The 57,671-nt window shown below is 49.2% G+C and carries 42 protein-coding genes and 1 riboswitch (1 of these 43 running past the window's edge); of the genes, 11 read left to right on the forward strand and 31 right to left on the reverse strand.

Annotation, left to right across the window (positions count from 1 at the left end; all coding sequences use genetic code 11):
• Positions 1-500: 500 nt before the first annotated feature.
• The 8 genes from PIL01S_RS26080 to PIL01S_RS26115 all read right to left on the reverse strand — a co-directional run bounded on the left by PIL01S_RS26080 (position 501) and on the right by PIL01S_RS26115 (position 12,516).
• The gene (locus PIL01S_RS26080) at positions 501-1,049 is read right to left on the reverse strand and encodes a GNAT family N-acetyltransferase (protein WP_127540467.1); all 549 of its coding nucleotides are present in this window, start codon (positions 1,047-1,049) and stop codon (positions 501-503) included.
• A 21-nt stretch (positions 1,050-1,070) separates the two neighbouring features.
• Positions 1,071-2,675: a response regulator gene (locus PIL01S_RS26085; RefSeq protein ID WP_127540469.1), complete on the reverse strand. Its 1,605-nt coding sequence runs from the start codon at positions 2,673-2,675 to the stop codon at positions 1,071-1,073.
• Positions 2,672-4,555, reverse strand: coding sequence for a cache domain-containing sensor histidine kinase (locus PIL01S_RS26090; RefSeq protein WP_127540472.1), 1,884 nt, complete (start codon positions 4,553-4,555; stop codon positions 2,672-2,674). The genes PIL01S_RS26085 and PIL01S_RS26090 overlap by 4 nt, the downstream gene beginning before the upstream one ends.
• Before the next feature lie 25 nt (positions 4,556-4,580).
• Complete coding sequence (locus tag PIL01S_RS26095) at positions 4,581-5,429, reverse strand: carbohydrate ABC transporter permease (RefSeq protein ID WP_127540474.1); 849 nt, start codon at positions 5,427-5,429, stop codon at positions 4,581-4,583.
• Complete coding sequence (locus PIL01S_RS26100) at positions 5,426-6,337, reverse strand: carbohydrate ABC transporter permease (RefSeq protein WP_164764357.1); 912 nt, start codon at positions 6,335-6,337, stop codon at positions 5,426-5,428. Before PIL01S_RS26100 ends, PIL01S_RS26095 begins: the two co-directional genes overlap by 4 nt.
• An 86-nt stretch (positions 6,338-6,423) precedes the next feature.
• Positions 6,424-7,758, reverse strand: a complete 1,335-nt coding sequence (locus PIL01S_RS26105) for an ABC transporter substrate-binding protein (protein WP_127540478.1) — start codon at positions 7,756-7,758, stop codon at positions 6,424-6,426.
• A 197-nt stretch (positions 7,759-7,955) separates the two neighbouring features.
• Positions 7,956-10,292: a glycoside hydrolase family 88/105 protein gene (locus tag PIL01S_RS26110; RefSeq protein ID WP_127540480.1), complete on the reverse strand. Its 2,337-nt coding sequence runs from the start codon at positions 10,290-10,292 to the stop codon at positions 7,956-7,958.
• A 301-nt stretch (positions 10,293-10,593) separates the two neighbouring features.
• Positions 10,594-12,516 carry an S-layer homology domain-containing protein gene (locus PIL01S_RS26115; protein ID WP_164764350.1) on the reverse strand — a complete coding sequence of 641 codons (1,923 nt, stop codon included), beginning with the start codon at positions 12,514-12,516 and terminating at the stop codon, positions 10,594-10,596.
• A gap of 249 nt (positions 12,517-12,765) precedes the next feature.
• Between PIL01S_RS26115 and PIL01S_RS26120 the strand changes: the two genes are divergently transcribed.
• A complete protein-coding gene (locus tag PIL01S_RS26120; protein WP_127540484.1) occupies positions 12,766-13,593 on the forward strand; it encodes a methyl-accepting chemotaxis protein in 828 nt (275 codons plus the stop codon).
• 146 nt (positions 13,594-13,739) lie between these two features.
• Here PIL01S_RS26120 and PIL01S_RS26125 read toward each other — a convergent pair whose 3' ends face one another.
• The gene (locus PIL01S_RS26125; protein WP_127540486.1) at positions 13,740-14,558 is read right to left on the reverse strand and encodes an endonuclease/exonuclease/phosphatase family protein; all 819 of its coding nucleotides are present in this window, start codon (positions 14,556-14,558) and stop codon (positions 13,740-13,742) included.
• A 278-nt stretch (positions 14,559-14,836) separates the two neighbouring features.
• On the opposite strand from PIL01S_RS26125, the gene PIL01S_RS26130 reads away from it, so the two are divergent.
• Together PIL01S_RS26130 and PIL01S_RS26135 are read left to right on the forward strand one after the other, a co-directional pair.
• A complete protein-coding gene (locus tag PIL01S_RS26130) occupies positions 14,837-16,600 on the forward strand; it encodes an SWIM zinc finger family protein (protein ID WP_164764351.1) in 1,764 nt (587 codons plus the stop codon).
• Complete coding sequence (locus PIL01S_RS26135; protein ID WP_371860008.1) at positions 16,597-19,623, forward strand: DEAD/DEAH box helicase; 3,027 nt, start codon at positions 16,597-16,599, stop codon at positions 19,621-19,623. Before PIL01S_RS26130 ends, PIL01S_RS26135 begins: the two co-directional genes overlap by 4 nt.
• A 138-nt stretch (positions 19,624-19,761) precedes the next feature.
• Here the strand turns inward: PIL01S_RS26135 and PIL01S_RS26140 are convergent, their stop codons facing one another.
• Complete coding sequence (locus PIL01S_RS26140; RefSeq protein ID WP_127540491.1) at positions 19,762-20,238, reverse strand: hypothetical protein; 477 nt, start codon at positions 20,236-20,238, stop codon at positions 19,762-19,764.
• A 353-nt stretch (positions 20,239-20,591) separates the two neighbouring features.
• On the opposite strand from PIL01S_RS26140, the gene PIL01S_RS26145 reads away from it, so the two are divergent.
• The 6 genes from PIL01S_RS26145 to PIL01S_RS26170 all read left to right on the forward strand — a co-directional run bounded on the left by PIL01S_RS26145 (position 20,592) and on the right by PIL01S_RS26170 (position 28,791).
• Positions 20,592-21,125 (forward strand): RNA polymerase sigma factor, encoded by a 534-nt coding sequence (locus PIL01S_RS26145; protein WP_095293130.1) that lies wholly within the window; start codon positions 20,592-20,594, stop codon positions 21,123-21,125.
• Positions 21,109-22,230, forward strand: a complete 1,122-nt coding sequence (locus tag PIL01S_RS26150) for a DUF4179 domain-containing protein (RefSeq protein WP_127540493.1) — start codon at positions 21,109-21,111, stop codon at positions 22,228-22,230. The genes PIL01S_RS26145 and PIL01S_RS26150 overlap by 17 nt, the downstream gene beginning before the upstream one ends.
• A gap of 33 nt (positions 22,231-22,263) precedes the next feature.
• Positions 22,264-22,839: a VanZ family protein gene (locus tag PIL01S_RS26155; RefSeq protein WP_127540495.1), complete on the forward strand. Its 576-nt coding sequence runs from the start codon at positions 22,264-22,266 to the stop codon at positions 22,837-22,839.
• Positions 22,840-23,031: 192 nt separating this feature from the next.
• Entirely contained in the window at positions 23,032-23,664 is a 633-nt protein-coding gene (udk, locus tag PIL01S_RS26160) for a uridine kinase (protein ID WP_095293127.1), read from the forward strand.
• A gap of 452 nt (positions 23,665-24,116) precedes the next feature.
• Positions 24,117-25,391 carry an S-layer homology domain-containing protein gene (locus PIL01S_RS26165; RefSeq protein ID WP_127540497.1) on the forward strand — a complete coding sequence of 425 codons (1,275 nt, stop codon included), beginning with the start codon at positions 24,117-24,119 and terminating at the stop codon, positions 25,389-25,391.
• A gap of 541 nt (positions 25,392-25,932) precedes the next feature.
• A complete protein-coding gene (locus tag PIL01S_RS26170; RefSeq protein ID WP_127540499.1) occupies positions 25,933-28,791 on the forward strand; it encodes a DUF5704 domain-containing protein in 2,859 nt (952 codons plus the stop codon).
• A gap of 238 nt (positions 28,792-29,029) precedes the next feature.
• Here PIL01S_RS26170 and PIL01S_RS26175 read toward each other — a convergent pair whose 3' ends face one another.
• From PIL01S_RS26175 to PIL01S_RS26200, 6 genes are all read right to left on the reverse strand, one after another.
• Entirely contained in the window at positions 29,030-29,776 is a 747-nt protein-coding gene (locus tag PIL01S_RS26175) for an ATP-binding cassette domain-containing protein (RefSeq protein ID WP_164764352.1), read from the reverse strand.
• Between the two features lie 73 nt (positions 29,777-29,849).
• Positions 29,850-30,647, reverse strand: coding sequence for an ABC transporter ATP-binding protein (locus tag PIL01S_RS26180; protein WP_127540503.1), 798 nt, complete (start codon positions 30,645-30,647; stop codon positions 29,850-29,852).
• Complete coding sequence (locus PIL01S_RS26185; RefSeq protein WP_127540505.1) at positions 30,647-32,239, reverse strand: ABC transporter substrate-binding protein; 1,593 nt, start codon at positions 32,237-32,239, stop codon at positions 30,647-30,649. Before PIL01S_RS26185 ends, PIL01S_RS26180 begins: the two co-directional genes overlap by 1 nt.
• 14 nt (positions 32,240-32,253) lie before the next feature.
• Positions 32,254-33,087 carry a nickel transporter permease gene (nikC, locus tag PIL01S_RS26190; protein WP_127540507.1) on the reverse strand — a complete coding sequence of 278 codons (834 nt, stop codon included), beginning with the start codon at positions 33,085-33,087 and terminating at the stop codon, positions 32,254-32,256.
• Position 33,088: 1 nt separating this feature from the next.
• Positions 33,089-34,027, reverse strand: coding sequence for a nickel ABC transporter permease (gene nikB, locus PIL01S_RS26195; protein ID WP_127540509.1), 939 nt, complete (start codon positions 34,025-34,027; stop codon positions 33,089-33,091).
• 162 nt (positions 34,028-34,189) lie between these two features.
• Positions 34,190-34,379, reverse strand: a riboswitch (cobalamin riboswitch).
• 80 nt (positions 34,380-34,459) lie between these two features.
• Positions 34,460-35,287 carry an AraC family transcriptional regulator gene (locus tag PIL01S_RS26200; RefSeq protein WP_127540511.1) on the reverse strand — a complete coding sequence of 276 codons (828 nt, stop codon included), beginning with the start codon at positions 35,285-35,287 and terminating at the stop codon, positions 34,460-34,462.
• Between the two features lie 192 nt (positions 35,288-35,479).
• On the opposite strand from PIL01S_RS26200, the gene melA reads away from it, so the two are divergent.
• On the forward strand, positions 35,480-36,781 hold the full coding sequence (melA, locus tag PIL01S_RS26205) for an alpha-glucosidase/alpha-galactosidase (protein WP_127540513.1): 1,302 nt from the start codon (positions 35,480-35,482) through the stop codon (positions 36,779-36,781).
• 107 nt (positions 36,782-36,888) lie between these two features.
• Here melA and PIL01S_RS26210 read toward each other — a convergent pair whose 3' ends face one another.
• The 8 genes from PIL01S_RS26210 to ytxJ all read right to left on the reverse strand — a co-directional run bounded on the left by PIL01S_RS26210 (position 36,889) and on the right by ytxJ (position 47,333).
• On the reverse strand, positions 36,889-37,587 hold the full coding sequence (locus PIL01S_RS26210; protein ID WP_127540515.1) for a response regulator: 699 nt from the start codon (positions 37,585-37,587) through the stop codon (positions 36,889-36,891).
• Position 37,588: 1 nt separating this feature from the next.
• A complete protein-coding gene (locus tag PIL01S_RS26215; protein ID WP_246058569.1) occupies positions 37,589-39,169 on the reverse strand; it encodes an ATP-binding protein in 1,581 nt (526 codons plus the stop codon).
• Between the two features lie 8 nt (positions 39,170-39,177).
• Positions 39,178-41,517: a histidine kinase gene (locus PIL01S_RS26220; RefSeq protein WP_127540517.1), complete on the reverse strand. Its 2,340-nt coding sequence runs from the start codon at positions 41,515-41,517 to the stop codon at positions 39,178-39,180.
• Between the two features lie 132 nt (positions 41,518-41,649).
• The gene (gene kdpC / locus PIL01S_RS26225; protein ID WP_127540519.1) at positions 41,650-42,210 is read right to left on the reverse strand and encodes a potassium-transporting ATPase subunit KdpC; all 561 of its coding nucleotides are present in this window, start codon (positions 42,208-42,210) and stop codon (positions 41,650-41,652) included.
• Between the two features lie 258 nt (positions 42,211-42,468).
• Positions 42,469-44,637: a potassium-transporting ATPase subunit KdpB gene (kdpB, locus tag PIL01S_RS26230; protein ID WP_246058570.1), complete on the reverse strand. Its 2,169-nt coding sequence runs from the start codon at positions 44,635-44,637 to the stop codon at positions 42,469-42,471.
• Positions 44,638-44,709: 72 nt separating this feature from the next.
• Positions 44,710-46,389, reverse strand: coding sequence for a potassium-transporting ATPase subunit KdpA (gene kdpA / locus PIL01S_RS26235; protein WP_127540521.1), 1,680 nt, complete (start codon positions 46,387-46,389; stop codon positions 44,710-44,712).
• 36 nt (positions 46,390-46,425) lie between these two features.
• Positions 46,426-46,503 carry a potassium-transporting ATPase subunit F gene (locus PIL01S_RS30195; RefSeq protein ID WP_127540645.1) on the reverse strand — a complete coding sequence of 26 codons (78 nt, stop codon included), beginning with the start codon at positions 46,501-46,503 and terminating at the stop codon, positions 46,426-46,428.
• Positions 46,504-46,793: 290 nt separating this feature from the next.
• The gene (gene ytxJ, locus PIL01S_RS26245; protein ID WP_246058571.1) at positions 46,794-47,333 is read right to left on the reverse strand and encodes a bacillithiol system redox-active protein YtxJ; all 540 of its coding nucleotides are present in this window, start codon (positions 47,331-47,333) and stop codon (positions 46,794-46,796) included.
• Between the two features lie 195 nt (positions 47,334-47,528).
• On the opposite strand from ytxJ, the gene PIL01S_RS26250 reads away from it, so the two are divergent.
• On the forward strand, positions 47,529-48,386 hold the full coding sequence (locus PIL01S_RS26250) for a hypothetical protein (RefSeq protein WP_127540523.1): 858 nt from the start codon (positions 47,529-47,531) through the stop codon (positions 48,384-48,386).
• Between the two features lie 82 nt (positions 48,387-48,468).
• On the opposite strand, the gene PIL01S_RS26255 is transcribed toward PIL01S_RS26250, so the two are convergent.
• The 7 genes from PIL01S_RS26255 to PIL01S_RS26285 form a co-directional block, all read right to left on the reverse strand.
• On the reverse strand, positions 48,469-48,897 hold the full coding sequence (locus PIL01S_RS26255) for a VOC family protein (protein WP_127540525.1): 429 nt from the start codon (positions 48,895-48,897) through the stop codon (positions 48,469-48,471).
• Between the two features lie 392 nt (positions 48,898-49,289).
• Positions 49,290-49,526, reverse strand: a complete 237-nt coding sequence (locus PIL01S_RS26260) for a MerR family transcriptional regulator (protein WP_127540527.1) — start codon at positions 49,524-49,526, stop codon at positions 49,290-49,292.
• A 223-nt stretch (positions 49,527-49,749) separates the two neighbouring features.
• Positions 49,750-50,622, reverse strand: a complete 873-nt coding sequence (locus tag PIL01S_RS26265) for a sugar phosphate isomerase/epimerase family protein (protein ID WP_127540529.1) — start codon at positions 50,620-50,622, stop codon at positions 49,750-49,752.
• Between the two features lie 12 nt (positions 50,623-50,634).
• Complete coding sequence (locus PIL01S_RS26270) at positions 50,635-51,510, reverse strand: sugar phosphate isomerase/epimerase family protein (protein WP_127540531.1); 876 nt, start codon at positions 51,508-51,510, stop codon at positions 50,635-50,637.
• Between the two features lie 228 nt (positions 51,511-51,738).
• Positions 51,739-54,837 carry an alpha-mannosidase gene (locus PIL01S_RS26275; protein WP_127540533.1) on the reverse strand — a complete coding sequence of 1,033 codons (3,099 nt, stop codon included), beginning with the start codon at positions 54,835-54,837 and terminating at the stop codon, positions 51,739-51,741.
• A complete protein-coding gene (locus tag PIL01S_RS26280; protein WP_127540535.1) occupies positions 54,834-57,146 on the reverse strand; it encodes a glycoside hydrolase family 3 N-terminal domain-containing protein in 2,313 nt (770 codons plus the stop codon). Before PIL01S_RS26280 ends, PIL01S_RS26275 begins: the two co-directional genes overlap by 4 nt.
• A gap of 55 nt (positions 57,147-57,201) precedes the next feature.
• Positions 57,202-57,671, reverse strand: the 3' portion of a protein-coding gene (locus PIL01S_RS26285; RefSeq protein WP_127540537.1) for a helix-turn-helix domain-containing protein. 1,744 nt of this gene lie beyond the right edge of the window; the window shows 470 of its 2,214 coding nt (coding positions 1,745-2,214); its start codon lies beyond the right edge, outside the window; it ends in the stop codon at positions 57,202-57,204.

Consider the following 57,671-nt stretch of genomic DNA (forward strand, 5'->3'; position numbering starts at 1 on the left):
CAACTTTTATATCTTATCATGTCCGAACCAATTTGGCAAGCACTTTTTTTGAAGCTTCTTTCGAAGCTTGTTAAGCTAGCTTACCGCACCGTGTTTCTCGTGTTTTCTTGGCCGGAATTAGAATATACCATGCCGAAAGAGTAATTACTACATGTAAAATATCCCAAATACTAATATCGAAGAAAGAATAGATTTATACAGATACTTTGACCATATTCCTGCAGTCATCAGTGTACATACTATATCTATACTTATCAGACAGAAGTCAACATCTATCCTAATCTATTCATTAGGTAGACATGTATTGTTACAGTAGAGGTAAGACTCATTAGTTTCTTTTCCGGAAGCATTTCTGGATTCGCTGTTGAAAGCATTCTGAATCCTTTGATACAACTTATATGATCTACTACAAATCACCTACTACGTTATATATCTTCTATTAATAGTAGAAGCCGATGGTTAGATATCTGATTAGGTGGCCCAACCACTGCCGATCCTCCCTACTTGTTTCCGAATCTACCCATCACAATCGTATCGTAGTACTCCCCGTTCGCATGTCTGCGGTCCTTTTTCAACACACCTTCAATTTCAAAACCCATTCTATGATATAGCTCTATTGCTTTACCATTGGTTTCTAATACAGTCAGCGTCACTTTCTCAACACCGCTCCTGTCAGCCCAATCGAGTGACGATTCCAGCAGTTTATTCCCGATGCCATAGCCCCAGTAATTTCGAGCAACACACACACCAAACTCAACTCTATGGGAAAACCGCTTCAGGTCAGACCCCTCACATCTGGCGTACCCAACAATCTCATCCTGCACAGTAGCCACAAGAAACAAGTTTCGATCTTTCTCTGTGTCCAAACGGATAATATTCCTGAACCCCGCTGCATCGATATAAGCTTCGCCCTGCTCCCGGTCCATGTTCTCCGTTTCTCCATCGATCTGTACACGAAGCGAAGATAACGACTCTGCATCCCTCTCTTCTGCCGATCTAATCGAGAAAGCCATTCCTTTTATGATAAACTCCTGTGTATGAATCTTCATATCTACCCTTCCCTCTATCTCCTATCCGAATTCGGATGGACTTTTGCCCGTAAGCATTTTGAATACCTGACTAAAATACGTCGCGTTTCGGAATCCCGTCATCTCACTAACCTCGTAGACCATGTATTGACCAGATTGCAGCAGCTCTATCGCCTTTTGAATTCGATATCCGTTTAGATAACCCACGAAATTTTCCCCGGTTACCCTCTTGAATAGCTGGCTCAGATATTTGGGATGTACAAAAAGCCCCTTCGCTATAGCCTCAAAACTGATTTCTTCAGCATAATGCTGCTCCACATACTGTTTCACTTGATCGACAAGTTTATTGCTCTTTTTCTCTGTCATCTCTTTCCGTGTCTGTTCGATCCATTCTCCAATAAATGCATCCATCCAGCATAGCAGATCCTGCAATGAATATTTGGTTTGAATATCCCTGAGAAACTCGCTCATGGCCATTGGCGGGCGTAACAGGGGATATTGTCTATTCCAACTGTGAATTAAGGTATTAAAAAGACTTACGGCTACCACCTGTACATCCTGAAGGCCAGTACACTTGCCAACCTTAAACAGCTGGCGGATTAAAAGCCATGCCTCTTCTGCCAAATCAATCTTCATGTCTGCCCATGACTCGTTCCATTGCTGTAGCAGCATAGAATAATCATGTACACTCGTTTCTACTCTTTGGATAGAGTTATATAAATAGATTCGGCTTCCTCCCTGAAATTCCGCCATCTCAAGTGCTTCTCTGCTCTCCAAATAAGAGTCCATTACCCCGCACAGATGATTTTTGGATGTTCCAATCCCAACGCTCATCTCCATTTTGAGATACGTAAATACTTGGTCAATCATCCTTTCCACAAGGGAGTACATCTCATGAAGCAGCTCTTCTCCGCCAAAAAGAAGCAGCACAAAAACCTGATCTGAATAATCCAGGATCTCTACCTGACTGTTCGGCAAGCGCACCGATTGTTCCTTGATCGTTTCCTGAATAATATCAGCCGCCCCGTAGCGGAGTAGCTGCCAGTCACGCTCTTTCATCTTTGTCAGAAATCCGGGGCGATTCAGCTGCAGACTTATTGCGCTTACCTGCGCAGACAAGGGAATGCCCACGTAATTCATACGTTCGCTAGGCAGCTCATTGGCCTGATAACGTGTGGTCAGGAGTTCGTGCAAAAACTGTTTGCGCAAGTAGGGAACTACCTTCCCGATCTCCTGCTTGTATGTCCGCTCCAGCCGCTCATGCCGCTCTCGCACCTCCTGTTCCAACAGAACTTCACGCAGCACAGATTCAATCTCTTCCACCTCTGCCGGTTTCAGCAGAAAATGATTCACTCCCCACCGCATGGCGGCCCGAGCATTCTCGAATTCGTCGTATCCACTTAAAATAATAATCGGCAGATGAGGATAATTGCGGCGAAGTGCCTGTGTTACCTCCAACCCTGTCATCCCTGGCATGTAAACATCGGTCATGACCAGATCAGGGCGCAGCCGCTCGAATTGTTCAAGCGCATCTACACCGTTGGAAGCTGTGCCTGCAATTCTTAGACCCAGAGAAGGCCACTCAATATGTTCGGTTAAAGCCTTAATCATATGTGGATCGTCATCTACAAGCATGATGGTTTTCATATGTTTTCACCGTCCAGCCAGAGATTTAACTGCTCTTTTGTCTCAATACGCGGTAGTGAGATCGTTACTTGCACACCACCCGAGCTACCTGTACGTAAATGAACGCCATATCCCTTGCCACAATATAACTGAATGCGCTGATGTACATTTCTTACACCGATACCTGATGAACTTTCCAGTCCCCACTCTTCTGGTAAACCTTGACCATTATCTATAATCTTAATAACGACCCTGGATGGGTCCTTAGTCTCTTCCCCTATTTCCACACGGATTTGAAGTGTCTTATCTTTGGGATTTGCATGTATGACGGCATTTTCAATAAAAGGCTGCAAAATAATTTTGGGGATGTAACAGCTCCGGACACGCGGATCGATCTGTTCTGCATATTGAATGGAGAAAGGCAATCTTTCGGCCTGGATGCTGACATAACAACGGGCATGCTCCAGCTCATCACGAATTTTAATGAACATTTTGCCTCCACTAAGGCCAATGCGTAAAAGTTTGCTGAGCTGAACAATCATGCGGCTAATGTCTTTGGCTTCATAATCAAGCGCACGCCAGTGGATCATATCCAGTGTATTGTAGAGAAAGTGAGGTTTGATCTGTGCCTCCAGCAGACTTGTCTGGGCCTCTCGCTTGGCGCGGCTCTCCTCCTTCACCTGGTTCATCAATTCCGTCAGTCTGGAAGCCATATGATTGAAGCCATAAGCCAGATGAGCATACTCCTGGGTAAACGAGAGCTGTACCCTGGTTTCAAAGTCACCCTTCTCAAGCTGTCTCATTCGCTTAATCAGCTGACGAAGGGGCCGGATAATGCGCCGGACAAACAAATACGCGAATACGGCTGAACATACCAGTCCGACCAAAGCAATACCGAGCACCTGCCATCCGGCATACCTGACGGGAGATAGTAGTGTATGTACAGGAATCGTCTGTACCAAACGCCACTGAAGTGTCGCGGGCTTGGAATACAGCACGAGCTGCGCACCGCCACCATCGCCAGATACTACCTCGAATCCATCTTCATTCTGCCGGGCATGCTCTTGAATCCATTCACTGTCCACGACCGGTAGCGTTCCCCGAGCGGCTGTATCCACTGGCAGGAGCGAATTAGCGACAACTGCATCTTCATGACCACTGGAACGTTGGTCGTAAGCCCTTACCGGATCGGCATCACCCATCTGCATAATGACGTTCCCCGCCGTGTCCACGAGCAGCACCTGTCCATCCAATACCATGGGCATGTCCGCAAATCGGCGTACAATATCGGCACGACTCAAACGGATGAGGACATAGGCCGCCGTACTGCCACGACTGTCGAAGATCCGCTGGGCATAACCAACCAGGGAATGTCCTGATTCATTTTCCCGCAGAGGTACCCAGGCTGCATCTGCATGTTCCAGAGCTGCGAACCATGCGTCACCTGCAATCGTATCTACTGGAAAGATCCGGTCAGCCATCGTGACGTTAACCCCATTGAACGCATCCGTATACAACTCCACGGAAGTGATGCCTTCACTGACAACAAGCGTATGGTCCAGTATTTTGGCTAACTCCCGTCTTTGGTGAATCTGTGTAAGCCTCCCTGTTCCTGCTGTCTCCAGCAAACCTGAGAGCTCTCTGTTGCTCGCCAGCGAATAGGCGGTTCCTGTCACTCCAGTAATGAAATCAAAGCCGCGCCGGGTGCTCTCGTTAAGGAGTGCCAGCCGTGCTTTGCTAATCTCGGTAAAGGTTACGGTAGAGAATGACTGATATGCCAGCCAGACGATGCCCGATACAAGCAGCAGGTTAAACGCAATAAAGCAAGTCACCATCAGCGTGGTGAGCTTGCTTTGCTGCAGTTTGTGATTGATAAACAGGGATAATCTTCGTTTCCCCATGAAACCAACTCATTTCGTTTGAAAATTACCCTTTGAGCCCGGAGGTCGCGATCCCTTCCACGAAGTACTTTTGGCAGACCATAAATACGATGAAACAAGGCACGAGCGATAACACCGACATGGCAAACATCGGACCCCAATCCGATTGGGAGCTGGAATCAAGGAATAAGCGCAGCCCTAGCGGCACCGTGTATTTGCTGACATCACTCAGATAGATCAGTTGACTGAAAAAATCATCCCACGTCCACAAAAAGGTAAAGATCATCGTGGTCACCAGCGCCGGAAAGGCCAGCGGGATAATGACCTTCGTGTAAATGCGTACGGGTCCACAGCCATCAATGGTTGCCGCCTCATCCAGCTCTTTGGGAAGACCGCGGAAGAATTGAACCATCAAGAAAATAAAGAAGGCATCCGTGGCGAGCCATTTGGGCACCACCAGAGGCAGGTACGTATTCACCCATTCCAAATGGTTGAACAGGATATACTGCGGAATCAGCGTCACATGATGCGGCAGCATGATCGTCATTAACATCAGGCCGAAGCAGATTGCCTTGAAACGAAAATCGAGTCTGGCAAAGGCGTACGCCGCCATTGAGCAAGAGACCACATTGCCCAGCACCGCACCCAGTGACAGGACAATGGAGTTGGTCAGGAAACGGGAGAACGGGTTACCCTGGATTCCGGTCCAGCCGTTCATGTAATTTTGAAAGTTCCATTCCTGCGGCCAGAACCACGTCTCCGTGAAGATCATATGTCCCGGCTTGAACGAACTGCCAAGCATCCAGAGCACTGGATACAGCATGACGAGGGCAATTCCTGAAATCAAAATATGTTTCGCCATGACCCAAACAGCAGAATTCCGTTGTCCAATCATGATTTCCCACCATCCTCATAATGGACCCACAGCTTGCTGCTGCGGAATACCAGCAATGTAAACACGCCGATCAGGATTACCAGCACCCAGGCCATCGCCGATGCATAACCCATCTGAAAGAAGGAGAATCCCTTCTTATAGAGATATAGGGAATACATCAATGTTGAATTTACAGGACCCCCGCTGCCATTGCTGATGACGAAGGCTTGCGTGAACGATTGAAAGGAGGTGATCAGCTGCATGACCAGATTGAAAAAGATAACCGGCGATAATATCGGCAGCGTTATATTGAAGAAACGCCGGAGCGGACCAGCACCGTCTACCGCAGAAGCTTCGTCATATTCAGGTGGAATTTGCTTCAGGCCTGCCAGGAAAATAATCATGGATGATCCGAACTGCCATACGGATAACAGCACGATGGAATACAGCGCATATTTCGGATTAGCCACCCAATCCGGTGCCTTGATACCCACCATGGCAAGCACGCCATTGAGCAGGCCGTCGCCACCCAGCATTTTGCGCCATAACATGGCGATGGCCACACTGCCTCCAAGCAAGGTGGGGATGTAATATACGGTCCGGTAAATACCCAGCCCGCGAATTCCTTTGTTAAGCAGCATCGCGACAAGCAAGGCAAAGATCAATTTAATTGGAACGGACACAGCAACATACGTAAAGGTCACCTTCAGCGACTGGATAAACAGCTTATCCGATGTAAACATGGTCGTGTAGTTACCCAGACCGACCCAGGAAGGGGCGGCCAGGATACTGTAGTCTGTAAACGAAATGTATAATGAAACCAACATTGGGCCTAGGGTCAGAAACAATAACCCAACCAGCCATGGGGCCAGAAACAGAAGTGCTGCTCCACTATGGGCATACCTCCGTTTCACCCGCCGGGCTGCCATACGCTCGGTTCGGGCTTGACCGATCTGTGTTGTACTCATCTTCGCAACCTCCCCGCGGAATTTGAAGTCCGGATCTGTTCAAGGCTCTATTGACTCGATGCAAGTGTCGCCTTGGCGCCTTCAATGAATTGGGCAATCACATCCGATGTGCTGCCTTGACCAAAGGCGATCTGCTCACTTGCACTCTTGAAGCTGGTATCCACTTCGGAAAATCCCTGCGGGTAAGGCGGATCAATTTCACTGGAGTTTTTTGATACGACGTCGATAAACTTGAAGATAGCTTGCTCCGCTTCAGGCAGCGTAGGTTGCATTTTCTCACGAATGCTGGAGTTGACGGGTACTCCCCGCTCGGAGCCGAGAATGGCGGTTGCCTCCGGATCGTTCACCATGAAGTCAATGAACATGGCCACTTCCTTCGGATGTTTGGTTTTGGCGTAACCCGACAGGAACTGGCCTGCTTTCAGATATTCACCGATTTGTTTTTCGTTCTCGCCATGTGGGAGCACTTGTATGCCAAGCTTGTGATCCTGGTTTTTGTTCACCTGCTGGAACGTTAATAATTGGTTGGACCACGCAAAATCCATCGCGGCCGTACCCAGCGAGATCGGACGTGTCTCCAATGCGTTGGTTGTGGACGCCGTCACTTCGGCAGGGGTAACGCCCCCATTCTCGCGAAGGGCTCCCCACATGTCAAACCACTGCTGAAGCTCCTCATGGGTTGCCGCCATCGTCCCACCTTCGAATAGTCCCTTGCCTGTTTGACGAATAAACACCTCAAACATGTTGGTCGTTCCCGATACATCCGCTGATCCGTAGAAACCTTCACCCTTTTCTGCAGCAATCTTGGCTGCAATATCGCTAAAGTCCTTCCATGTCCAGCTCTCCTGAGGCTCTTCGATTCCAAGTTCCTTAAACAGAGTCGCGTCGTAAATGACTCCGGGTGCATTTACGCCTAACGTAATTGCGTATAATTTATCATCAATCGATCCGGCTTTGAGCATGCTCGCGTCATGGTCATCTGTACGGAGCTCTTTACTCTCGCTGTATGGGGTCAGGTCGAGAAGTGCACCACGCCGGGCAAAGTCGGTAAGAAAAGCGTAATCCATCTGTACAATATCCGGTGCATTCGAACCGGCTACCTGCGTGGTCAGCTTATCAAAATATCCGTCCCATCCGGAGTATTCCGGTTTGATCGTAATACCGGGGTGTTTCTCTTCAAACAATTTGATCACTTTGGTCGTCAGATCATGGCGAGTCTGTGATCCCCACCAGGTCATGCGCAGCTGAATGCTGCCCGAGGCAGCTTCCTCACTTTCCTCACCAGATGAAGCAGTAGACCCGGAAGATGCTCCGGAACAGGCTGTAGCCAATAACAACAGGGACATGCAGAACAGGGTTACCCATTTTTTAGTGATCAACATGAATGAATTTTCTCCCCTTTTATTATGGAATCGCTTACAAAACTATTGTAACGGCGTATTACCGCTCATGACATAAACAAAAGTAAGCTTTCCTGTCAAAAAAGTAAGGGGTTAGGGAGTAAAAACCACCGGAGTAAATCCTCCGGCGGTTTGTCATGTCACGAATGCATCATCTCCATGGGAGACCTCATTTTCTCTCACATTGAGGGTTGCGTCACTGTTGCAGGTGTTGTGGTCTGCCTAGCCAAGTGCTCTTTCATTTTCGCCACTTCGGTACCTGCCAGCATCATAATGCCAATACCATGGTTATCATTCGTTACAGTCAGCAGGTCCTTATCGTAATATTCCGCCGTGAAAGCATACCTGGATCCACTGCATACCCCGTGTACATTGCCTTGGCGGTCGATAGCTGTCCGGGTCAATCCGCTCCAGGCCCGCTCTGAAGCTTCAATATAACGCTCCGGCTGCTCCAACCAACCGAATCGAACACCCCGTGCAAACCCATATGCGAACATGGCCGTACAGGAAGCTTCCTGGTACGTGTTTGCATCATTCAGCACCTGATGCCATAACCCTCCCTCTCCCTGCAAAGCTGCATAACCATCACACAATTCATTAAAGAACTGGATTAATGCCGGGCGATCAGGGTGCTCTACAGGCAAAGCCTCCAATACTTCGGTCAGGGAAAACAGTGTCCATCCGTTCCCACGCCCCCACGGAATATGAGTTGCTTGTTCATATTTGAAATCATATACATGAGACATCATTTTGAACTCAGGCATAAACAGATATTTGCGATAAAGTATAAATTGTCTGGCTGCCTCGTCCAGCGCTGATTGCTCCCCTGTCAGGCGAGCATACCGAACCAGAAACGGGGTACTCATGTAGAGATCATCTGCCCACATGGTATTCTCAGCAAATTCCCCAATGCACTCGCGGTAAAACGCACCGTCTTCCTGCCGCTCCAACCGGAAAAGCATGAAATCAGCAATACGCTCGGCAATCGGTAGAAACGTCGGTTCATTACATTCCGAGTACGCCTCAAGCATGGCTGAACCAAAAGAGCCGCAGTTATCCAGCATTTTCATCATGACCAGCTGCTGGTTAACCGCCGGGAAGCCGTACTGTTCCCGATCCCATAGCGAGTAATCATACATTCGGGTGCATGCCTGCACATGCTCTGTTGCATAACGAATGATATCGGGTCGATCCAGATAACGCCCCGTTTGCAGTAGTCCATAAACAGTTACACCCAGCGGATAATCCCAGCGGCCGTAATTGGTCACACTGCCAACCGTCCACTTATTGCTAAGCATTGCATTTTCATAATACGGGCGAATCCATGCATCTGGCTGATCCAGCTGCCAATACGTATGCTCCCCATGCTTGTTTTGGTTATCGTCTTCATTGCTGCCCGGTGAAGCATTGATCCTGTACACACGGTCTGTCCGCAATAAATCTTGCACTTCCGGCTCCATTCCAGCTTGGAAAGGACCAACATACATCCACTTCTCCCCTGAAGCTCCATGCACATGTTTGGGCAGTTCCAATTCAAGCTGCTTCCCGTTCACGACTGCGTTCAAAGTGAAACTCCATGGCCCGGTAATCGCGCTGCATTCGCTGCATACTAATAGATCGTTCTGACCATAAGATGCCTGTATTTCAGACTCGAATGATCCTGCTTCCTGTAACTGTACAGCTGGCTTGCCATTTGCCCATATCGTTAGCGGTCCGGAAGAATGGCCGGATAAACTTATAAGGCTTCCCACCGAGTCCCTATTGTTTATTCGTGTCCAAGCGTAGGCCCGCTGTCCGGGAACATGTCCATATAATCGCTCCAATGTCGGTCTGGCCTGCTGTTCAATGGACCACTCCCTATTCGGAAACCACTCGAATATATCATCCTGTTCCCGTCCAAACAGGTTCCAATTAGGTTCAATACTTCCGGATGGGGATGAAATACTGAATGCGCGGGCAGCTTCTTCCTGATCAATAGGCTTCGTGTAGATCCATCCAGCTTGTCCCTGACGTTCCTGAAAAGGCGCAAGCACATTCAAAATGCGCACTTTCCCTTCATCCGAACCAAACTGGCATCCAAAACCGGCAGGGGTATATTTCATTTCAAGCAATAACGTATTCCAGCCGGGCTTGATGTCGATCCCCAATTTTACCGTGGCGTCCGGATTAATCTCGTCCATTACCGTTGAGCGATACACTAGCTGATCATTAAAATAGAAACGAACAGGTCCGTAGCAGCGAATGAGCACATCCAGGTTTCGAGTCTCATCTCCCCATACCAGGGCTGCGGCATAGGCTACTTGTCCTTTGTGGGTATCCGTGAATCGTTCACTCAGATTGAAATCATATAACCCCTTCTCATTCTGCAGAATACCCGACTTCTGGAACACCCGATATACAAAGTCAGCTTGCGCATTGGCACCGATATACCTCTCAGCCAGCACCTTCAATATCTGATCCTGATCCTCTCCAAAACGGTAATACATACTCTGCGGTTTATCAAAATACGTTGTCATGGATTGCCACAGTCCTCTCCAGATGGAATGAACACACTCTCTTCAAACGTAATTGTCCAAGCGTACAATTCAAGTATAGCGCTTAACCTTCGTGAGAAAATCTCTTGTACCACAGCAATTGAATCGTTAGCTTACGACTCATGCTTATTGCAAAACAGCCGAATAATATCCCCAGTATAACTGACAGGTTTGTTGGTTGGCTACAGAAATTTGATTGCGCTTTCATATTATAGAAATGAGTCCCCTACTTTTCCCCAAACAAAAAAACCGGACCACAAGGTTGTGGCCGGTCAAATGCATATTATCCGAAAATGGTAAAGTTAATGATTAGTCTATCTTCTGCATATTCAGATTTGGCCAGTCCGTTCCCATCCGCATCCACACGAATAAACATATCATACTGTTTTCTTACGTCATTCATTTTGTTTCCCAATTTCAAAGTGACAATGGTGCCTGTTCCTGAATTTAATTTGTCGAGTTTAAGCGTATGGCCATCATTACTGATCTGGCTGTCATCGATGCTGTAAGGAACGCCATTTATAACATAGGAATCATCCACACTAAACTTAAATGCATCGGTTGAATATTCAATCGTACCATCTACAAACTCTTCCCCAAGACTATAATCCAAGGTAAAAGGAAGATTCTGATATTCTGTTTGGAGATATTTCGTTTTATCTTCTTTCCCATCAAACCCAAAATGGCTTGATGCAGCAGTAGGAATATCTACTGGAGCCTCGCCTTTGACAAGCGTAAATGTAAACACATGTGCAGTATCTCTAGGTGACTCGTTACCAGCTTGATCCTTGGCAGTAATCACAAATCTATAATCTCCTGGAGGAAGGTTAAGCAAAATGGTCGGGGGCAGTGAACCGTCAGCCTGGCTAGGGCCAAGCAGAAGAGGACTAGCAAGCTCTTCCTCGTCCACGATATTGTTACCATTCAAATCAGTCCATTTGTAGAAAGCCACAATGGCATTCTCTTCTCCGACGGCACCTGGATCACCCTCAATTTGGTCAAACGTATCATTGTAGTTATCAATAACTTTAAATTTGCTAACGTCCACCATGGGAGCCTCAACGTCCAGTACCGGCTGCTCATTATGGACCAGCTTGATCTTTAACAAACTCGCCACGTCCCGGGCAGTTTCGTTGCCTGCCTTATCCGTAGCAGTCATAATAAACCGATATTTTCCCGCTGGATAATCCCCAATATCTCCCGCTGCGAATGATCCATCACTCAAGCTCTCGCCAAGCACAATGGCTGAGTTCAGCTCGTTACTGTCCACTTTTCCATCCTCGTTGAGATCTTTCCAAGGATATGCCTTAATGATGGCTCCCGCTTCGCTTACTGCTCCTGCCTCTCCCCAAAGCTGATCTTGTGTTCCGCTGTAGTTATCGTTAAAGAAAATCTGGTTCACATTCACTGATGGTGCCGTTATGTCAGAAGGTACCGAGGGGATGGTGCCTCCGCCGCTACTGCCACCTGACGATGAACCCCCACTGTTCGTGGTTGTCGATGGAGTTGGAGAAGGTGCTGGTTCTGATTCCGGCTCAGTTTCCGGTACTGGCGTTGGTTCAGGTTGGGTAGTTAGCTTTTCCTCTATTGCCTGCAGAAAACGGGAAGCGGTCAGCGCTACCGCCTGACGATCTGCCTGTAGCACTGGATTGAATTTGTTATTTCTGTCGCCCACAATGAAGCCGGCTTCCTGGGCAGCGCCGACTGCATCCTTGGCGTAATCCGATATGCTGCTGCTATCCTTGAACGTTAATGAAGCGGCTTTGCCCGTTACGTCCGTCCCCATCGCTCTCATCAGGGTAACCACCATATCCTGTCTCGATAACGTCTGACCACTGCCGAATTTCCCGTTACCCAAGCCGTTCAATAATCCTGCTTGATACACAGCTTCAATTGAAGCGTAAGCATAGCTATTGGCAGGCACATCCGAAAAAGTCGGACTGGAAGGTACATTAGATATATCCAGTTTCAATGCTTTGGCCAAGATCATGGCAAAATCCTGTCTTTTGATTTGACCGGCCGGATTGAAGCGACCATCGCTGATTCCGGTAATGATCCCTTCATTTTGCAGCCTTACAATCGCGTCCTTGGCGTATGATCCTTCAATATCCGTAAATACAGCTGCCCCATTGGCCTGTGTGTTCCACAAAGGTGTTGTTAACAACGAAGCTGCAAGCAGCGAACAGATAAAATGATGTCTTTTCAAGAAAAGCTCCCCCAATCCAAAATATACAAGTGTCATCCAGGTGTGGATACTACAGATGGAATTCAACTTCAATCAATAAATATAGGCATAGCGCGTCCTGCACATTATATAAGGAAGCTCTGAACCAATTCTGAACAATTCGTCTTATATCGACAAAATCAGAGAATCGGTTTAAAAATGGGAATGGCCTGCCGATAAAGGTATTAGAATGGAAATTCCACTTTTTGTATGGGAAAGGAAAGATGAGCCTTGAGTATCCTTGAATCTTTGGTAAATGCTATGCCTTTTGTAAGACAGATGTTTCGTGACGATGTTTCCATATCCATTAATGATCATGAGAAAGTGCTATATTTTGCCGAGGCCAACGGGCTGGAGATTGGTGTCAAAGTAGGAGACGAGCTGCACGAAGACTATAAGGATTTCAAAATGCTGACGAACCGGGATTCCCGTACCGTGGCAAGAATGCCAGGCGATCTGCAAGGCAGACCTTTTGACGCCATACTCATTCCGATTAAAGAGAACGATCAGGTTGTTGGCATATTGGGCGTAAATTACGCGCTGGATAACCATATCACCCTTGAGAAGCTAATCAGTGAAAATGAAGCAACCATTAACGCCCTGCTTGGTGGCATTCAGCAGATTGCAGCCCATTCGGAGGAACTATCCGCGACCTCGGAAGAGATCTTGCGCAACTCCAAACAAGCTGCAGAGAATTCAGTCAGTGTGACTAAGGTAACCAATGTAATCCGCGAAGTTTCTGAACAAACCAATTTGCTTGGCCTGAACGCCATGATCGAAGCCGCTCGCGTCGGCGATCTGGGAAGTGGGTTCGGTGTTGTTGCCAGTGAAGTTCGCAAGCTATCGGATCACACCAAACAAGCAGCCTCAGATATCGAAACTTCACTAGGCAGCGTTCAAGATTCAATGAAGCATATGGAGCTGGAGATTGGGCAGATTACATCCGCAACCGTGGATCAGGCGCAGTTGGTCAGTGAATTTATGCAAAGTATCGAGCAGCTCAGCGAAACCAGTGCGAATCTGAAAAAATTCGTGACCGAGATGCTGGCCTTGGAGTAGAAATAGCAAGATAATAGAACGGACAAATAGACAAACGCAATAATATGTACATATGCATTCAATAAAAGAAGCCCCCGACTGATTTCCTTGTGCAGGAATCCAGCGGAGGCTTTTCATTTTTGCTACAGGATAACCAGAATCATTCGCTAAATTTCCACAGCCACCCCGTAGTGGTCAGATACAACCGGGCCGTTCTTGCCGTTAAGCACGACAGTAGATGACTTCGCCTGCACCGGATGTTTGGAGAAGATGTAATCAATCCGAAGATCGCGTTTGTTGTCAGCCCATCCGGCAATGGCTTTGACTACCGTTGCTCCATCATCTTTTTGTTCGGCAGTGGTGTAAAGGTCATTCCAGCCTTGGCTGATGATGTGATCGTAGCCTTCCCCGCGCACTTCCGCAACATTATTGAAATCTCCCATAATAAACAGCGGATGATTCAGATATGGAGCAAGTTTGCTCTCCGTTAATTCCCACTGTCCCTTGAATGGTTCCTGTTCATCATCCCACCAGTTATAGTGTCCGTTCACAAACCACGTGGTCTCACCTTCAACGGCTGTCTGTATACCCACAATTTTGCGTGTCCGGTAGTTGCTATAATCGCGCATGTGAGATACATATTCTTCAAAAGAAGCTGTAATCGGCGTACGGCTCAGGATCGCCAGACCCTCATCGTATTTGCTGAATCCGATATGCGTGGGAACCCATGTCCAGTAATAGGTATCGGTCAGTTGCGTCAGCAGGACATGAGCGTAATTGTCTTTTTTGATCACGGCATCCGGATCGGTTGAGATAAAATGCTGCAAGTGTTCTGCAGACAATGCCGACTCTTCTATGGATTGATTGACCTCCTGCATGGAGATTACATCAAACTGATGTGTATTAATAAAGTCAGCCAGCTGGCTGATCTTGTTCAACTGGTCTTCTTCCGCCCAGGCGTGTGTATTTAACGTAAGTATTTTCATATATGCTCTCTCCTGTTGATTAAAATTGACCACTTCAAGGCCTGTATCGTTCCTGAAAGGAATACATACGCTAAGCATACACAATATGGAGCAATAACGCATGCAGGTGTGTAAATCCACCCCTGCTGTTTCCATTTATAATGATCAAAAAGTCTACTACAAGTTCTCTCAATCCATGCACGTGGACACCCATAACTGATATGATGGATACAGAAAATCCACACCATACGTCAAGGCGTATGGATCGTTAAACCTATGATTGCCCAGGAGATGGAATGATGAACATACCGATTGACATGAATCTGGATGATGCACAGTGGCAGCAATTGATTCGAGAGGTTGCCGAGCACTTTAATAATCTGACGATTATGCGCGGATTCCAATATTATAAACAGAAACGCGTTGGATCATTAACCTTTACGGAACATCACGGAATGACAGCCGACGTGCAGGGCTCTGAAGAGTATAATGTCACCTTAAGCGTCCAGTCTCTGCCCACCAGCTACTGTACCTGCCCGGTGGGTTCGCGCTGTAAACATATCATTGCCGTTATGATGAGCTATGCCGAGCTGCTGGAAAGGCCCGTGCATGCCATCGTTAATGCTCATTCCAGCACTGCTTTGAAACAGGCACCGAAGCCCGCAGCTTCCAAGTCTGCATTTCACTCCGATGCAGTATCCGAGCAAGATACAGATATCCCTCATCAACAGTACAGTCAGATCAGGGAACGGGCACTAGAGCTTGCAGGCCTGGAAATCACGGAGTGGCATGAACTGTTTGAAAATAGCTTGGCCCGATTAGGTACAGGCACGCCAAGTACAGCATATGTGCAAGAAGCTGCCGATGAACTGTATGCGATTAAGCCCAAATTATCCGCCGGGATGGATCAGCTATTTGAATTCCATGTACATCTGTACCTGATGAGATACTGCATCCCTTCTCGCCATCCTATCAGCCATACACCTGTCTATCTAAGTTACCCGGCACAACTTGCTGTAGATGCACTACAGAAAGGCATGGATCAGGTACTAAGCCGCCCCCTTCAATTCGCCGAGCTTTCGGATAATAAGCTTAAGCAGCTGTGGAAGCGGCTTGAAGAAACCATATCGTACCTCCGCACACAAATGATGTCCGAGACGTCCACACTGATGCTGTTCACGCCGATCTATCGGCAGGTTTGGCTAAATTGGATCGTTCCTCACTTACAAAATAATCATTTGCTCGTATCGGAGCTGAACATTTTACAGGAAATCGAAGATCAGTTGAAAGAAGCTGCCGTGAACACACCAAGCAATAGCGGAGGTCGTGTGCTAGGTATAGCCAATCTGGTAGGCAGCAGCCAGTCCGGTAAGCCTGGAAAATCGGCGCCCTTGCCACTTGTACTCGCGCAAAGCTGGATATACTTCCACTTGCATCAGGACGAGCAAGCCTGGCAACGGTTGACGAGCGGGAGTACGGCGTACGGCATCCCGGCAGAACATCTGCTGCATTTCCTGCATGTGCTCGCGGATGAATCAGATTGGAAACGGCTCGGTGCATGGCTTGCACAGCTTGGACCACTGCTGGCCAATCGCCGGAACGAACCTCTGCAGGATTATATGCAGCTGTGGGACATGACGATCAAACATCTTCCCGAGATGGAAAATCAAATGTGGGATACCCTGGTCAGCATGCTCCCTCACTCCCGTCCGGCTTACGAAGAAGCCATGCATAGCCGCGGACAGTGGCGGCGCTGGATTGATTTTCAGTTGAGTACGGAGACAGAACCGCTTGAATTTCGCGTGGCGGTACTGCAGCCGATTGAAAAAGATGCACCGGAACTCCTGCTCCCGTTCTACCACCAGGCCGTGGAACGTTACATCGGTCACAAGAACAGAGACGGTTACAAGGCAGCAGTCAAGCTGTTGAAGCGGCTGTCCAAAATCTACAAAAAACTGAAGCAAGAGGAACGCTGGGAAGATTTCATCACCGCACTGGCTGTGCGGAATAGCAGACTGCGTGCGCTGCAGGAAGAACTTCGGAAAGGTAAGTTGATCTCATGAGCCTTATACATCCCTATACCGAAACGATTGAAGTCCACGTCGCATTAACCGGATACGGTGATGCCTTATTTTATGGAGCCCTTAATACTCATCATTTTGTATCGGGGCAGTCGCTTAAGCAGCGACTATTTGCCTGGCATGCTCCTTCCTTCTACGGAACCGAGCTGGAGACGAGACAGATTGAAGATATCGATCTGGTGGTACTGCCTGCGGAAGAGGTCATCCCGTTCTTCGCAGAGATGCACACGCTGCTGCACATTGAATGGAAATGGGACGAGCAGGCTGCTCATCTGATCAGGCTTGCTCCTACACTTGCTGCAACCATTGAAAACCGAAAATATGTCCCCAGCTTCGCTGCTTATCGTACAGGTCAGCTGCAATGGAGCTGGGATCCGGATAGCATGAAGCCACAGGATCGATCTGCGCTGAGCAAAGCACTTGACGAGACAGACGAGAGCTACGCCGAAGGACTTAACGCGGCCTATTCAGCTACTGTATTCCAGCGGTGGTATAACACCGAGGAAGCTGCAACTGATCTTCGGCGCGAGTTCCCTCAGCTATTCCCTCAAGGGGGAACACCACCAAGGACAGCAGGAATGGATGCCCAGGCCTGGCTTGTCTCCATTGGATGGAAAGCAGACGCTGCCCCGTTCCGCCCGCTTCTGCAATTACTGGAGCCGGATGACGATGAACCCGCATGGCGGCTGCGTGTAGTTTTGCAGGATAAGCTGGATGCTGCTTCATTAGTTCCCGTTCGGCTTGATTCCCGCGGAAGACTTGAAGGTGAATGGCCGGAGGTGTGGACAGCATTTATCCTTGACCGTTCTGCCGGGTGGCTGGAGCAGCTGCGTGCACATTTGCCACGAATCAGCCGTTCCATCAGTGGGAGCCGTGATGTGCTCAGCGATCCGCTCAGTGATCAGGAAGCATGGCAGTTCCTTACCATAGACAGCGGCAGACTGCTGGAATCAGGCTGGCAGGTACTGCTTCCGGGATGGTGGGAAGCAGCCCGCAAGAAGAAACCCAAACTTCGTGCCAAGGTGAAGCCAGAGGAAGGCAGTGAACGCGGACAGTCCTTCTTCGGACTGGACTCCATCATTCATTTTGACTGGCGCATTGCGATTGGAGATACCGATCTCAGTGAAGAGGAATTCGCCGACCTCGTTGCCCGCAACGAGCGGCTGGTACGATTCCGCGGAGAGTGGGTACCACTCGACCCTGCCCTACTGGAGCAGATTCGCCGTGCCATGGGCGGTGTCGACCGGGAACAGGGGCTGTCGTTTCAAGACATTCTGCACCTGCATCTGCTGCAAAATGAGCAGCGTGAATATCGTCATCAGAAATGGAAGGAAGGACAGCAAACCGAGGAGGAGCAGCAGCCTCAGGCTAATGAGAACATTCGTCTGGAGGTCGAGCTGAATGAACACCTGAACCGGATCATTGCACAGCTTGGCGGCGGACAAGGCGGGGCTCCCTCCCTTCCCGTTCCGACTGGACTGCATGCAGAACTTCGCTCCTATCAAAAAGAAGGATTTGCATGGCTTGGATTCTTGCGCAAATTCGGCCTTGGAGCATGCCTTGCGGACGATATGGGGCTTGGTAAGACCATTCAGTTTATTACGTATTTGCTGCATCTCAAAGAGAATCAGCAGCGGTTACCCGGGGATGCTCCCGCCCTTCTCGTCTGCCCCACTTCGGTACTGGGCAACTGGCAGAAGGAAATCAGCCGTTTTGCACCTTCGATTAACGTCAGTCTGCACTACGGTGCACGCAGGCTTAGCGGAGAAGCCTTCAGGGAACAGACCGAGCAAGTGGATATCATCATTACGTCGTATGCTACCGCTACCCTGGACCAAGAGATGTTACAGTCATACACCTGGGCTTCCATCTGTCTGGACGAGGCACAGAACATTAAAAATGCGCAAACCAAGCAGTCCTTGGCGGTACGCAGTTTCCCCGCTAAACACCGTATCGCATTGACAGGTACACCAATTGAAAACCGGCTGGCCGAGCTATGGTCCATCTACGACTTCATTAATCCGGGATACCTTGGCAGCGCACGCGCTTTCCAAACCCGGTTTATCACCGCGATTGAGAAAGACAAGGATGAGCAGCGCATGCTGGATCTGCAGCAGCTGGTCAAACCATTTATGCTTCGCCGCAAGAAAAAGGATCCGAATATCCAGCTCGACCTGCCGGACAAAAACGAGATGAAAACCTACATTCATCTTACCGGCGAGCAGAGTGCCTTATACGATCAATCCGTGCAGGCACTAATGGATAAAATGAAAGAGCTGGAAGGCATTAAGCGCAAAGGTGCGATTCTATCCGCGTTAACCCAGCTCAAGCAGCTGTGTGATCATCCGCTGCTCCTGACGAAGGAAGCTCTGCCGGAGACGTTGTCTTCGGACGGCTCCAATACGGAGTATGACCTGTATAGTCCACAGGACATGGCGATGCTGATCAGCCGCTCCGCGAAGCTGGAACGGCTGATGGAGCTTGTCCGTGAGCTGCGTGAAGAGGGCGAGCGATGCCTTATTTTCACCCAGTACATCGGTATGGGTCAGATGCTGCAGCAGGTTCTCCAGCAGGAACTGCAGGAGCCTGTATTATATCTGCATGGTGGCACATCCAAGACGGCACGGGACCGCATGATCGACCAGTTCCAGTCCCGTACACTGCCTGCGCATGAACAGCCATCCGTCTTCATCCTTTCCATCAAGGCAGGCGGCGTGGGTCTGAATCTGACCGCTGCGAATCATGTATTTCACTTTGACCGTTGGTGGAACCCCGCCGTGGAAAACCAGGCCACCGACCGGGCATACCGCATGGGACAGACAAAGGATGTCCAGGTGCACAAGTTTATTTCCCTCGGCACGCTGGAAGAGCGTATAGACGAGATGTTGGAGAGCAAGCAGCAGCTTAGCGACAATATCATCACCAGCTCCGAGAACTGGATTACCGAATTGTCAACAGACGAGCTGAAGGATCTCTTTACTCGCCGCCGCGACTGGTCTGGTTAAGGGCCGGAAGTTGCTATATAGGCTAATGGATAAGAAAGCAGAAAAAGCGAAGTTACCGACGCTGCGTCGAGAACTTCGCTTTTTTGTTATACCTCATGACCTTCCATTGACCACAATGGATCAGATAAAAAGTGTAGATTAACGCATGTTGCCGATGATCGATGATCTGGAATCCTGCATTTTTTTGATAAAGTTTGTCATCACGTCAAACGCCTCATTACGCTTGTTGGACAAGGATTGCAGACGCAGCATGTCCATCTGTTGGGAGCTGGAGAGAGCGTCAATTTGATTTTTGAGAGACTGCGCCAGCTCGAAATCCCCACCTTCAATGGCTTGAGCAAGCTTCCCATTCAGTTCCGCAATCGCTGCATTACGACTCTGTACTGCTTCCAACTGGGCTTGCAGCTGTGACTCAATTAGCGCGGAACGCTGCTGCTGAACAGCCATAAGTGCGGATTCCAGGTCCATTCCCTGCAGATTAATAGATGAAATGCCTGATGGTGACGGGGTTATTGAAGACGCATATGTACTTTCTGTAAAAGCAAAAGAACCAACCGATACTGCTGTAATGGTTGCCATAACAACAGAAGAAATAAATCTACCTTTTCTTTTCAAAAGTATCACCTCCTTGGATTGTAATAATCCCGTTACAGTTACATAACGGACATTATTCGACATCATTATATCAAAGGACCTAGCTCCTTCAACCCAAACCAGAAATATTGAGACAAAATTGATACACCAGCTGAGTACTCATACGAACTTCGTACGAAAGGCCTCCTCTCCCCCGTCTACTGACTATCCCCAACCCATCTGAAGGGTATAGCGCGTTCCCAAGCGTCCATATTAAGCAAGCATTTTTCCTTTTTAAAAAAAATTGTGACCATATCAGCCCACCGAAAGTCTAATTCATGTAAAAACCAAGCGGGGAGCTGTTATCCCGTATCCCAAGAAAGGAGCTGTTATCCATGGACCCGACCGATCTCGTCAACCAAGCCATTCAGGGAGATCGTGACGCCTTTATCAGGCTCATCCGAGAAATTGAAAATTCCCTATACAATACAGCAAAATCCATGCTGCGAAAAGAGGAGGACGTAGCTGATGCCATTCAGGAGACGATCCTGAAAGCTTATAAATCCATGCATACGCTTCGTGAACCCCAGTATTTCAAGACCTGGATGTTCCGCATCCTCATTAACGAATGTAATACCATGCTCTCCCGTCGCTCCCTCTCCACATCATATGCAGAGGTGCCTGCCAAGCAGGAAGTATCCAGTCCCTACGACGAGGTGGATATGAGAGAAGCAGTTGATCGACTGGAAGAATCGAAACGAATTGTCATTGTGCTGCATTATTTTGAGGATCTAACCCTGCGTCAGGTAGCGGATACGCTGAATATATCCGAGAGCGCGGTAAAAATGAGACTTAGCCGGGCACGGCAGGAGCTATACCAAAAATTCAAAAACTTTCGGGAGGTAAAATTGCATGTCGAACCCATTTAATATCGATCAGGAGTTAAAAAAACAAGCAAAGGAGCGCCCTGTCATGTCTAATCTTGTACGCACTCGAATTGATGCCACACTGGAGTCTCTTCCCGAATCACCCAACCAGCTGAATAGTGAACAGGCTCAGCGTCCGCGCCGGGTTAACAAAGGAATGCGACGTACCGCAGCGGCTGCCGTTGCCGCAGGTGTATTAGGTGTTACCGTATTTGCATCCGGATTTGTGTCTCCAGCCATGGCTGATTCTTTGCGCAGCATTCCGCTCGTAGGCAGTCTCTTCAGCTCAATTGAAGCGGATATGGGTCTGAGAACGGCGGGTAACGAAGGTTTGACTAACCCAGTAAACAGTTCCTTTGCTTATCAGGATGTAAAATTCAAGGTGTTGGAAACAGTATACGATGGCACACGCGCAGCATTTCTGGTTCATGTCACGGCTCCCAACCTGAATCAGGGCATGTATGATAACGGCAAGGACATTGTGAAGCTGAGCAGCGGAGTCGACAACGTTTCCCTCGATGTCAATGGGTTTAGCCCAGATGGCGGTCTGTTCTATAGTTCAGCCGGGGCGAACGAGCCTGATACCCTGCTTTTTGAACAGGTCATTCCTACGGATCATAAAGGTGAATTCCCGGATCAGTTCGATGCCAAGGTTAAGTTGACACTACAAGGGCTGGATCATGAGTTTGAGTTAACCGTTCCATTTACCAAATCAACAACGGATACCTACAAGGTTCAGCCTGATACCATCATGGAGAATGACTTGTTTACCGCCACTGTTACGAAAGCCGAGGTTACCCCTATCACAACACGCTTAACTGCCGCCATCGGTTTGAATGGGAAAGAAACGTTGACTGCCAAAGAAAAAGAACAGCTGCAGGACATCAGGTTTGCCATCTATGATGATCAAGGTAGACAACTCACTGCACTCAGCGGCGAGGGTATATATGAAGATAACCAGTTGAAATGGGAAAGCATATATGCAACAACAGCGAAGGATGTAAAATACCTGGTAGTGAAACCTTTTGAGGTGAAAGATGACTTTACCGAAGAGGTCAAAGACAATCAATTTATTCAGGGAATGGAAATGAAAATTCAGCTCCAATAGCTCGAACTCATTTCCTTGCAAAGGGGTCATCGCATGTCCATTCAATTTACCATTTCATCTATAAGTGTCCTTGGTCCACTATTTATTCTGATTCTGCTCGCTCTGGTGATCCACGCCAGGGTGAGCAAAGTTAGATATACAAGCAAACAGTATATGCTGATGCTGACATTCGCTATATACATGCTGGGCGTGCTGCATTTTGTATTTTTCCCGATTGATGTGAATATCGGAATCTATGCCAACCAGACACCCTGGTACAAGAACCTTCAATGGGTTCCGCTGCTGACTGCGGATGCGCCAAGTTTCCTTCTGAACATTGTGCTGTTTATGCCGCTGGGGTTCCTGCTTCCTCTTTTGAAACCTTCAGTTAACTCGATTCGCAAAGCGGCATCGGCGGGCCTAATGTTAAGTTTCACTATTGAAATATTGCAGCTTGTAATTAGGATTACTCTGGGGAATGGCCGCTCGACCGATATCAATGATCTGATTGCAAATACGGCAGGAAGTGTGCTTGGTTTTGTTATTCTTGGTCTGCTCATTCGCCTGATTGGCCAGAATCTGATTCTTCCCTGGACCATGCGAGGGCACAAGCGCTCTACTATGCGTTAGAATCGTAAATCTGAAAATGAGTATGCCTCCCGAAAGGCAAAACATGGTCTGTTCCTCAAGATGAAAAAGTCAGCAAGCTGTGATACAATGAAGGAATTGTGTATTCGCAGACAGACATGCAGATAGAGCTCATTTTTGACGCTCTCCATCTACTGATCATGCTGCCAATCTAGGGAGGTTTATGGAACAACCATGCTCATTATTGGTATCGCCGGAGGGACCGGCTCCGGTAAAACGACGGTAGCTCGCTCCGTCATCGACCGTCTTGGATCAGGCAAAGTGACGTTTATATCCCAGGACAATTATTACAAAGATCAATCACAGCTCACTCCAGAGCAGCGTCGACTCACCAATTACGATCATCCGTTTGCATTCGACAATGATCTGTTGATTGAGCATCTTACCCTGCTGAAGCAAGGACAAACGGCATATGCTCCCGTATATGACTTCACCATAGATAACCGTGCTGCCAATGAGACGGTTGAACTCGCACCGAACCATATCGTTATTGTAGAAGGCCTTCATGTGCTCATCGACGAACATCTACGTGCCCTGCTGGACATCAAGGTATTCGTCGATACCGATTCCGACGTTCGTATTTTGCGGAGAGTGTTGCGGGATATGGAGGAACGTGGACGTACGATTCAATCCGTTTACAAACAATATCTCGAAACCGTCAAACCAATGCACGATGCCTTTATCGAGCCTTCCAAAAAGTACGCGGACATTATTATCCCCGAAGGTGGACATAACGAAGTTGGCATTCAGATGTTGTCGATTTTGACCGAGAAGTACCTGACCGGAGAGAAGTGGAACGGCGCATAGAAGATATCTAATGTAGAATTGTTAGCCGTCTGCCTCTCCTGGTTTGAGAGAAGTAGGCACGGATCGGCTACTACATTCAATGTAAATTTAACTGAAATCCAGGCTGCGTTGATGCAGTCTGGATTTTTGGTTTATTTTGTTTCTCTCTTTTCAAATGGGGGAAAATGGGTTATCCTTGAAATATATGAGCTTGGTAACTACATATTTAGACCTTCTACCTTAAAGCATAAGGCTATGAATCTACGGATTCGTGGCCTTTTTTTGTGTTTTGGGAGGTTGGATGGGTCTAGAGGAGGGGTTTTAAACCATAATTCGTAAGACTAATATTGAGAAATAATACCAAATACCCAGTTAGACATGGTAGAATATTGATGATTCTTACAAATTTAGTATCTAGCAGTATCCAGTACATAACCACTACCAGGATTTGAAATTAGAAAGGAGCAGTATTCATGAAGAAAATGATTCTCACCGGGGTTACGGCATTGGCTTTGCTTACAGGGGGCGTAATAGGTTCAGGAAGTATCGGGAGTTCAGCAGAAGCCGCTCAAGCTACGCTAAAATTCAAAGATGTCCCTTCGACACACTGGGCGGCTGCAGCGATCAACTCCGCAGTTGAACAGGGATTTTTCCAAGGGTATGCCGATGGAACATTCAAACCAAGCTCACCAGTGACCAAGGCCGAAATGGCTAGTATTCTCGGACGACTAACCGATCAGCCTAATGCAGCCATACAAGAAACCAATAACTTTACAGACGTGCCTGAATGGGCAAAAAGTGGCGTATCCGCTGCGATTGCCAAAGGATTCATCAGCCCTGCTAACTACAATGGAAAACTCGATGCCAAGGCATCTCTAACACGGGGTGAAATGGCGACCTGGCTGGCACAGGGGCTGACCGTGGTTGATTCGGATTACAAACAAGCTCTGTCTGATGTAAGCAATACTGTGATACCTGCGAAGGAGTACTTCACGGGCAAACTGGCAAGCAACCAAAAAAATGCTGTCGCTGTTGCTCTGGGTACAGGGTTGATGAGTGTTGCTAACGATAAAAATTTTGGAACAGATCGCACCACGACAAGGGCCGAAGTTGCTGTACTGATTGCTCGTTATACAAGTGTGACGAAAACGAAGCCTGCTGACTTTCAGGGTTTGAATGAGTTGCGTGCAGTTGGTTTGACTGGGACGAATTTGAGCATTATTGCACCTAAATATCAGATATATCCTGAAAGAAGAGTCCCCAAATCATATGATTATAATAAAGTTACAGATGACTTTTCAATGATTCGTAACGAAGAATTGGTCACAGTCACTAATTATGCTGATCTTAGATTAAAAAACTGGATTGTGGTCAACCCATATGTAAATGTTCATGAGAGAAGTATTTACTATCCTGTATTTGTTGATGAGAAAGATCGGCTTATAAGAGGAGCATATTACTCATTTGTTGAATTTGATATAAATATTAAGGACTCAATGAATCAATTACAAGGTGGCAGTTTGATTAACTCTGCAACTATTAATCCTCTTAGGTCCCCCAACAGTGAAGCAGTATCCGCTTATAATGTGCCTCGTATTAGTGAGTTAATCGGTGCAAGAGGTATATTTAATGTGAAAAATCCTGTTTATTGGGCAGAAGGTTTGTTGCATTTTGATAAAGAACTAGATCCAGACGTTCTTCTTGTACTAAAAAATGGAACTATTTATGGAGTAACAGCAAACCATTAACCACTTACTATCAAAATAAGGGTGATTAACCTTGGGTCTTACTAAAATATTAAAAAAGCCCCTTCTTTCAGTCCTCGCAATAAGTTTGATCTTAACTTCACCTCCAGCGATTTTCGCGGGAGGTGGCCCTGGAACCAAACCTATACTAGAGGCTGCAAGAATTGTACCTTCTACCCCCGCAAAATCTCAAAAGAAAATAATTCCGCTAGAAGGTAAGGGATTAACTAATATTGGAATATATATTTATCAATTAGATAATATGAAATGGAAAGTTGATGGAGAATGTAATGGTCAAGAGCTGTCTAACAACTCTTCTACAAACAAACCAAACTCTTCTACCGTATGCATAGATTTATCTTTAGAAGCTCCAAGTTACAGGCCTACAGTTTATTATGATATAAATGATGAACCAATCTCTAACGCAGAAATAGTTGAGAACTCCCTTGCACCAGAATATATGGATAACTCCAAGTATTACCAACCTGGGCTGCCTATTTTATTAGGCGTAGATTCTTTTAACAATAAAAGGGTTAAGTTTCAGATGCAAATAGGTGGAGCCATTGAGCCTACAGAATATAGACCTTATAATCCACCTAAATACTCTGCAGACTATTTATTTAATACCGACCTATACTGGTACGGCAAAGCCGAGATTACCAAAGAAATCAATCTCACCAATGGCGGTCAGCTCAGCATTAACCAATCCAAGCAATTAAATGCAACCGTAAAGACCAAAACCGGTGATGGAAGCTTTGGTGCTGAAACCAATGTAAATAGCGGTAATGGGCGCACGACCTGGACTTCCTCCAACCCTGGTGTTGCAACCGTTAGTAATTCAGGATTAGTTCAGGCCGTAAGCAGGGGGACTACGACCATCACCGTACTGTGGGAGAAAGACGACTTCCAATTAACGACAACCACAACGATTGGTGTAGATGAGGATCCCGGAAACGGGGATGGCGGAGGCAATGGGGGCGGAGGTGGTGTTGGATGTTCACCGACAATCGGGCCACCATCTACAGGGACGATTATGAGCAAGAGTGACCTTGATCCAAATGCTAACGGTGTAATAAAGTCAGATAACAGAGGGAATGAGACATTCAATGTACTGAGAGGAATCCCTACTTCTGAGTCACTGTATACCAATGCCTTTGCTGACAACTATCTCTTCAAGCAGGCCTGGGCGAAAATGTCGGGCAAAGTTACGTATGATTGCAGTGTTACGCTATCCTATGACAGAGAATGGACGGTTCCCGGACCACCGCTCTGTACCGAGGATGGCTGTACGGATGGACCACCTGTTCCAGCCAATGACACCGTAACCAAACCATACAATTTCCAGATTACACGGGACTACTCGTACTGGAAAATCAACAATCTTGAAGTGTACAAGATCGCAAACGCGACCATGCAGAATTATGCCCTGCCGGGTGAACTGGTCACCATGACTCCATCCGGATATACACCGCCAACTTTGGTATCCAAAAATGATGACAACGTGGAGAGCCACGTCAGACCAGGGCAAACAACGTCTATCTCCTATACCCCACCTAAATTAACAGGCGGGCTGAATGCACCTCCCGATGTGCCGGATGATACATCACGTTTGAAGGGCATGGCGGAGTCCAACACCCCTCAGGCAAAAGTGAATAATGACTCGGTCATATTTAACAATACCAAGATTATGGATGACACGGAGGCGACCAAGGACGGACCTACGCCATCCAATATTCCTAACCCTACAACGATTGGCCAGGATGTCCTGTATAAGCCAAATAACATGATTAGTAACACGCTGGTCAACAAAGAAAACACGCCAAGTTCCGGTACCATTTATTACGATCTGCTGCCCGGGAATGTAAACGGCGGCGCCAACAAAGATTTCCCAATTAACGGTATTAACACCGTTACCGTGCACACCCCTGTCGTAAACTACGCCCTGGTATCGGATGATCAGGCTCATAATCAGAAGACGGTTCCGGATCTAACCCGGTCAGCACTGATTCTGGAACGTCCATTTATTGTACGTATCCCAACGACTGGTCAGCATTTGGACGCAGCAAGTTACCCTGGCTATGGCAACCGGGACTATGCCAAATATTTTCGATTGAAACAGGTGAAATTCCCGTTCGATGTCTACAACGCGGACAGAAGCCAATTTATCCCGGCTAAAACCTGGGTGGATATCCCGGTAAACCAGCTGGACACCAGCTTTTACCTCCCGGTATGGGTAGACGAGGGCAACTATGAAATTGAATTCCGCAACATTGCGGAGAACGCACCCTCCAACTTCACCGAACAGCAGGATGCCAATACCAACCTGGCCCATCACGTAGCTGCCGATACGGTTCCAGTCGACGTCATCGGTAGGCTATACGATTTTCACGTCACCGACATCTCGGACTACAACTGGGAAAATGTTTTTCGCAAGCAGCCGGACAGCCCGGAGCCAACAGGAGTCAGCTATTGGACAGGCTTGAATCGTATAGATGGTGACCCTCGTGGCAACCTGGCACCTTTCGTACTGCCCATTCGTCCAGGCAGCCATCCCATACAGGGATTCAAAAATGTGGCTGTAAAAACCGGGTACCATATCAAGTTTGACCTCAAAACGAAAGGTAATATGTTTGGTCAGCAGGATGGGGTACGGATTACGCCAACTTTTCATTTCGTCAACGAGGATGGTACCTCCCGGCAGGAGGTAGATCTGTATTACCACAGAGGACAGGAAAGATTTATCCGTATCGGATCTGCACAGGATTTGGAGAAACGCTTTGTGGTTCTGAATGCCCGTTTGCGGAATGTTCCTGGTACGGAACTGGGCGATGCTGCCCGTTATCGATACACCTATGAACTGACCAAAGAGGAGCAGAGCCAAGGCACACTGGCAGAATACATGGTTCGTTTCGTCGATCAGATCTCGCACCAGAAAACGTGGGTGGGACGTTATGATTGGATGATCCTGCCCTCATCCATTCGCACATTGATCGGACCCAAAACGGACATCCCGCAAGGCGTTAACTTGGATCGGGCAAATGCAGCCATCCAGCACTGGTACGGAGAATACAGCCTGCCAGCCGATGTATATGCCGTGCCGAAAGGCACGGATATGGAGCCACTTGCGAGACAAAACCAGTTGGATGAAAAGTCCGCTGTGTTTCTGAGAAATGGGTATATCGTAGTCAACTTCAATATTGAAAGTCTACGAGATGGCGATACTGACGCGCCTCATCTCCAGTACATCTATGCACCTCTGATGAATCAGTGGCAGATGGAGGGTTTTCAGAACAATCCAGTCGATACTGAAGGCAATTCTTGGCCCATCCAAGACGGGGATGTTGTCTTCTACCATGCCAATCGGTCGAGCCGAAGCGACTTCCAATCCCAAGTGCCACATTAAAAAAAGATATCAGGCGATGCTTAATACTCGGCTGAGTCCCCCATGCTTACGTATATTGGTTTTAATAGATCGGTTTGCGTACATCGGTTTACTTACATTGTAGTACTTTTCAACAGCAGTTCATCATTTCATATAGTCCTTATACAGTAAAAGGATTACTCCGGCCGTCACCACCATGACCCGGAATAATCCTTTTTCTTCGCTTAATTATAAAAAAACCACAATACACCGTACCAACTCAACCGGTGATGCCTTGCAGGGCATACTCTCGCATCTTATCCTTGATCTCCCTCACCGACAACACCGAAGTCATCAGGTTTCGTGTATAAGGATGACTGGCTTTACGCGTTAGTTGTGCACTTTCTAACACCTCAACGACTTCACCCTTGTACATAACCGCAGTGCGATCGCTAACCTGCTGCACCACGGCCAGATCATGCGATATGAAGATATATGAGATCCCTGTCTCTTCACGCAATCGGACCAACAGATTCAACATTTGCTGCTGAATGGAAACATCGAGAGCCGAGGTAGCCTCATCAAAAATAATCACATCCGGCTGCACTCCGATCGCCCGGGCAATAACCACTCGCTGCTGCTCCCCACCACTGATTTCGTGTGGATACTTGTCAGCAATCGCAGCAGGCAATCCCACCAGCTCCAGCAAACGATGAATTTCCTTTTCGCCCTGCCTGCGTTTGATCAGTTTATAATTCAATAAAGGCTCAAGGATAAATGATCCCACCCTCATGCGGGGATTGAAAATCGCCGAAGGTTCCTGAAAAACCATCTGAATCTGCTTGCGCTGCAGCCGCAAAGCCTCTCCACTGATCAGAGTAATATCCTGCTTACGATAGATGATATGCCCGGAGGTTGCCTTTTCCAGATGGGTTACGCATTTGGCCAAGGTGCTCTTGCCACTTCCGCTCTCACCTACAATTCCCAGACATTCTCCCGGATAGAGCTTCAGGTTGATCGATTGCAATGCTGAATGGGCTCCCTGGCCCCTGGATTCGTAGGTTTTACTTAAATTCCTCATTTCCAGAACGGGTATCCTCTCATCTACCATCCGTATTCTCCTCCAGTTCAGGTACTGCAGCTAGCAATTCGCGAGTATAGGCGTGACGTGGACTTGTAATAATACTTGAAGTTTGTCCAAACTCAACCAGTGACCCGTTCTGCATCACACCGATGTAGTCTGCCATATGGGCTGCAACAGCAATATTGTGCGTCACAATGATCATCCCTGTTCCCTGACTTGCCCGAAGGTTCGTCAATCGTTTGATCACTTCAACCTGAGTGGTTACATCCAGCGCACTGGTCGGTTCATCGGCAAGCAGCAGCTCTGGCTCCATCGTTACCGCCATGGCAATTGCCGTTCGCTGCTTCATGCCTCCGCTAAGCTGGCCGGGATACATGCTCATCATCCGCTCGGGGTCATCCAGTCCCATCTGTGAGAGCATGTCCACCGCCATGGCATAGGCAGCTTTCTTCGATAGTTCAACGTGTGTACGGATCGCCTCGATGTACTGACTTCCTACTGTACGGATGGGATTCAGATAAGAACCGCTATCCTGAAAAACCATAGCCATCCGCTTGCCGCGTATGCTGCCCCATTCCTTCTGCGAAAGACTAAATATCGATTTCCCCTGAAATAAAATGTCTCCCCCGGCATACTGCCCGCCGTCTGGAAGCATGCCGAGCAAAGCTCGAAGCAACGTCGATTTACCACTTCCGCTCTCGCCCACGATTCCGATAATCTCCCCGGCATTCATTGCGAACGATACATTCTGCAGTGCAGGTGAACCGCTCTTATATGCTACAGAAAGCCGATCTACACCCAGCAAGTTGCTCATTATTGCCCAACCTGAATATTACGATCCAGGAGATAAAAGTCGATCGGATACATCGTCGCACCCTGAACGTTGCTCTTGCTTACAATGTTAATTGGAGTATAGGTAATAAACATGTATGCCGCATCATCCAGAATCATCTGCTGGGCTTCTGCAGCCAGTTCATATCTTTTCTCCACATCGAATTCGGAATGCAGCTGCTGAATCACCGCATCCAGCTTCGGATTGCTGTATCCACCGATGTTCCACTCCGCTCCCGTTTTGAAATAAAAGTCGAGAATATACTGGGGATCTCCGGTAATCCCTGTATTAATGCTGGTCAGCGCCAAATCGTAGTTCCCGCTTTTTTGGTGATCAGTCAGATCCTCGTAAGAGGTCATTTCCAGATTAACTCCAATTTCCTTGAGTTGGGACTGCATTGCAGCAGCCACAATGGAGTCCGATTCATAAGCCGAATTGAGAATCAATTGAAGCGTTAGCTTCTGTCCGTCTTTTTCCCGAATACCGTCCCCACCCGCATCCATGTAGCCAGCCTTATCCAACAGCTTCTTGGCTGTCTCCGGTTCATAGTCATACCCCTTGACCTGATCATAGCCAAAAGGCAGAGCCGAGGTAAACGGTCCTTTGGCCGCCTGACCGCCCACCAGTGTGTTTGCATACATCTCGCGGTCTATGCCGTACGAGATTGCCCGCCGTACGTCCGGCTCACTCAGCAGCGGATTCTGCGTATTAAACCATACAAACTGCGTACGCAGGCTCGGGATTTCATCAATCGTATATTGACTCTGATCCTGGAATAATGCCAGGTTGCTTCGTCCCACGTTGCTGGCTACATCAATCTCACCCGATTGCAGTGCAAGGGCACGCGTGCTGTCATCCTTGATATATTTGAATGTAATGGTATCCACATCGGCTGCCCCGTCCCAGTATCCGTCATACTTTTTCACCTGAATCTCCTGATCCGGGGTATAGCCTGTTACCATAAACGGCCCTGTAGCGATAGGCTCACTCTTGAATTTGGACGTATCCGCGCTCGTATCCACGATTACAAACAGGGGTTCAGCAATATTGCCAAGAAGGGATGCATAAGGCTCAGTTGTTTTAATGGTCAGATCCTGACCTTCGCCAGTCATGGAAGCTACCGGCAAGGTCGACTGTCCTCTCTCATTTAATTCGATGGAACGTTCAATGGACTTCTTCACCGCATCTGCCGTGACCTTATTACCGTTATGAAACGTTACACCTTCCCGGATATGAAAATGCCATGTCGTATCATCGATTCGATCCCAGCTATCCGCAATTTTCGGTACCAATTTCATATTTTCATCAAACTGAATCAGGGTCTCTCCTATTGCTGCCCGTGTAAGGGTCCAGCCGTTCCACTCCTCTGCCGGATCCAGATTACTTCCAAGCCAGAATAGCGCTACATTCAGATGAGTCGGTGTACCAGCACTGCCTTTGTCCGCCTCCACCTTTTCGCCAGATGATGATGAGGTGGAAGTATTTGTTGGGGTTTGGCCACATGCCGCGATAATACATAAAACCAATAATGACAGTACGGTAAGCGTTAGTGTTTTTCCATATCTCGAATTCATTCCCGTTCCTCCTGTTAAGCTGCCTTTTTCTTGGGATCCAGCACATCCCTCAGACTGTCGCCCAGCAAATTAAAAATGATCACCGTGCAAAAAATCGCAAGTCCCGGATAAATCAACAGCCACGGAGCTGTCTGCAAATATCGTCTGCCTTCATTCAGCATCGCCCCCCACTCCGGTTCAGGAGGCTGAGCACCCAGCCCCAAAAAGGACAGGCCTGAGATGGATAACATCATGCCTCCCACATCCATCATCGCCATAACGATGAGAGGAGACAGCATGTTGGGCAGGATGGTTCTGGTGATGATCTGAATCTTCCGTGCGCCGCTGAAGGCTGCCGCAGCGACATACTCCTTTTGCTGAAGCGAGATCACCAGACTTCTTGCCAGTCGTGCATACTTCGCCCACCAGACAACAGCCAGGGCAATTACCGTATTAAATAGACCTGGCCCCAGCATCCCCACTACTGCGATGGCGAAGATTAATCCTGGAAAGGCCATCAGCGTATCGGATAACCGCATCAGCACTGTATCCGTCAGACCACGGGCAAAACCTGCGATAACACCAATGGCTACACCAAGCACAAACACAATTCCGATCATCATAAATGTAAGCAGAAGCGAGGTCCTTGCCCCGTAAAGGATACGGGATAACACGCAGCGTCCAAGCTGATCGGTTCCAAGCGGATATTCCGAACTGGCTGGCTGCAGTACCTTGGCAAAATTCGTTGCCAGTGGATCATGCGGTGCGAGCAGCGGCGAAATCATGGCGAGAATGACCCAGAGGAGGGTCAGTGAACATAGAAACGTGAACCAGCGATGCTGTGTCAAAATAAGCTTAAATTCTCTCATTTTATACATCCACGTCCAGTCGAATCCGCGGGTCATGCAGATGTGTCCAGAGATCAACCATCAGATTCAGCAATACATAGATGGTTGCCATCCAGATGACGTAGCCCTGAATCAGGGGATAGTCCCTTGTAAAGATGGCATCCACCGCCATCTGCCCTACACCCGGCCATACGAACAAACTTTCCACAATGGCTGCCCCGCCGAGCAGGGCGCCTGTAGACATGCCCATGAGCGTAACGATGGGCAATAATATATTGGGTAAAATATGCTGCATCATGATGACTCTCCCCTTCACGCCTCTGGCTCTGGCCCCCGTTACATAGTTATGGGACATCTCTTCCAGAATCACCGTACGGATCTGCCTGATATATTGGGCGATCAGAGGTAACGCCAGTGTGCATGTGGGCAATATCAGGCTGTCCCAGCCCGAACTCCCCATAACGGGCAGCAGCTTGAGCTGTACGCCAAACACCAGCATGAGCAGCATCCCGAGCCAGAAGCTGGGCATGGACAGCCCTGCAAACGAAAACAGGCGAATGACGTAATCCAGCACTTTGTTTCTATACACTGCCGACAAAATACCCAGTGGAAACGCAATCAGAACGACCAGCAGCAGGGCACTTCCTGTTAGCCGAAGCGTAGCTGGAAGCCTGGACAGCAGAATGTCGAGCACAGGCCTGTCGTATTTATAGGACGTTCCGAAATCTCCGGTAAGCACCTGTCCCAGCCAGGTTCCGTAGCGTATCCAAAATGGCTGATCCAGTCCCAGCTGGACACGCACCTGCTGTACCAATTCGTCCGACGGTGTGACCCCTGTAGACATGAGCATAAGCCTTGCCGGGTCCCCCGGAGACAGATAGGTCAGCAGAAACGTCAGAAACGAAATGCCGAATAACACGGCTGCCAGCTGAATGAATCTTTTCACAATATATTTACTCACATGTCTGACATCCTCTCCCCAATCTCCAACCCCGCACGTGACTTGTCCATGCATATCAAAAAAGACGTCTCTCTCCGCTAGTACCGGATAAGGACGTCTTAAATAAACAGATTTTCAGAAAAATCATGCTCTCTAAACACCTTCCTATCTCCCGTAGGTACTACTGTGTTGTTAAACTAGGCAGGTCTCCTGGCTCCAGAATCCTCGTCATTGCAGCACCTTCCCGGTCTAAACCAGTGGCATAACGCTGCATGACTCCTCTGTTACAGTGGCGGGACCGCGCCGGCATCACACCGGTCTTCCCTATTAAGCTTCTACCCGAAGGTAAAGCACCCAGTTCCACATATTCAATTGAAATGCATTCTGTACCAGTATAGCTGGCTCACAGATAATGATCAAAGCATTTATTCAAATTTGAAACAGCTCATCAGCCTATTCCCGCTCTCTCGAACCTTTGGGGGAGACTCCTGTCACACGCTTGAACATCTTGGAAAATAACAACGGATCCGTATACCCCACGGAGTGGGCAACCTCGCTGACTGAAAGCGTCGAGCTCTGCAGCAGTTCTGCCGCACGATTCATCCGGTATTCAAGAAAGAATGCCTGAAGCGACTTCCCGTACTTCTCCTTAAAAAGACCGGACAGATACGTACGATCCAAGCGGACAGACTGCGCAATATCAAGGATGGACGTCTTCTGGCTGTACCTGTTCTCCATGAACTGGACGGCTTGTCTGATGTATTCATCCTTGGTTGAAAGGGGACGCCCCGTCTTCTCTTCTTCAGGTGAGGAGGATATCAGTTCGGCAATTAAACGGTATAACAAACTCTGGCTAAAAACATCTCCGCCATTGCGTGATGAGGCCTGAGTCATGTCTGCATACAAACCATCCATTACCTTCGGATCTCTGGCATCAAATACAGGATGTGCCGGACTCAGTTTTGCCCGCTGCATAAATGTCTTGGCATGGACGCCCTTAAACCCGAACCAAGAGTACGTCCATGGCTCCTTCGCATCGGCCTCATAATGGATAATGGTATCCGGGAGAATGACGAAGCCCTGACCCTGGGTCAGCCGGTATTCCTTATCCTCCATATGCACCGTTCCCCATCCCTCATGAATGTAATGAACCACATAGGAATCTCGCACCCCTGGACCCCAATAATGAGAAGGGTCGCAGGCTTGCCAGCCGAAAAACAACAGCACCAGCTCCATCTGTGTCCAGTCCATGGGCATCACATTAAACTCAATCGGTGTCATCCTCCCACTCCTTCCCTTCCTCCGCATCTATTTTTTCATTTTAAATTATAACAGGTGAACCTGGGAAATATCAGCTGAAAGCGGGACCAAAAATGGGATTATGCCATGTATGGGAGAGGTTGAACCATAGTTATATAAGCCGGATCGGCCTATAGTTGGGGTACACCATTATTCAGGGAGGCTGGACTTGAGATGAACAAAATTACGTTTCTCGGTGCAGGCAGCACCGTTTTTGTCAAAAATGTATTAGGTGACGTCATGATGACTGAAGCACTGCAAGATTTTGAATTGGCCTTGTTTGATATTGATGCCGAGCGGCTGAATGATTCGGAGCGACTGCTGACCAGTATGGGCCGTTCTCTTGGAAGCCGTTGTTCGGTAAAAAAATACACAGACCGCAAAGAAGCGCTGCGCGGTGCCAAATATGTTATTAACGCCATTCAAGTGGGCGGATATGATCCATGTACAATTACGGACTTCGAAATACCGAAGAAATATGGACTGCGTCAGACCATTGCTGACACCCTTGGCATTGGCGGTATCTTTCGTAATTTGCGTACCATTCCGGTCATGCTCGACTTTGCCCGGGACATGCAGGAAGTGTGTCCTGACGCCTGGTTCCTGAACTACACCAACCCGATGGCCGTACTGACCAATGTCATGAACGTGCATGGAGGGATCAAAACGGTAGGTCTGTGCCACAGCGTGCAGGTATGCGTGCCTCACTTGTTTGAAGCGCTGGGAATGGATCAGACAGGCGTAGTTGCAAAAGTGGCAGGAATCAACCATATGGCCTGGCTGCTGGAAGTAACGAGAGATGGCCAGGATCTGTATCCGGAGATTAAACGTCTGGCGAGGGAGAAACAGAAGGAGCAGCATCATGATATGGTGCGTTTCGAGCTGATGAATCGTTTTGGATATTACGTAACGGAGTCTTCCGAGCACAATGCTGAGTACCATCCATACTTTATCAAACGGAATTATCCGGAATTGATCGAACGCTTCAACATCCCGCTGGATGAGTATCCGCGCCGCTGCGTGAACCAGATTGAAGGTTGGAAGGAAATGCGCGAGAAGCTGTTTGCCAGTGAACATATTGAACATACCCGCAGCCGTGAATACGCTTCGCATATCATGGAAGCGATGGAAACGGACCGTCCATACAAAATCGGCGGTAATGTAATGAATACCGGTCTAATTACCAACCTTCCTCGTGAGGCCTGTGTCGAGGTGCCATGTCTGGTGGACGGATCCGGAATCAGCCCAACATACATTGGCGACCTGCCTCCGCAGCTGGCGGCACTGAACCGCACCAACATCAACACCCAGCTGCTGACGATTGAAGCGGCCATGACGGGCAAAAAGGAACATATCTATCATGCCGCCATGCTGGATCCGCACACTGCCGCCGAGCTGTCCATTGATGACATCGTTGCCATGTGCGATGAACTGATCGAGGCTCATGGGGATTGGCTGCCGAAGTATACATCCTAAAGCAAAAGATCATTTTTATTTCATTGATGATTAGAAAAGCGCCGAAGACCTCTGTAAATCCAGGAGGCTCCGGCGCTTTTTTATGGGATTCTTATTACATTTCCAAACTAATCCTGAAGCAAAAAGCGATAGCCAATTCCCGGCTCGGTCTGGATGAATCGCGGCTGCGTAGGGTCTTCCTTTAATTTTTTGCGCAGATGACCCACGTAGACCCTCAGATAATGACTATCAGATTCGTGATGATGCCCGCCCCATACCTGCTGCAGCAGCTGGCGCTGGGTAATGATCTTTCCGGCGTTGGAGGCCAGAACCTTGAGCATATCGTACTCTGTGGGTGTTAATTTGATCGGCAAACCGTCCAGCTCCACCTGCCTTTGTGCCAGATCTATAGTGAGTGATCCAAAACGCAGTACAGGTTCATCGGTTGTCTTCGCTACATGGCGAAGCGCAACCCGAATCCGGGCAACCAGTTCACCCATGCCAAACGGCTTCGTTACATAGTCATCGGCCCCACCGTCAAGCGCAGCAATCTTGTCTTCCTCGCGCTCCTTCGCCGTCAGTACAATAATGGGCACCTGGGACCATTCGCGAACGCGATGCAGCACGTCCATCCCGGACATCCCCGGCAGACCCAGATCGAGTATAATCAGATCTGGATGAACGATACTCGCCTGAATGACAGCCTCGTCGCCATCTGCACATTCATGAATTTCGAATTGATGGGCCTGCAGGGTCACCTTCAGCAGTTTGCGAATCTGTGGTTCATCATCTACAACCAATATGCGAGCCCCTTGCGATGCCGTCATGTTACTCAACCTCTCTTTGTCCTCTATAGGGAAATAATGCTTCCGGCACTTCCATGGGCAAACAGATGCTCATTCGTGTTCCGCCTCCCGGATTGGGATCTGCTTCAATCGTTCCTCCGTGAACTTCAACAATCCCTTTGCATATAGCCAGTCCCAGTCCTGTGCCCGTCACATGACGAGAGGATTCCGACCGGTAAAACTTTTCAAAAATCCGCTCCCTGTCAGCATCAGGAATACCTACACCATTGTCCGCTACCACAATGGTCAGCCTGGCGTTTCTCTCATCCCTCGTAACAGTGAGGACAATCTCGCTATAGTCAGGAGAATATTTAATGGCATTGCTAACCACATTGATCAGCACCTGTTCCAGCAGCACTTCATCTCCACATATAAATAACGGTTGATCCGGCAAATCCACACGAATGCTCCGATGCTTGCTGAATTCCCTTACTTGCGTTAACACCACGCTGATCATGTCCCCGACGTCACACCATTTCCTGCGCAGCTGCAGCATACCGCTCTCCAGCTTCACCATGCCCAGTAAATTGCTCACCAATCGGTTCATGCGCATGGCACCATCCCGAATATTGCCCGTCAGCTCCTTCCGGTCTTCCGGGGTAAATATGGCGTCATTCTCGATCAATCCTGTAGCGGATCCAATGATCGTCGTTAAGGGCGTCCGCAGTTCGTGGGACACAGAGTCCAGCAAAGCCGTGCGAATGCGCTCTGATTCGGCAGTCATCTGTGCCACCCTTGCTTCCTCTGCCAGTTTGACGCGAGCAATTGCACTGGCCGCCAGCCCTCCACAGGCCTCCAGCAATTGCAGCTGTTCCCGCTGCTCATGAATATCCCTGGCCTCCATACGGACGGCAAGCACGCCGTGTATCTGATCCTCCGTACGCAAGGGAACGTATAGACCCAAAGATTCCCGCAGGATGGTAGAACCTCTCCCCGCAGTTTCGCCATTCCTGTACACCCACTTGGCAATCGCGATCTCTGATTCCTCTCCGCCCCAGACTGCGGTTCCCAGGTCATCGGCAGATGCTGTTACTTTCAGCTCATCATGAGCATCAGGCAAATATACGGCAGCCTGGGTACCCAGTGTGTATGATACTTGCTTCGCAATATGATGGAGCAGTGTATCCAGATCCGTAACAGCCGTCATCTGGCGGCTGAGCGCATACAATGAATTGGTAGTGGCTTCACGCTGCCTAACCATCTCCAGCTGCTGACGTAAGCGACTGGAAAGGGTGGCTGTTAACACCGCTACGGCCAAATACACAATAAAGGAAAAAATATATCGCAGATCCGCAACGGTAAAACTGAGATTCGGAGGTACAAAAAAGAAGTCAAACATGATTACGCTAAGACTCGCTGCGTAGATTGCAGGGCCCAATCCCCAGTAAACGGCGCTCACCAAAATGGGAAACAGATAAATGAGTGAGACGTTAACCAGATCACTACTCATGCCGATGACATGAAGCAGTGGGGTTAACAAGGTAATGCCAATGGTTACCCATACATATTGGGAAACCCGGTGCAAAGGAGGATTCCCCTTCTCTTCTGTGTTTCGTTCAGGCACTGTACTGTTCACATCCCGCTTGGATCATAATCGTAATCTGCAACTATTAATACATCCATATGTCTGGACAGCCGTACCAGCCGATTGATCACCGATCCGGCACCACGATAGCCATTTAGCCACCAGAGCCTCTTCGCTTGACCAACCACCAGCTGCGTTGCTTTTTCCTCTGCTGCCTTGCTTGCCAAAATACTTGATACTTCCCTCAGTTTCTCACTGTGATGAATATGAAATTTCCCACCCAGCCTGATGGTTAGCTGTTCCAGGGCCTCCAGCTGATCCTTTACTTCGTCACTCATTGCCCTGCCTACATGTACATGATGTACATGCCATACGGCCTTCAACCGATAAGCCGTGCGAAAACCACGGCGAATTAACCGCTCCGCATGTTTGTCACTGCTTACACAGACAAAGACCGCTTCCTGTCTTCGCCAAGGGCCCCGAAGCGCACTTTTTTGCTCCTTCGCTTCCAGCCGTTCATCCACATCATCAGCCAGTTCACGCAGGGCAAGTTCCCGCAATGCAATCAGATTGCCAATGCGGAAGAAATTCGCTAGTGCCTGCTCCACCTTGGCTGCTGCATAGATTTTACCTTCCCGCATGCGCTGCCGCAAGGCCTGGGGTGCAACATCGATTAACTGCACTTCATCTGCCATTTGCAGAATCTGATCCGGTACCGTCTCCCGGACCCGAATTCCCGTTATGTGCTCTACGGCATCGTTCAGGCTTTCCAAATGCTGCACGTTAACAGTCGTGATTACCGAGATACCTGCATCCAGCAGATGGAGCACGTCTTCGTAACGTTTTTTCCTTACGCTTCCGGGCACATTGGTATGGGCCAGTTCATCCACCAACACTACTTCCGGGCAAAGGCGAAGAATAGCCTCTGTATCCATCTCCTCCAACGCTACTCCCTGATATGTCCGACGATCCCGTGGAATGACAAGCAGCTGTCCGATCTGTTCCATGGTCTCTTCCCGATTGTGCGTCTCTAGCAAGCCAATTCGAACATCAATGCCTTTACGGAGCAGATCGTTGCCTTCCCGCAGCATCATATAGGTTTTACCTACACCCGGGGCTGCACCGATGTATACTTTGAATTTGCCTCGCTGAATCTGGCCGATCTGTTTTTTCACTTCTTGATCGCTTAATCTGCGATAGGTTGTGCTACGGGTATCCGGCAATTTTGCGGGAAGTAATCGTTCCCCATCCAGCTCGGTTCGGTCTGCAAGCAGGAACAGATCTACCCCCTGCAGCTTGTGCAAGAGCGAGTTGATGACAGAACCTTGCCATAACTCCTGCCAGCGGGTATGACGTGAGTGACCCATCACAATTCGGGTAATCTGCTGCCTGGCAGCATAACGTGCCAAGGTGGATGGAATCCTGCGACGATGCGTCATGGGCAATTCCTCGAATGCTCCTCCGAATTTCTCCACCAGCTTGATCATGTTTCGGCGAAATACCGTGGCTTCCTTGGTTAATGCCTTCTTCATATCGCGGAACGTGACCACGCATAAATCACCATTCAGTCTCTTCGCAATCTGCTGCCCTCTCCGAATATAAATGGATCCATTCCAATGATATTGAGTCGACACCAGCACCCGTTCCATGATGCCTGTTGTCATGGTAATACCCATCTCTTCCCGGTGTTCCCGCAGGGATTCATTGACTCCTTCGGCAACGAGTTTCAGCGCCAGTTCCCGTAAAATGCCCAAATTGCCTTGTCGAAACAATGCCTCTCCCTCATACCCCTTCAAATGTCCTTCGGCAAGCCGGGTCAAAACCGTTTCCGGTGTCACATCGATCAGCTTCACTTCGTCAGCCAATTCAAGTGTCCCCGCAGGAACGGTATACTCTGCCGCAATACCTGTGAGTTTACGGGCCAGTTCGGTATACCCCTCCAGCTCGTAGACGTTCACCGTTGTGATCACACTGATGTTGTGTTTCAGTAAATACTGAATATCCTCCAGCCTCGTAGCATGCAGAGCTCCCTCGCGGTTTCTATGCGCCAGTCCGTCAACGAGCACCACTTCCGGATTGCGCTCCAGCAGAGCTTCAATATTGAGATCCTTCATCTCCATGCCATCTCTCTGACGGCACCAGTGGATACTCGGAATCCGTTCAAGCTCGCCGAGCTGTTCCACGGTTTCCGGTCTTTGCATGGTCGATACCGCGCAGATCACCACATCAATGCCTTGCTGGCGCAGCGTATTTCCTTCTCTTAACATATGATAGGTTTTGCCAGAACCGCTGACCGGACCGATATAGATGGTGAGCGTGCCCTGCTGCAGCTTCGTAATCATCTTCAGGAGGTCCTCGGCTGATCTGCGCTTGAAGCTTTCATGCATTCGTTGATGTCTCCTTTCCACTCCCAATTTATCGAAAATGGAGAAAGCCCCTTCCGAAATCCGGAAGAAGGCCAATGATAGATAAGGCGATCCATGCCGCTTTTGACTTGAGCTCAGATATATTTCTGCAGGCTAATTGAGCTCTGCTGTCAGCGCCAGATTCAGTGCAGTCACATTGACACGAGGCTCTCCGAATATGCCGAGCTGACGCCCTTGAACATGCGCTTCCACAAGTTCTACGAGCTGCTGCTCACTAAGACCTGTCGCCTGACTAATTCGCGGGATCTGTGCTTTTGCTGCTTCCGGTGAAAGGTCAGGATCCAGACCTGAGCCCGAACCCGTCACCAGATCGGCAGGAATCTGCTGTAGTGTGGGATTTTCCTGTCTAAGCTGAGCAATCTTATCTTTCATCTCACCAATATACTCCGCCGAAGCTACTGCCCGATTGGAGCCTGCCGATGCCGTCGGGTCATAACTCGCGTTTGATGCACGGGGTTGGAACATGTCCGGTGATTTTACTTCCTGTGCCAGCAGGGATGAACCGATCACTTTTCCGTTTTGGGTAATCAGGCTCCCATTCGCTTCTGCTGGAAACAGCAGCTGTGCCGCAGCAGTCGTCACCATCGGATACACGATGCCGCAGATCAGCATAAGTACAACTGACAAGCGGATGGCAGGCAGTATGGTCTTCATATCAGTCACATCCTGAATTCGTTATTTTAAAACAAAATTGAGCGTTACACTGTATCACTTCGATTACAGCCCCATCTTCCGATCGCTGTTATCCACGGATTTTTTGATCTATTCTCCTCATGGAAAAATCCGTGGATAGCTTAGGCTTCCGATGTAGCTTTCTTGCAAAATGCTTTTAGGCGAACGCTTCGTTTCTACAGATTTGTTCTGCCCTCTCTGTTTTCGTGTAAAAAGGAGTCCAATTTATAGGAGTTAGTATCACACCAGATGCAGTCCCGAAAGAATCATGTCAATCAGCTTAATCCCGATAAAGGGCACGATCACGCCACCCACGCCATAGATCAACACATTGCGTCCGAGCAGCCGCTCGGCTGACATGGCCCGGTACTTCACGCCCTTCATCGCAATCGGAATGAGCAGCGGGATGATGATTGCGTTAAAGATCAATGCCGACAGAATGGCTGATTGCGGTGAAGCCAGATTCATAATATTCAGCGATTGGAGCTGCGGCATAGCGATAATAAACATTGCCGGGATAATGGCAAAGTATTTCGCAATATCATTCGATATCGAAAAGGTGGTTAGCGCCCCGCGTGTAATCAAAAGCTGCTTCCCAATGGAGACCACCGACAGAAGCTTGGTCGGGTCGGAATCCAGGTCAATCATGTTGGCCGCTTCCTTGGCCGCCATGGTACCCGAATTCATCGCCAGGCCCACATCGGCCTGCGCCAGGGCAGGCGCATCATTGGTCCCGTCGCCGGTCATGGCGACGAGCTTGCCTGCCTGCTGCTCTTTTTTGATCGCGGCGATCTTGTCTTCCGGCTTCGCTTCAGCAATAAAGTCATCCACGCCTGCTTCCAGTGCAATCGTGGCTGCTGTAAGAGGGTTGTCGCCTGTACACATGATCGTTTTGATACCCATGGACCGCATCTCGGCAAACTTCTCCTTCAGACCCGGCTTCACTGTATCCTTCAGGTAGATTACACCGTAGATCCGGTCATCGATCGCAACAGCAAGGGGAGTGCCTCCAGCCTTGGCAATGCGATTGGCGATGTCATCCAGATCGGCAGGAATTCGTCCACCCCGGGAAGCAATATGATGCTTGATGGCATCCACTGCGCCCTTGCGAATCTGCATTCCGCTGCCAAGATTGAGACCCGACATACGGGTCTCGGCGGTAAACTCCACACTTTCCGCATCTGCATATTCCTGCTCTGGCCAGCGCTCTCCCTGCTTGCCTGCAAGCTCCACCACGGAGCGTCCTTCCGGCGTCTCATCACGAACCGAGGCCTGCAGCGCTGCCCGGGTCATCTCCTGCACGGTCACACCCTGAACGGGAATGAACTCGGAGGCCATGCGATTTCCGTACGTAATTGTTCCGGTCTTATCCAGAATCAGCGTATCAATATCCCCTGCCGCTTCCACTGCTTTCCCTGACATGGCGAGCACGTTGAACTGCGTGACCCGGTCCATTCCGGCAATCCCGATTGCGGACAACAGGCCCCCTATTGTTGTAGGAATAAGGCAAACCAGCAAGGCAATCAGTGTCGCCAAATCAAGGCGAATGCCTAGGTAACTCGCCATCGGAACCATCGTCAGAATGACGATCAGGAAAATCAGGGTCAATACGGCCAGCAGCGTGGTCAGCGCGATTTCGTTTGGCGTTTTCTGACGCTGCGCACCTTCAACCAGAGAGATCATCCGGTCAAGGAAGGATTCTCCCGGATCGGTCTGTACCCGCATGACGATATAGTCGGAAGTGACTCGTGTACCTCCCGTTACGGAGGAAAAATCACCGCCTGCTTCCTTGATGACCGGAGCTGATTCACCCGTGATGGCCGATTCGTCTATGGAGGCCAATCCTTCAATAATCTCGCCGTCCGTGGGGATCAGTTCTCCTGCTTCCACGCGGACAATATCTCCCTTTTTCAACTGAGTCGATGATACTTGCCGAATTGTCCCATCCTTTTGCATCAATTTGGCGGTCGTATCCGATTTCGTCTTGCGCAGGGTATCTGCCTGGGCTTTGCCCCGGCCTTCGGCGAGCGCTTCAGCAAAGTTGGCAAACAGTAGTGTGAACAACAGGATGAGGAACACCGCTACGTTGTACCCCCGTCCCGCTTCCGATGCAGCAAAAAGATCCGGATCGATACATAAGAGCAGCGTGATGAACGTGCCAACTTCCACGATAAACATGACGGGATTTTTGATCATGACCATCGGATTAAGTTTCTTAAAGGCGTCCAGAGAAGCCTGCCGTACGATGTCCCCGCTTAATCTCCTTTTGCCTGGACCTTGTTGGCGGGGATTAATCTCCTTTCCCTCACCCTTTCCGCTTGGTCTGTATGTTTCGTTGTCTGTTTCTGCAATTGCTTGGTTACTTGTTCCTTCCACCATGTGTTCCTTCTTTCGCTCTATAGCACCCATTAATTTCGTGCACCTCCATGCTTAACATCCTTGCTGTACTTCCCGTAATCCACTTCATAGACTGTCCGTCCATTACCGGAGCATCGCCAAATGCTCAGCGATCGGCCCAAGCGCCAGTGATGGGAAGAAGGTGAGCGCTCCGACCACCACAATCATCATCACCAGAATCCCTGCAAATAAAGGGGTATGTGTGCGAAGTGTACCCGTTGTTACCGGAACTACTCGTTTCGTTGCCAGGGATCCTGCAATCGCGAGCATGGCAATCATGGAGATGTACCTTCCCAGAAGCATCACCACACCAATGGCGATATTGTAAAAGTCGGTATTGGCATTCAGTCCGGCAAAAGCGGACCCATTATTGGCAGCACCCGATGCAAAAGCATAAAGCACTTCGGTCAGGCCATGCATGCCTGAATTTGAAATCGAGGCTACCGCTTCAGGCCGCATAAGCGCCAGCGCAGTTGGAGCCAAAATAATCAAGGGATGAATCAGCAGCGCGATCGATGCGAGCTTTACTTCTTTCCCTTCAATTTTTTTGCCCAGAAATTCAGGTGTCCGTCCTACCATCAGTCCGGAGATAAACACGGCCAGAATGACGTACAGCAATCCGTTAAGCAGGCCCACCCCTTTACCGCCAAATACGTTATTGAGCATCATTTCGGCAAGTGCCACCATTCCGCCGAGCGGCGTGAGCGACTCATGCATATTGTTGACGGATCCCGTTGTCGCAGCTGTAGTCACTGCCGTGAATAACGCCGATTCGGCTATCCCAAACCTGACCTCTTTCCCCTCCATGTTCCCTTGAATGCCGGCGGCATCCAGCGCAGGTACACCGCGGTACTCCGATACAAAAACAGTCGTGAGCATCACGAGAAACAGAAAGCTCATCGCTGCAAACAATGCCCAGCCTTGCTTCCGGTTGTTTACCATCAGTCCGAATGCATACACCAGTGCAGTGGGCAGCAGCATCATGCAGACAATGTGGACCAGATTCGCCAGCGCAGTTGGATTCTCGAAGGGATGCGCTGCATTGGTTCCAAACCAGCCGCCGCCATTCGTACCAATGTGTTTAATCGACTCGAGTGAAGCAACCAATCCGCGAGTGATTGTCTGCTCTCCGCCTTCCAGCGTGGTCGCGTTTACCGCCCCTGCCAGCGTCTGTGGCACACCCTGAAAGACCAGGAATAAGGCCACAATGAAGCTCAGCGGCAAAAAGATTCTTGTAATCGACCGTACCAGGTCGACATAAAAGTTCCCCAGTTCATCCCTCCGGCCAACCAGTCCGCGGATGAATGCAATTGCTACAGCGAAGCCCGTTGCCGCCGATGTAAACATCGGGAACGTCACGGCCAGCATCTGTGACAGATACGACAGGGCATTCTCGCCCGTATACGACTGCCAGTTGGTGTTGGTCATGAAGGATGCTGCTGTATTAAACGCCTGCGCTGCAGGCATGTTGCTGATGCCATCCGGGTTGAGCGGCAGAAACTGCTGCAGCCGCAGCACCAAAAACATCAAAATCAACATGACGAAGTTGGAAATGAGCACAGCTGAAAGGTACTTTTTCCAGCCCATCGACTCATTCTCCCGAACCCCCATTAATCGATAGAGCAGTCGTTCAGGTCCTCCAAAGATCCGGTCCAGTCCTGTCCGCTTGCCATCGAATACCTTGACCAGATAACTACCCACCGGTTTTACCAGCAGGATGATGATCAGCAGCGTGACCGCCACTTGTAATAAACCGCTACCCATATCCATAGTTCCTCCCTAATCTGCGATCCAAATGATTCAGAATTTCTCCGGCTTCACGAGCACATAGCCCAGATAGACCATAAGTGCCAGTACAATCATTCCTATAGCGGTCATATGCACCTTCCCCTCCCTGGCTATAGCCCTAGGCTCTCTCGCAGAATTTAATGAAACTCCAGAACACCACGAACAGCAGCACAACTAATCCGATCATCGCAGCATCACTGACCATATGCCCTTCCTCCCTCTCTCTACCGTTCTTCCAACCTGCTACGTGTAAAATCTTATACCTGAACGCTGTAAAAAGGGGGTAAAGAAATCCCTGCCAGGGTGTAAAAAAAACGTAAAAATAGACCCGTTCCTTCGCCAATGGCTGAAAGAAAACGAGTCTATCGGTGATTTGACCTTTATCCAAACGGATTCTGCGCCCATTGCAGCAGTCTCTTTTTCGTGATTTTGCCGTGGGATGTGTGCTTGATGACCTGCCCTTGATCCAGAAGCAGCACCTGTGGTGATTCATGATGTACCTCTGTTTCCTCCGCAATCCGGCGGGAGAGCGGGCGATTCTCGATGACTTTGACGATATGATAGTCCATCTGCTGTCTGGGATCGGACGCATTGGAGCCCACAAATGCAATAAACTCCCGGTACGCCCTCGCGCTGATCGGACAGGTGGTGCTGTGCTTCAGGATGAGTACGGGATGATCCTCCGAAGATTGAAGTGCCTCTTCCCAGTCTTCCTGTCTACGGAGTTCACGGACATGTTCCTTCAACATATCTTCCGTACCAGCAATCGCCCGTTTGCTTACCACTGATCCAATCACAACGCCAAGGGCCACGCCAAAAGCAATGCCAAGCGCGAGCTGATCCGTTGCCGTACCAATGCTCACTCCGAGTGCTAGGCCTAATCCAAGCCATAGAGCTTGGGGATTCACTTTTTTCTCCATGGTGATCATCCTTTCAGAAGATATGTATAATAAGGTTCTATAACAAATTTCTGTCCTGTATTCTCCTCAAATTATACCATAGGCATGCCTTTGGTCGACTTTTATAAAATGCATCTCCGGGTATATACTTGTGATACACTGATTGTAAATTGGAAACGATGAATGGAGAAACAATGGGAAAGGCGGAATCACGAAATGACATATGCTTTTATGATAGAGCCTCAGCAGTACATTCCCCTAGACAACGATGAGGAACTCATTGAAAAGTGCCAGGAGTGGGGCCTGCTTTCGGGTAAAGCAACCAAGCTCAAAACGTTCTACTATAAAGGAAACGGACTGAACACGCCCTGTACCATCATTGGTTATGTGGATCATATGGCTGCCGTCATCCAACTGGATAATGAACAAAAACACTGCATTCATCCCTCTTATCTGAAAGAGATGCAAGCGTCGAGCTACAATGTAAGATCCGTGGCGGCAGCAGAAACGGATAAGGCGAGTGAGCCATTGAACATATCCCGGACAGAGGACACAGCTCATGCTGTTACTGCTTCAGTCAACTTGGATACCATATCCGATTCAGACGATATTCCATCTGATCTGAATGACATGGACATCGATGCCGGGGAAAGCCATTCCGGACTGAAAGGTGACCCGGATGGACTTGTAGAGGAATATGTTGGCCCACAAGGCGGGACAAGCAGTGAAGCGAAACCGAAGGCGAAGACGGCAAGCAAGGCGAAATCGGTCAAGATTGACCTGCCTGAAGGCAAAGTGAAAATGACGGCAGTCGTCAAGGAATTTACAACGGTTCCAAACCATTTCTCCGATAATGATGATGAAGTTATCGTTTATGAAGGAGTGGCCATCACCGAACCTGATCACGTTGAACTTGGTGAAGCCTGGTCCAGCCATAGTGCCACGATGAAAAAGCAGGAGCTTGAAATCGGGGATGTCCTGACTTTTGAAGCAAAGATCATTAAGAAGAAGCTCACTCGAAATCCAGTGCCCTATAAGATCAACAATCCTTCCAAGATTCAAAAGCAAGTCTAAGCCAAAAAGACCTCCAGCTCGCGTGATGAAAATCAGGCAGTGGAGGTCTTTGCTTTTTAAGGATAGCGTCGAAGACAATTAGCTAGGCTTGGCCAGGTGTACAGCTAATTTGGAACTGAACGCCGTACTTGTCCGTAACCATGCCGTATGCCGGGCTCCAGAATGTCTCCTGGATTGGCATTTTCACCTCTCCGCCATCTTCGAGTTTGTTGAAAATGTGCTTGGCTTCATCTGCGGTATCCGTATTCACGGTAACACTGATGTTGTTACCAATGACATGAGGCATGCCGGGGAACGTATCCGACAACATGAGCACTGAGCCCCCGATCTGCAGAGAAGCATGCATGATGCGGTCCTTGGCTTCTGGCGGAATCGGATGATCCGGACTTGACGGACCTTCACCGAATGTCTGAATTGCCAACACTTCTGCGTTAAAAACCTCTTTGTAGAACGCGACTGCTTCCTTTCCGTTTCCATCCGTTACAAGATACACATTCAAACTAATCGCCATGCGTTCTTCATCTCCTTAAGCTCATGTTTTGATAACCATTCCTGCCGCTTGCGACATGAGTATATAGGACAGGTTGTCCTTTGACAAGCAGGTATTTCCTTCTTTAAAGCAATACCCTTTCCGGTCGGATCTTATCCCAGGACTCTCCTGATATAATGGGTCAACACAATCAATATTCCCGGTACAAGCGCCGCGAAGCTGGCATAGATCAGACACCATTTCAATAGGGTGAAGATTGGCGTTATTTCGGCTATCATAGGTGTGCGTCCAGGATAACGAAGCATAACGATGGAGCAGAATACAAGAAGGACGAATCCGGTGAAGCCCCTCCGCCCGTATAAACAAAAACAACCACCTCCCGAACTCATGTCGGTAAGATGGCTGATGTAGGACTATATGGATTTGTTCTTCTTAACGATGTCGGCAATCTCGCTCTCCAGCAACAAATACCGATGTACGCTTCGCATAATGGGCACCTTGGTTAACTTGTTTTTGTCCACATACAGTTTCATTTGATCTTTAGATAAACCGAGCAGATTGCCTGCCTCCGAAACCGTCAGTACAACCGCGGGGTTTGTCGCATTAAATGTTTTTTTCACCTTTTGATTCCAGTCCTCGAATACCTGCATAGATCAGTGATCTCTCCCATCCATAGCCAGTAAATTTCCAGGCTGAATAGATTCAGTATATCACACTTGTGACGATCGTAACTTGATCCTTGCACAGAACCAATATATGTTAGCTTACTGAGAGGACACTCGCAGATCGGTCTGCACGAATACAATCGTGTAAAAGAGCCAAAAAAGCCACTTTAAAGTAAAGTGGCCCGAGATATAAAATCGAATGATTGCCTTATGCTTCTTTCCAAAATCGGCGCAGGTTGTCCATCGCCATTCGGGATGCGGACTTACACTCTTCCATGCCTTCGAATTCCACCGTAATGTTGCCATCATATCCGAATTCCTTGATCAGCTTCACAATTTTCCGGATTGGGATATCTCCATGCCCCACAATGGCTCCGCGCAGAAAATTGCCATGAGTTGTGGTGAACCAATCACCACCACCCGGATGTTCATCATATGGACGGAAATAAAAGTCCTTGAAATGCACCAGGGAAGCGTATGGCAAGTTCTTCATGACACCGATTATCGGATGCTCATCCACACACATAAAATTGCCAATGTCCAGCGTTGTTTTGAAATTGGGGCGGTCTACAGCTTGCAGCACTCGTTGCACCCGATCGCTTGCCTGCACACTGAACCCATGGTTCTCAATCGTCGTTGTAATGCCGAACTGTGCGGCATAGTCCGCGATAATCTGGCTTCCCCGAACCATGAGCGGCAGATGCTGCTCAAACCAGGTAATGGTCATGTTTTCTTTCGGCAAGGTAAAGGCCGTCACGTCATGACGCATATGTTTGACACCCATTCGGTGCACGACATCGACATGCCTTTTGACCCGGGCCATTTCTTCCTCAAAGGCCTCTTCCGTCTCCTGTACAAAATTGGCTGGCATCGAATAATTGGACAGCTCTATGCCTGCGGAAGCAGCACGCTCCCGAATCGCATCAGCCAGCTCCGGGTTATCTTCCACCGTGTAGCCGTACGGGACCATTTCCATATGCTCGCCGCCATTTGCCGCAATCCAGTCGATCACGTCCAGAACCGTCATCTCGCCCGACTTCAAATCGTTCAACAAGCTATACGTACTCAGGCCCACTTTCATCTTCTCAGCTCCCTAACGGTATTGTTTGATAAATTCAACCGCCTTGCGGATATCCTGTTCAGGCTGATCGCCGACTTCGCGCTCAATCGTCAGGTACCCTGTATAACCAATCTCTTGAAGGGCAGCAAAATAGCTGTCAAAATCCACTCCACCCTCTCCGAGCGGCACCTCGCGGAAAAAGGTTCCTGAGGATACCATTTCGGCAATTTTCTCATGATCCATCGGCGCATAGCCCACTGCCCCGTATACATCCCTTGGATCGACTTCCTTCAGGCGTACACCATCCTTCACATGGGTATGTACGATGTAGTCCTTCAGCAGACGCACACCCTGAGCCGGGTCATCACCCGTCACCATCACCATGTTAGCCGGGTCAAAATTGACTGAAACCCCGTTTGTTGAGAGGGTATCCAGAAATCCTTTCAGATCAGCTGCCGTCTCCGGTCCTGTCTCAATTGCAAAGTACGCCCCTGCACTTTTTGCATACTGACCAAGCTCTTCACATGCTGCGTGCAGCGTAGCGTATACCTCTGAGGCAGGGTCATGCGGGACAATGCCAATATGGGTCGTCACAATATGGGTACCCAGATCAAGTGCCAGATCCACGATGCGCTTAGACTTCTCGACTTTCCATAGGTTATCTTCCTTCACCTGAAATCCGTGACCGCCCAGGTCGCCGACCAGGGCTGAAATTTCAAGACCCAGGGAATCAATATAGCTTTTTAGCTCCTTGCGTGCCGCGGGAGACAGATTTTCCGGATCCATCTCTCCCTTGACCGCATAGATTTGCACACCTTCAGCACCCACATCCTTGGCCTTTTTCAACCCTTCACGCACACCTACGCCGAAGCTATCCACAATTACACCGATCTTGTTCGTTAATGTCATGTCATGCCCTCCCGTGAATTGGTATTTTCAAAACAGGATACTGTCCGAGCCGATATTCAGATGATATGAACGTCAATGATAGAGAAGCGAATCTTCCTCGACTCTTCCTCATCATAACTAAAGTATGAGTCGCAGTCACATATCAATCGAGCATCTTTTTTTATATCCTTTTACGTCATTTATCGTGTGGGTTCCAAGCGGCCTGTCTAGGCAATGCCTGGCTAATCCTTAATCAACAGGACGAAGTTTCACCGATTTGATCTCATAGGGTCTAAATGTCAGCTCGAATGCGCCTTTCTGAGAAGTAAGCGGATTAATTTCATCCTCCAACAGGTTGACGATCGATGCCTCCACATTCCGGTCTTTCCACTCGGCCTGTACCGTCTCCCGGCCACCTGACGATTCATAGAAGCGAAGTATCGTTCCCGTACCATCTTCCGAGGCCTTAACCGTATCCAGGATGACATGCTTGCTCTGATAATCAATCCAGGCATGCTCCGCAGGTAGGACGCCCGCATGCCTGCCTGCGGCAACGGCCTGAACCGGATGATTCAGCTCCATCGCCTGACGTACGACCCCGGCTTCTCGCCAATCTCCCTGGTGGGGCAATAATGAATACGTAAATTCATGTTCGCCCTGATCGGCATGTTCATCCGGCCACTTCGGAGCACGCAGCAGAGACAGGCGAATTGTCCGATCCTTGATGTCGTATCCATATTTGCAGTCATTCAGCAGACTTACTCCGCTATTGCCCTCGGAGATATCCGCCCAGCGATGCCCGCAGACCTCAAACTGTGCCTGTTCCCAGCTGGTGTTGTTATGTGTCGGCCGTTCCAGCGCACCAAACGGGATTTCATACGCTGCTTTGGCAGCCACCAGATCCACCGGAAAGGCTACCTTGAGCAGCTTATGACTCTCATTCCAGCTGACCTTTGTCTGGAAATCCACCCGGCGCTGATGATGATAAAATAAGATATCCTGGCTGATGTCAGATTCATTCAACTTCCAGCGAAACCGCAGTACATCCTTGACTTCACCCCGCTGTACAACCTCCTTCGAGATTAGCTGAACCTTACCTGCAGGCTGAGATTCGAACCTCGGATCAATGTCCCATGCATCCCAGTAGGTCGGTTTGTCGTGGAAAAATTGCAGTTCATTCGCCTTGTCCCCTGGCTTCAACCACTCCCGACCCACAGATTTGTCGTACCATCTGGTAATCTCGCCGATCTCGTTGAATTCAACCATATAAAATGGGGTCTCCCAGCTGGAAGGGAAAGAGTCCTCCATCCATGCAGCTGGAGCTGAATGCTTGTCTGGGCAAAGCCATATCGTCGTATAACCAAACGCAGGGATGGATGGGATAACGACAGACAGGGTCCGTACGTCTTCCTTTTCCACCAGATCACAATCCATCCGATTACCGTTCTGGTCAAACGCTGCCATCCCGCTGAGTTCAGCACCCCCACTAAGGGTCACCACTTCTCCGCGCTCCCAGCCCAGACTATTGAATATAACGTACGGCAAACCGTCTGAACCATCTGTTGCAATGCGTTCTGTGAGATAGCCAAGGTTACTATCCAAAGCCGCCGTGCCCAATTCGAATACCTTCGTGTACTCTTCCGCTGATGTAACGTACGCTTCCGGAATGGACGTGCCGGGGATAATATCATGGAACTGATTAAGCATAATCAGCTTCCAGCCCTCCTTCAGCGCACTCTTCGCCCAATCTGCCTCAGACCCGGCAAACTGACCCCAGATCTCCGCATCCCGATACAGCACTTCCGCCTTGCGGTTGCTTCGTTTATTTCGCGCATGCGTCGTATACGTTCCACGATGCAGCTCCAGATACAAGTCGCCATGCCATTTCGGCAGCGTCGGATTATCGGTCGAAATCCCTTCGAAAAAGGCCTGCGCCGTACTGAATGTGCTGATCGGCTGACCCACCATGAACTGGGCACGCTCCGCAAACTCAACCATCTCATGTGTAACCCCGCCCCCACCGTCTCCATGTCCATAGAGGAGCATTTGCTCCGGATGCAGATCCTTCTGTTTATAGGATTGCCAGTGTTCATCCACATCCTTGGGACGCGTATGCTCATTCACCCCGTGATTGAGATACGCCAGCACTGAGGTACCATCTATGCCTACCCAGTCAAACAGGTCGTAAGGAAACACATTGGTGTCATTCCAGTTGAGCTTGGTGGTCATGAAATAGGGAACATTCGCAAGCTGAAGTATTTGCGGCAGGGACGCACAGTAGCCGAAAGTGTCCGGCAACCATTCGATGCTTGAGCGCTTGCCAAACTCCTCCTGGTAGAAGTTCTGTCCGTACAGAATCTGTCTCACCAGGGACTCGCCGCTCGGGATATTCAAGTCCGGCTCTACCCACATGCCACCGACGAGTTCCCATCGACCCTCCGCAATGCGAGCTTTGATCCGTTCGTACAGGTCCGGATAATGCTCCTTCACGAAGGCATATAGCTGAGGCTGGCTCTGTGAATACACGAACCCCGGATGTTCGTCCATTAAGGTACACATTGTGGAGAAGGTACGGCTGGACTTGCGCACGGTTTCCCGTACAGGCCAGAGCCAGGCGATATCAATATGTGACTGTCCCACAAGATGCATGAATCCATCCCGTTGTTCTTCCGGATCCTGCTCCTGCACGGACTGTGCAAGCAATTGTTCGAAGCGCTGCACCCACGCTGGCTCAATCCACCGTCTCGGCTCGTTGTACATCTCATCCATGATTTGGTGAATGGCCCGAACCAGCCGGGTACGCTTCAGATCTTTTTCAGGCAATGCCTTTAGCGATTCTGCAAGCACCGTTACGCTATACATGAGACTTTGCAGAGGACGATTGATATGTACGAGGGCTGTATGTATGCCCCGAATCGGCGATTGTATGACCGCCTGGCGATTCAGTGGATCGTGCGGCTCCGGAATGGGATCATACAGCTCAATCTCCAGCAGGGGTGATGCCCCAACCCGGCTTCTGGGAAGCGGGACCAGCCAATGATTGCGATCCAGTCCGTGATATGACTTGCCGTTCACCTTCAGCAGCCCTTCACCACCCGCTTCAAAAGTCAAAGCAATGGCATGATCCTCCCAATCGCCAGGGATTTCAATGAGCTTGCTCATAAAATAAGTCGTTCCGTGTGTACTATGAAGGGGATTCACAGATTGGACAGAGGCTTCTTCCTGCTCCATCCGGTATTCTCCAGGCCGTATATATCTGGCCTTCTGCATCTGCCATTCGGGCAGCTCCACCTTCGCTAACCATTGCTGCTGTGACATATCCTCTATAAATCGGCTTATCCGAATCATACCGGTCCCACCTCACTTCGCACTTGTAAATCGCATGCCTTCCACTTCTTAGAGCTGCTGCCAACCATCAGACGGAACTTGCCCGGCTCAACCACCCACTGATGGCGGGAGTCCATGAGCTTCAGGTGCTCTGCATTCACGTTAAAAGTAACCGTTTGGGTCTGTCCGGGCTCCAGATAGATCTTGCGAAAACCCTTAAGTGACATTTCCGGCCGAGTAACAGAGGCAGCTTCGTCTGTTATATAGAATTGCACAACCTCAGCTCCGGCTACCTGACCTTTATTCGTGACCTCCACCTGGACCTCAGCCTCACCATTCGGTTCAATCATTTCAGGCACAACTCTCACATGGTCATACTCGAATTCGGTATAGCTGAGCCCGAAGCCAAACGGATACTGCGGCTCCAGATTCATCTCCAGATATCTCTTCCCACGCGTACGTCTGGCATTGTAAACCACGGGGAGCTGTCCGACATGTTTGGGGATGGAGATGGTCAAACGCCCGGAAGGATTCACATCTCCAAACAGAATGTCTGCCACCGCATTGCCGCCCTCCTGACCCGGGTACCAGGCCTCCAAAATGGCATGCACATGCTCGTCGATCCAAGGCTCTGCAATAGGTCGCCCGTTTATATATACGACAACCACGGGTTTGCCCAGCTTATATACCTCCTGCACCAACTCCAGCTGCACACCCATCAGATTTAGCGATGAACGGTCGATACCTTCACCACATTCCATATCATTCCATGGATTATCCGTTACTACCGATGCACCCGTCCGTAGATCAATTGTGCCTTCTCCGAAGTCGCGAGCGCTTGATCCGCCCATAACCATCACAACTACGTCGGCCTGTTCAGCACAAGCGAGTGCTTGCGCAAAGCCCTCCCTGGAATCGCCTTTAATCCGGCAGCCGGGCGCGTACAGAATTTGATCCGCATGAGCACCAACCTTGCGGCGTATGCCTTCCAGCACTGTAACGATCTGTCCACTCGGTTGTGGAGAGGTGTAGTCTCCCAGCTGGTTATACGTATGGTTGGCGTTCGGACCCAGTACTGCGATCTTCGGACCCGTCTTGCTGAGCGGAAGGAGATTCTCCTCATTTTTGAGCAAAACAATCCCTTCCTGGGCTGCCTTCCTTGCCAGCTCTACATGCTCTTCGCAACCAATCACTCGCTCGGCGAATTCTGGGTCGACATAAGGCTGCTCAAACAGCCCCAATCTAAACTTCATCTCCAGAATCCGCCATACCGCTGTATCCAGATCCTGATGATGAATCAATCCCTGCTCCAGTGCCTTCGCCAGATGTTTACGATACATGAATCCGGACATCTCCATGTCCACACCCGCTTGAAGAGACTGAGCTACGGCCTGCTCCCCGTTCTCCGCTGTGTTGTGTCCGCTGACCAGCATCTGAATGGCACCAAAATCGGTGATGACAAACCCCTCAAAGCCCCACTGCTCGCGCAGGAGATCATTCAACAGATACGTGCTGGAAGTGCACGGTACACCGTCAATTTCGTTGTACGCAGTCATCACAGAGCATGCGCCGGCCTCCACCGCCTTTTTGAAAGGCAGCAGGTCTACCTCGTGCAGCTCGCGCAGACCCATATGCACAGGAGCGGCATTACGCCCTCCTTCCGAGCTTCCATATCCCGCAAAATGCTTCAGCGTTGCCAGAATGGTCCGGTCCGAATCTAGACGGTCTCCCTGTAATCCCCTGATCGCTTCCACAGCCAATTCACCAATCAGATATGGGTCTTCGGCAAAACACTCCTCGGTCCGTCCCCATCTTGGGTCCCGCACCACATCCAGCACAGGCGAATAGGTAGCTGCTCCGCCCTGGCTGCGAGTCTCGACCGCAATCGCCTCACACATCTTGCGGTACAATTCCGTGTTCCACGTGCTTCCTACGGTCAGCGGCACCGGAAATACCGTTGCCCCGATCGCCATATGGCCATGCGAACATTCCTCCCCGAACAAAATGGGAATGCCCAGACGCGAGTTTTCAATCGCATAGCGCTGAATTTCATTGGTGGCAGCCGCTCCCTGTCCCGGGGTCAACCCGGTTTCCAGTGTTACCTCGGTCCACGGGTCAGCACGAAGCACGCCGTATAGAGAACCAACGCCACCTTGCGCGATATTTTCTTTGAATTCCTCCGTCACTTGTACGGTGCCATCCGACTCTTTCCGGTATGTCTTCCAGCCCATCGGCTGGATCAGCTGGCCAATTTTCTCTTCCGTAGTCATCTGTTCAAGCAAACTCTGTACCCGCTCGGGGATCGGTAACGAAGCATCTCTATAATCCATGTGCACATTCTCCTTATGCATTTGGCTTGGCTTGCTGCTTGTGTTCCACTTGAGATCAAATGGCTTTTCGGTAATCGCTCGGTGCGACCCCTACCACATTTTTGAAGGCCCGGTTGAATGAATTGTAATTCGTGTATCCGACTTCCTCGCTGATCTCCTGAATGGCCTTATCCGTCTCCTGCATCAACTGTTTGGCCTTCTCAATCCGCTGACTGATCAGCAAATCCACAAATTTCTCACCAATCTCATCCTTGAAAAGCTTGCTTAAATATTTCGGATTAATATCGAACAGGTCACTCAAATAATTCAAAGACAGATCTGGATTGTTATAGTTCTCTTCGATATACTTGCGAATCTCCAGAATATGTGTCCGGTGTTTTTTGGCACAACGCAGTGTTTGCATCTGCCCGGCAAGTGTTTGGAAGCCTTCCTTGCATAATTCCCGCAGATCTTCAGCGGTCTCCCAATCCTCCAGATTGCGAAGCAGATGACCCATAACCTCCGCCCACAGCTCGTGGTATTCAC

It is taken from the genome of Paenibacillus illinoisensis NBRC 15959 (assembly GCF_004000925.1).
In the GTDB taxonomy this organism is placed as follows: domain Bacteria; phylum Bacillota; class Bacilli; order Paenibacillales; family Paenibacillaceae; genus Paenibacillus; species Paenibacillus illinoisensis.

Coding starts and splice junctions, on each gene's coding strand:
- PIL01S_RS26270 (WP_127540531.1), bottom strand. CDS start 51,510: ATGACATTAACGAACAAGATCGGTGTAATTGTGGATAGCTTCGGCGTA.
- PIL01S_RS26110 (WP_127540480.1), bottom strand. CDS start 10,292: ATGACAACGTATTTTGATAAACCGCAGAGTATGTATTACCGTTTTGGA.
- udk (WP_095293127.1), top strand. CDS start 23,032: ATGCTCATTATTGGTATCGCCGGAGGGACCGGCTCCGGTAAAACGACG.
- PIL01S_RS26220 (WP_127540517.1), bottom strand. CDS start 41,517: ATGCATGAAAGCTTCAAGCGCAGATCAGCCGAGGACCTCCTGAAGATG.
- kdpC (WP_127540519.1), bottom strand. CDS start 42,210: ATGAAGACCATACTGCCTGCCATCCGCTTGTCAGTTGTACTTATGCTG.
- PIL01S_RS26135 (WP_371860008.1), top strand. CDS start 16,597: ATGAGCCTTATACATCCCTATACCGAAACGATTGAAGTCCACGTCGCA.
- PIL01S_RS26250 (WP_127540523.1), top strand. CDS start 47,529: ATGACATATGCTTTTATGATAGAGCCTCAGCAGTACATTCCCCTAGAC.
- PIL01S_RS30195 (WP_127540645.1), bottom strand. CDS start 46,503: ATGACCGCTATAGGAATGATTGTACTGGCACTTATGGTCTATCTGGGC.
- PIL01S_RS26260 (WP_127540527.1), bottom strand. CDS start 49,526: ATGCAGGTATTCGAGGACTGGAATCAAAAGGTGAAAAAAACATTTAAT.
- PIL01S_RS26275 (WP_127540533.1), bottom strand. CDS start 54,837: ATGATTCGGATAAGCCGATTTATAGAGGATATGTCACAGCAGCAATGG.
- PIL01S_RS26090 (WP_127540472.1), bottom strand. CDS start 4,555: ATGGGGAAACGAAGATTATCCCTGTTTATCAATCACAAACTGCAGCAA.
- PIL01S_RS26155 (WP_127540495.1), top strand. CDS start 22,264: ATGTCCATTCAATTTACCATTTCATCTATAAGTGTCCTTGGTCCACTA.
- PIL01S_RS26200 (WP_127540511.1), bottom strand. CDS start 35,287: ATGACACCGATTGAGTTTAATGTGATGCCCATGGACTGGACACAGATG.
- PIL01S_RS26095 (WP_127540474.1), bottom strand. CDS start 5,429: ATGATTGGACAACGGAATTCTGCTGTTTGGGTCATGGCGAAACATATT.
- PIL01S_RS26180 (WP_127540503.1), bottom strand. CDS start 30,647: ATGAGCAACTTGCTGGGTGTAGATCGGCTTTCTGTAGCATATAAGAGC.
- PIL01S_RS26105 (WP_127540478.1), bottom strand. CDS start 7,758: ATGTTGATCACTAAAAAATGGGTAACCCTGTTCTGCATGTCCCTGTTG.
- PIL01S_RS26125 (WP_127540486.1), bottom strand. CDS start 14,558: ATGAAAATACTTACGTTAAATACACACGCCTGGGCGGAAGAAGACCAG.
- PIL01S_RS26210 (WP_127540515.1), bottom strand. CDS start 37,587: ATGACGGCATCGCAAGGGGCTCGCATATTGGTTGTAGATGATGAACCA.
- PIL01S_RS26145 (WP_095293130.1), top strand. CDS start 20,592: ATGGACCCGACCGATCTCGTCAACCAAGCCATTCAGGGAGATCGTGAC.
- PIL01S_RS26130 (WP_164764351.1), top strand. CDS start 14,837: ATGAACATACCGATTGACATGAATCTGGATGATGCACAGTGGCAGCAA.
- PIL01S_RS26150 (WP_127540493.1), top strand. CDS start 21,109: ATGTCGAACCCATTTAATATCGATCAGGAGTTAAAAAAACAAGCAAAG.
- PIL01S_RS26185 (WP_127540505.1), bottom strand. CDS start 32,239: ATGAATTCGAGATATGGAAAAACACTAACGCTTACCGTACTGTCATTA.
- PIL01S_RS26265 (WP_127540529.1), bottom strand. CDS start 50,622: ATGAAAGTGGGCCTGAGTACGTATAGCTTGTTGAACGATTTGAAGTCG.
- ytxJ (WP_246058571.1), bottom strand. CDS start 47,333: ATGGAGAAAAAAGTGAATCCCCAAGCTCTATGGCTTGGATTAGGCCTA.
- PIL01S_RS26080 (WP_127540467.1), bottom strand. CDS start 1,049: ATGAAGATTCATACACAGGAGTTTATCATAAAAGGAATGGCTTTCTCG.
- PIL01S_RS26170 (WP_127540499.1), top strand. CDS start 25,933: ATGCAAATAGGTGGAGCCATTGAGCCTACAGAATATAGACCTTATAAT.
- PIL01S_RS26085 (WP_127540469.1), bottom strand. CDS start 2,675: ATGAAAACCATCATGCTTGTAGATGACGATCCACATATGATTAAGGCT.
- melA (WP_127540513.1), top strand. CDS start 35,480: ATGAACAAAATTACGTTTCTCGGTGCAGGCAGCACCGTTTTTGTCAAA.
- kdpA (WP_127540521.1), bottom strand. CDS start 46,389: ATGGGTAGCGGTTTATTACAAGTGGCGGTCACGCTGCTGATCATCATC.
- PIL01S_RS26255 (WP_127540525.1), bottom strand. CDS start 48,897: ATGGCGATTAGTTTGAATGTGTATCTTGTAACGGATGGAAACGGAAAG.
- PIL01S_RS26280 (WP_127540535.1), bottom strand. CDS start 57,146: ATGGATTATAGAGATGCTTCGTTACCGATCCCCGAGCGGGTACAGAGT.
- kdpB (WP_246058570.1), bottom strand. CDS start 44,637: ATGGGTGCTATAGAGCGAAAGAAGGAACACATGGTGGAAGGAACAAGT.
- PIL01S_RS26100 (WP_164764357.1), bottom strand. CDS start 6,337: ATGGCAGCCCGGCGGGTGAAACGGAGGTATGCCCATAGTGGAGCAGCA.
- PIL01S_RS26165 (WP_127540497.1), top strand. CDS start 24,117: ATGAAGAAAATGATTCTCACCGGGGTTACGGCATTGGCTTTGCTTACA.
- nikC (WP_127540507.1), bottom strand. CDS start 33,087: ATGAGAGAATTTAAGCTTATTTTGACACAGCATCGCTGGTTCACGTTT.